At 72.6% G+C, this 57671-nt stretch carries 43 protein-coding genes and 3 pseudogenes (1 of these 46 running past the window's edge); 27 read left to right on the plus strand and 19 right to left on the minus strand.

The features are described from left to right. Nucleotides 1-1555, plus strand: a 1555-nt coding sequence (locus tag IH54_RS0124050; RefSeq protein WP_031520328.1) for a glycoside hydrolase 43 family protein, incomplete at its 5' end; no start/stop codon positions are given. A gap of 275 nt (nucleotides 1556-1830) precedes the next feature. Here IH54_RS0124050 and IH54_RS0124055 read toward each other — a convergent pair. The 5 genes from IH54_RS0124055 to IH54_RS0124075 all read right to left on the minus strand — a co-directional run bounded on the left by IH54_RS0124055 (nucleotide 1831) and on the right by IH54_RS0124075 (nucleotide 10611). Further along, complete coding sequence (locus tag IH54_RS0124055) at nucleotides 1831-3600, minus strand: MOSC and FAD-binding oxidoreductase domain-containing protein (protein WP_031520331.1); 1770 nt, start codon at nucleotides 3598-3600, stop codon at nucleotides 1831-1833. 408 nt (nucleotides 3601-4008) lie between these two features. Further along, nucleotides 4009-5991 carry a vWA domain-containing protein gene (locus IH54_RS0124060; RefSeq protein WP_031520333.1) on the minus strand — a complete coding sequence of 661 codons (1983 nt, stop codon included), beginning with the start codon at nucleotides 5989-5991 and terminating at the stop codon, nucleotides 4009-4011. After that, nucleotides 5988-7259: a KH domain-containing protein gene (locus tag IH54_RS0124065; RefSeq protein ID WP_031520336.1), complete on the minus strand. Its 1272-nt coding sequence runs from the start codon at nucleotides 7257-7259 to the stop codon at nucleotides 5988-5990. Before IH54_RS0124065 ends, IH54_RS0124060 begins: the two co-directional genes overlap by 4 nt. Further along, the gene (locus tag IH54_RS0124070) at nucleotides 7256-9235 is read right to left on the minus strand and encodes a hypothetical protein (protein WP_031520338.1); all 1980 of its coding nucleotides are present in this window, start codon (nucleotides 9233-9235) and stop codon (nucleotides 7256-7258) included. The genes IH54_RS0124065 and IH54_RS0124070 overlap by 4 nt, the downstream gene beginning before the upstream one ends. A 92-nt stretch (nucleotides 9236-9327) precedes the next feature. Beyond that, nucleotides 9328-10611, minus strand: a complete 1284-nt coding sequence (locus tag IH54_RS0124075) for a hypothetical protein (protein ID WP_159012034.1) — start codon at nucleotides 10609-10611, stop codon at nucleotides 9328-9330. A 149-nt stretch (nucleotides 10612-10760) separates the two neighbouring features. Between IH54_RS0124075 and IH54_RS45655 the strand changes: the two genes are divergently transcribed. The 3 genes from IH54_RS45655 (at nucleotide 10761) to IH54_RS0124095 (ending at nucleotide 13866) form a co-directional block, all read left to right on the plus strand. Beyond that, nucleotides 10761-10898, plus strand: a complete 138-nt coding sequence (locus IH54_RS45655) for a hypothetical protein (RefSeq protein ID WP_159012036.1) — start codon at nucleotides 10761-10763, stop codon at nucleotides 10896-10898. Between the two features lie 699 nt (nucleotides 10899-11597). Then, a complete protein-coding gene (locus tag IH54_RS0124090) occupies nucleotides 11598-12536 on the plus strand; it encodes an AraC family transcriptional regulator (protein ID WP_031520343.1) in 939 nt (312 codons plus the stop codon). Between the two features lie 331 nt (nucleotides 12537-12867). Further along, nucleotides 12868-13866: a zinc-dependent alcohol dehydrogenase family protein gene (locus tag IH54_RS0124095; RefSeq protein ID WP_031520345.1), complete on the plus strand. Its 999-nt coding sequence runs from the start codon at nucleotides 12868-12870 to the stop codon at nucleotides 13864-13866. A gap of 674 nt (nucleotides 13867-14540) precedes the next feature. On the opposite strand, the gene IH54_RS0124105 is transcribed toward IH54_RS0124095, so the two are convergent. Next, complete coding sequence (locus tag IH54_RS0124105; protein WP_052397802.1) at nucleotides 14541-17144, minus strand: carbohydrate-binding protein; 2604 nt, start codon at nucleotides 17142-17144, stop codon at nucleotides 14541-14543. A gap of 353 nt (nucleotides 17145-17497) precedes the next feature. Further along, on the minus strand, nucleotides 17498-18553 hold the full coding sequence (locus IH54_RS0124110; RefSeq protein WP_031520353.1) for a LacI family DNA-binding transcriptional regulator: 1056 nt from the start codon (nucleotides 18551-18553) through the stop codon (nucleotides 17498-17500). 640 nt (nucleotides 18554-19193) lie between these two features. Here IH54_RS0124110 and IH54_RS0124115 point away from each other — a divergent pair. The 5 genes from IH54_RS0124115 (at nucleotide 19194) to IH54_RS0124135 (ending at nucleotide 24770) form a co-directional block, all read left to right on the plus strand. Continuing rightward, nucleotides 19194-19790 carry a hypothetical protein gene (locus tag IH54_RS0124115; RefSeq protein WP_031520356.1) on the plus strand — a complete coding sequence of 199 codons (597 nt, stop codon included), beginning with the start codon at nucleotides 19194-19196 and terminating at the stop codon, nucleotides 19788-19790. A 2-nt stretch (nucleotides 19791-19792) separates the two neighbouring features. Further along, entirely contained in the window at nucleotides 19793-21067 is a 1275-nt protein-coding gene (locus IH54_RS0124120) for a peptidoglycan-binding domain-containing protein (protein ID WP_052397803.1), read from the plus strand. Next, entirely contained in the window at nucleotides 21064-21783 is a 720-nt protein-coding gene (locus IH54_RS0124125) for an ABC transporter ATP-binding protein (RefSeq protein WP_031520359.1), read from the plus strand. Before IH54_RS0124120 ends, IH54_RS0124125 begins: the two co-directional genes overlap by 4 nt. Then, complete coding sequence (locus IH54_RS0124130; RefSeq protein ID WP_031520361.1) at nucleotides 21780-22982, plus strand: ABC transporter permease; 1203 nt, start codon at nucleotides 21780-21782, stop codon at nucleotides 22980-22982. The genes IH54_RS0124125 and IH54_RS0124130 overlap by 4 nt, the downstream gene beginning before the upstream one ends. Before the next feature lie 129 nt (nucleotides 22983-23111). Next, nucleotides 23112-24770: a sensor histidine kinase gene (locus tag IH54_RS0124135; RefSeq protein WP_031520363.1), complete on the plus strand. Its 1659-nt coding sequence runs from the start codon at nucleotides 23112-23114 to the stop codon at nucleotides 24768-24770. Here IH54_RS0124135 and IH54_RS0124140 read toward each other — a convergent pair. Beyond that, nucleotides 24731-25438, minus strand: a complete 708-nt coding sequence (locus tag IH54_RS0124140; RefSeq protein WP_031520365.1) for a response regulator transcription factor — start codon at nucleotides 25436-25438, stop codon at nucleotides 24731-24733. The genes IH54_RS0124135 and IH54_RS0124140 overlap by 40 nt on opposite strands. 200 nt (nucleotides 25439-25638) lie before the next feature. Continuing rightward, nucleotides 25639-26946, minus strand: coding sequence for a hypothetical protein (locus IH54_RS0124145; RefSeq protein WP_031520368.1), 1308 nt, complete (start codon nucleotides 26944-26946; stop codon nucleotides 25639-25641). Between the two features lie 60 nt (nucleotides 26947-27006). Here IH54_RS0124145 and IH54_RS43545 point away from each other — a divergent pair. Continuing rightward, a pseudogene (locus IH54_RS43545) lies at nucleotides 27007-27292 on the plus strand (integrase core domain-containing protein); the annotation flags it as partial. Nucleotides 27293-27377: 85 nt separating this feature from the next. On the opposite strand, the gene IH54_RS0124150 reads toward IH54_RS43545, so the two are convergent. The 3 genes and pseudogenes from IH54_RS0124150 to ychF all read right to left on the minus strand — a co-directional run bounded on the left by IH54_RS0124150 (nucleotide 27378) and on the right by ychF (nucleotide 31348). Beyond that, nucleotides 27378-29048 (minus strand): PIG-L family deacetylase, encoded by a 1671-nt coding sequence (locus IH54_RS0124150; RefSeq protein ID WP_052397804.1) that lies wholly within the window; start codon nucleotides 29046-29048, stop codon nucleotides 27378-27380. 205 nt (nucleotides 29049-29253) lie between these two features. Beyond that, nucleotides 29254-30007 (minus strand): annotated as a pseudogene (locus tag IH54_RS40145) (transposase); the annotation flags it as partial. A 252-nt stretch (nucleotides 30008-30259) separates the two neighbouring features. Then, nucleotides 30260-31348, minus strand: a complete 1089-nt coding sequence (gene ychF / locus IH54_RS0124160; RefSeq protein ID WP_031520372.1) for a redox-regulated ATPase YchF — start codon at nucleotides 31346-31348, stop codon at nucleotides 30260-30262. A gap of 370 nt (nucleotides 31349-31718) precedes the next feature. Between ychF and IH54_RS40150 the strand changes: the two genes are divergently transcribed. Continuing rightward, entirely contained in the window at nucleotides 31719-32183 is a 465-nt protein-coding gene (locus IH54_RS40150; RefSeq protein WP_063762363.1) for a DUF6542 domain-containing protein, read from the plus strand. Here the strand turns inward: IH54_RS40150 and ppgK are convergent. Both ppgK and IH54_RS0124175 read right to left on the minus strand, forming a co-directional pair. Beyond that, nucleotides 32104-32847, minus strand: a complete 744-nt coding sequence (ppgK, locus tag IH54_RS0124170; protein WP_031520376.1) for a polyphosphate--glucose phosphotransferase — start codon at nucleotides 32845-32847, stop codon at nucleotides 32104-32106. The genes IH54_RS40150 and ppgK overlap by 80 nt on opposite strands. A gap of 108 nt (nucleotides 32848-32955) precedes the next feature. Further along, entirely contained in the window at nucleotides 32956-33936 is a 981-nt protein-coding gene (locus IH54_RS0124175) for a 4-hydroxy-3-methylbut-2-enyl diphosphate reductase (RefSeq protein WP_107060241.1), read from the minus strand. A gap of 126 nt (nucleotides 33937-34062) precedes the next feature. On the opposite strand from IH54_RS0124175, the gene xseA reads away from it, so the two are divergent. The 3 genes from xseA (at nucleotide 34063) to IH54_RS0124190 (ending at nucleotide 36458) form a co-directional block, all read left to right on the plus strand. After that, nucleotides 34063-35295, plus strand: coding sequence for an exodeoxyribonuclease VII large subunit (xseA, locus tag IH54_RS0124180; RefSeq protein WP_031520380.1), 1233 nt, complete (start codon nucleotides 34063-34065; stop codon nucleotides 35293-35295). 121 nt (nucleotides 35296-35416) lie between these two features. After that, a complete protein-coding gene (locus IH54_RS0124185) occupies nucleotides 35417-35701 on the plus strand; it encodes an exodeoxyribonuclease VII small subunit (protein WP_031520382.1) in 285 nt (94 codons plus the stop codon). Nucleotides 35702-35864: 163 nt separating this feature from the next. Then, nucleotides 35865-36458, plus strand: a complete 594-nt coding sequence (locus IH54_RS0124190; protein WP_031520384.1) for a malonic semialdehyde reductase — start codon at nucleotides 35865-35867, stop codon at nucleotides 36456-36458. A gap of 138 nt (nucleotides 36459-36596) precedes the next feature. On the opposite strand, the gene IH54_RS0124195 is transcribed toward IH54_RS0124190, so the two are convergent. After that, the gene (locus IH54_RS0124195) at nucleotides 36597-37148 is read right to left on the minus strand and encodes a DUF4245 domain-containing protein (RefSeq protein WP_052397805.1); all 552 of its coding nucleotides are present in this window, start codon (nucleotides 37146-37148) and stop codon (nucleotides 36597-36599) included. A 196-nt stretch (nucleotides 37149-37344) separates the two neighbouring features. On the opposite strand from IH54_RS0124195, the gene glpX reads away from it, so the two are divergent. Further along, nucleotides 37345-38385 carry a class II fructose-bisphosphatase gene (gene glpX / locus IH54_RS0124200; protein WP_031520388.1) on the plus strand — a complete coding sequence of 347 codons (1041 nt, stop codon included), beginning with the start codon at nucleotides 37345-37347 and terminating at the stop codon, nucleotides 38383-38385. A 135-nt stretch (nucleotides 38386-38520) separates the two neighbouring features. Here the strand turns inward: glpX and IH54_RS0124205 are convergent, their stop codons facing one another. Further along, nucleotides 38521-38874 carry a WhiB family transcriptional regulator gene (locus IH54_RS0124205; protein ID WP_031520390.1) on the minus strand — a complete coding sequence of 118 codons (354 nt, stop codon included), beginning with the start codon at nucleotides 38872-38874 and terminating at the stop codon, nucleotides 38521-38523. Nucleotides 38875-39139: 265 nt separating this feature from the next. Beyond that, nucleotides 39140-39895 (minus strand): DUF1707 domain-containing protein, encoded by a 756-nt coding sequence (locus IH54_RS0124210; protein WP_043182056.1) that lies wholly within the window; start codon nucleotides 39893-39895, stop codon nucleotides 39140-39142. Between the two features lie 201 nt (nucleotides 39896-40096). Here IH54_RS0124210 and IH54_RS0124215 point away from each other — a divergent pair, with 201 nt between their 5' ends. From IH54_RS0124215 to IH54_RS0124270, 12 genes and pseudogenes are all read left to right on the plus strand, one after another. Further along, nucleotides 40097-41752 (plus strand): fumarate hydratase, encoded by a 1656-nt coding sequence (locus IH54_RS0124215; RefSeq protein WP_031520394.1) that lies wholly within the window; start codon nucleotides 40097-40099, stop codon nucleotides 41750-41752. A 208-nt stretch (nucleotides 41753-41960) separates the two neighbouring features. Further along, nucleotides 41961-42854, plus strand: coding sequence for a YhjD/YihY/BrkB family envelope integrity protein (locus tag IH54_RS0124220; RefSeq protein ID WP_063762364.1), 894 nt, complete (start codon nucleotides 41961-41963; stop codon nucleotides 42852-42854). A 153-nt stretch (nucleotides 42855-43007) separates the two neighbouring features. After that, nucleotides 43008-44435 (plus strand): class II fumarate hydratase, encoded by a 1428-nt coding sequence (locus IH54_RS0124225; protein WP_052397806.1) that lies wholly within the window; start codon nucleotides 43008-43010, stop codon nucleotides 44433-44435. Nucleotides 44436-44458: 23 nt separating this feature from the next. Continuing rightward, nucleotides 44459-45142: pseudogene (locus tag IH54_RS0124230) on the plus strand (DUF402 domain-containing protein); the annotation flags it as partial. A 571-nt stretch (nucleotides 45143-45713) separates the two neighbouring features. Further along, on the plus strand, nucleotides 45714-46379 hold the full coding sequence (locus IH54_RS0124235) for a class I SAM-dependent DNA methyltransferase (RefSeq protein WP_031520403.1): 666 nt from the start codon (nucleotides 45714-45716) through the stop codon (nucleotides 46377-46379). Between the two features lie 111 nt (nucleotides 46380-46490). After that, entirely contained in the window at nucleotides 46491-48605 is a 2115-nt protein-coding gene (locus tag IH54_RS0124240; RefSeq protein ID WP_052397807.1) for an ATP-binding SpoIIE family protein phosphatase, read from the plus strand. Nucleotides 48606-48714: 109 nt separating this feature from the next. After that, complete coding sequence (locus IH54_RS0124245) at nucleotides 48715-50166, plus strand: catalase (protein WP_031520407.1); 1452 nt, start codon at nucleotides 48715-48717, stop codon at nucleotides 50164-50166. Between the two features lie 168 nt (nucleotides 50167-50334). Beyond that, the gene (locus IH54_RS0124250; protein WP_031520409.1) at nucleotides 50335-51309 is read left to right on the plus strand and encodes an SPFH domain-containing protein; all 975 of its coding nucleotides are present in this window, start codon (nucleotides 50335-50337) and stop codon (nucleotides 51307-51309) included. A 13-nt stretch (nucleotides 51310-51322) separates the two neighbouring features. Further along, a complete protein-coding gene (locus IH54_RS47065; RefSeq protein ID WP_234343770.1) occupies nucleotides 51323-51649 on the plus strand; it encodes a hypothetical protein in 327 nt (108 codons plus the stop codon). Nucleotides 51650-51727: 78 nt separating this feature from the next. Beyond that, a complete protein-coding gene (locus IH54_RS0124260) occupies nucleotides 51728-52252 on the plus strand; it encodes a PadR family transcriptional regulator (protein WP_031520413.1) in 525 nt (174 codons plus the stop codon). Then, the gene (locus IH54_RS0124265; RefSeq protein WP_199923450.1) at nucleotides 52249-52968 is read left to right on the plus strand and encodes an ABC transporter ATP-binding protein; all 720 of its coding nucleotides are present in this window, start codon (nucleotides 52249-52251) and stop codon (nucleotides 52966-52968) included. Before IH54_RS0124260 ends, IH54_RS0124265 begins: the two co-directional genes overlap by 4 nt. After that, nucleotides 52965-55466: an FtsX-like permease family protein gene (locus IH54_RS0124270; RefSeq protein ID WP_078862484.1), complete on the plus strand. Its 2502-nt coding sequence runs from the start codon at nucleotides 52965-52967 to the stop codon at nucleotides 55464-55466. Before IH54_RS0124265 ends, IH54_RS0124270 begins: the two co-directional genes overlap by 4 nt. Before the next feature lie 39 nt (nucleotides 55467-55505). On the opposite strand, the gene IH54_RS40155 is transcribed toward IH54_RS0124270, so the two are convergent. After that, entirely contained in the window at nucleotides 55506-57014 is a 1509-nt protein-coding gene (locus IH54_RS40155; RefSeq protein ID WP_043182058.1) for an AI-2E family transporter, read from the minus strand. Between the two features lie 255 nt (nucleotides 57015-57269). Then, nucleotides 57270-57671, minus strand: partial view of a transglycosylase SLT domain-containing protein gene (locus IH54_RS0124280; RefSeq protein WP_043182062.1) — the 3' portion only. Its footprint extends 294 nt past the window's final position; the window shows 402 of its 696 coding nt (coding positions 295-696); the start codon falls outside the window, past its right edge — the gene reads right to left on this strand; the stop codon is at nucleotides 57270-57272.

Consider the following 57671-nt stretch of genomic DNA (forward strand, 5'->3'; position numbering starts at 1 on the left):
CCCCACCACACCCCCCACTACACCTCCCACCACACCCCCGACGAGTCCCCCGACGACGTTCAGCAACCCCGTGCTGTGGGAGGACCTCGCCGACGCAGACATCCTGCGGGTGGGCGACACCTACTGCTACTCGGCCTCGACGATGCACTACTCGCCGGGGGCCCCGATCCTGCGCTCCTACGACCTGGTCCACTGGGAGTTCGCCGGCCACTCGGTGCCCTCGCTCGACTTCGGCGAGAAGTACAACCTGAACGGCAACGGGCGCGCCTACGTCAACGGCGTGTGGGCCTCCTTCCTGAACTACCGCAAGAGCAACGGGAAGTTCTACTGGGGGGGCTGCATCGACTTCAACAAGACGTACATGTACACCGCCTCCTCGGTCGAAGGCCCCTGGACGCGCGGTTCGGTGATCAACAACTGCTACTACGACGCCGGAATGCTCGTCGACGACAACGACACGATGTACGTCGCCTACGGCAGCGGCACCCACTACGTCGCCCAGCTGTCGGCCGACGGACTGAGCCAGGTCCGCAGCCAGGCGGTCTTCACCGACCCGTCCAGCACCGGGACGACCGAGGGCAACCGCATGTACAAGGTGGGCGGGGCCTACTACATCCTCGTCGACCACCCGGCCAACGCCGAATACGTCCTGAAGTCCACCAACGGCCCCTTCGGCCCGTACACCGAGCAACCGCTGCTCAACAACGTCGGCACCCCCATCGTCGGCGGTGGCGTACCGCACCAGGGCGGCATCGTGCAGACGCAGAACGGCGACTGGTACTACATGGCCTTCGTCGACTCCTACCCCGGCGGGCGCGTCCCGGTGCTGGCGCCCATCAAGTGGAACTCCAGCGGGTGGCCCGTCCTCCAGACCGTCAACGGCGGCTGGGGTACCACCTATCCGTACCCGAACGTGCCGACTCCGCCGCGTGAGGTGAAGTCCCCCACGGGCACCGACACCTTCGCCGGGCCCGCTCTCGGACCCGAGTGGGAGTGGAACCACAACCCCGACAACACCAAGTGGTCCGCGAACAACGGCCTGACCCTGCAGACCGCGACGGTGACCAACGACCTGTACTCGGCACGCAACACGCTGACCCACCGGATCCTGGGACCCACGTCCACCGCGACGGTACCGCTGGACTACTCGGGTATGCACGACGGGGACCGGGCCGGACTGGCGCTGCTACGCAACTCCTCGGCATGGATCGGCGTCAGACGCGACAACGGCGCCGCCCGCCTGGTGATGACCAACAACATCACCATGGACGGCAGCTGGAACACCACCAGCACCGGCACGGAAGTCGCGAGCACGGCCCTGTCCGGAGGCAAGGTCTGGCTGCGCGTCAACGCCGACATCCATCCGGGCACCGGCAGGCAGGGGCATTTCTCCTACAGCACCGACGGCGTCAACTTCACCGCTTTCGGGCCGGGTTTCACGATGGACAACAGCTGGCAGTTCTTCATGGGGTACCGGTTCGCCCTCTTCGACTATGCGACGCAAGCACTCGGCGGCTCCGTCAAGGTCGGCCAGTTCACCCTGTCCACGCCCTGACCCATCTCCCGGTAAGCCTTTGAACGAGCGGGCGCCCGCGCGGAGGCGCGCGGGCGCCCGCCGTGGCGGTGCCCCGTGGGTGGGGCCGTGGTCGAACGGTCCCGGCGGATCGCCTGGGGGAGTCTTGTCGACCTCACTCAGCAGCAGGTCGCCATTCGCACGCCGGGGCTCGTGCAACAGCTCGGGCAGGCGCCCACCTGCCGCCCCGACCTGCGCAAGCAGGAAGCCGCAGCCTTCGCGCCCAGCACGCCGCCGGCCCGCTGGGCCGCCTCGTTCTACAGGTCCAGGACGACGTCCTCGACGGGAGTGGAGCAGCAGATGAGGACGTTGCCCCCGCCCGGAGGCTCGACCGGGTCGGGCGAGTAGGCCACCGCACCGGACATCAGCGCGAGCTCACACGTGTGGCAGACCCCGGTGCGGCAGGACCACCGGACCGGAACGTCGCAGGCTTCGGCCAGTTCGAGCAGGGAATCCTGCGCGTCGTTCCAGGGCACTTCGAGGCCGCTGCGGGCGAAGGACACCGTGGGCCCGGTGCCGGCGGGGCCGGCCGGCCGGTGGGGCACGGCCGCGGCGTCGCCCTTGATCCCCGGGGTGAGCGAGGCTTCCGCGCCGAAGGTCTCCGTGTGGACACGGGACGCCTGCAGCCCCGACGCGGCAAGCGCGGCGGTGACGGCGTCCATGAAGCCCGCGGGGCCGCACAGGTAGGCGTCGGCGTCGGCCGGGAGCCCCAGTGCGGCGATACGGTCGGGGGTCAGGCGGCCGCGCTGCTGGTAGTCGACACCGCGGTGGTCGGTGGCAGCCGGTCTGCTGTAGAAGACTGCCGACTTCGCGTGCGGCAGGGCCTCGATCAGCTCGCGGCACTCTTGTGCGAAGGCGTGCTCGGTGCCGTCACGGGTGCCGTGCAGCCACCACACCTTGCGGCGGGAGCGCTCGCGCGTGAGGGCGTGCAGCATGGCCAGGACGGGGGTGACCCCGACTCCGGCCGACAGCAGGATCACCGGGTTGTCGCCGTCTTCCAGGCAGAAGGTGCCACGCGGTGCCGCGGTCTCCAGGTGGTCGCCGACGCGGATGTGGGCGCGCAGTTCGTTGCCGGCGGCGCCGTGCGGCTCCACCTTCACGCTTATGCGGTACGTGCCCGCGTTCGGCTCGCCGGACAGCGAATAACTGCGGATCAACGGAGGCGCGTCCCCCGCGGGCCGGACCTTGACGGTGAGGAACTGCCCCGGCAGCGTCTTCGGCAGCTCGGAGCCGTCGACGGCGGCCAGGTGGAGGGAGAACACGCTGCGGCTCTCGTCCTCGATGCGGGTGACCACCAGCGGGCGAAAGCCTGGCCACGCGGGCGGCGGGGCGGTGGCGGCGGCGTTCAGCCCCGCGCTGCCGGAGGCACCGCCCGCTGCCTTGCCGGCCTGGTCCCGCAGGGTCCGCATGGAGGCCTGCCAGCCGGGGCTGAGCGCGGGGATCCGCAAGGCGCGCTCGACCTGCTCGCGGGTGTGCGAGGGCAGGTAGAGCACCCGGTCGATCTCCTCGACGGTCATCGCCTCGGGGCCGGTGGCGACCTTGACGATCTCCTGCCCGGCCTCGACCTCACCCTCCTCGATCACCCGCAGGTAGAAGCCGGGGCGACGGTGCGCCACCAGCAGCGCCGCCATCTGCGGCTCGCCCATCCGCAGACCCACCCGGTAGCAGGTGACCCTCGGCTGCGTCACCTCGAAGAGCGCGCCGCCGACGCGGTAGCGGTCGCCGATGCAGACCTCGTCGTCGGGCAAGCCTTCGACGGTGAAGTTCTCCCCGAAATTGCCCGGCGTGAGATCGCCTCGCCCCAGTTCCTTGGCCCAGTAGCGGTAGGAGTCCAGCTGGTAGACCAGTACCGCCCGCTGCTCACCCCCGTGCCCGCCCAGGTCGCCCTGCCCGTCGCCCTCGATGTTCAGCCGGCGCACCATCCGCGGCCCGGACACCGTCTCCTTGTACACGCCGGTGTGCACGGTCCTGCCGTGCCACGGCACGTCTTTCGGCATCCCGACGTTCACCGCTGTCAATGTGGCCATCACGCCGCCTTTCCTGCGACGGCTCCCCTGGACCGGCCGGCCATATGGTCCGTCGCTCTCGGCAGTGCAATCTGCTCCGGGTCCGCGCGCAGCGGGATCCGGGCTCCGCTTCTCCGCACCCCGCGCTGCACGACCCGCCGCACACCCTCACCACGCTAGGCCCGGAGATCTGCCCCGGCAACCTCGCGGAAATCCGCGCCGCCAACCGTACGCCCGCCCCCTCGGCCGGCGGACAGGCGATGTATCCGACGCGTTCCGGGCCCGGCATCGGCGCGGTGAGGTCCCGCCGGAGCCGATCGCGTACGGGCAGGGCCGAGCGGGCTCCGGCGGCGAAGAACGCGGCAAGCCGAAGGTGCCGCCTGAAGGCGGGTGTCCACAAGCCGGCTGCCTCCCCGGCACCGCCGGGGCTCAGAAGCCCTGGACCCGTAGCGCGGTCCTCTCCGCGGGCACGAAGCCCCCGGCCTGCCCGTCCTGCGGGTTCGCCTCCGCATCGGCCGGCGCGGGCATCTGCTCGGCGTTCAGCACCGCGTAGACGTCCGTGAGCATCCCGGCCAGGTCCTCCATCAGGCCCAGTTGCAGCCGGCCCCACCCGGCTTCGTCGTCGTCGGGCAGGTGATAGCGGCCCGTGTGGGCGAGGAAGACCTCCCCCACCATGCGCTGGTGCTGCTCCGCCTCCTTCTTGTTGTTCCGGCCCACGCTGTCGTGCGCTGTCTCCAGCCGCATGGTGTGGATCCGGAAGAGACGGCCGTCCCAGATGATGCCGGCGACCCCCGGGATGGGGTAGGAGTCCTTGTCCCGGGGCGAGTTGAGGGCGCTTTCCTGCTGCTCGTAGAAGACCTTGTGCACGTCGAGAACCCAGGCCGCGAAGGCCGAGCGGTCGCGGACCGGTTGGCCTATGTGGTGCAGGGCCCGGGTGTCGTTGGTCTGCCGGTAGAGCGGCCGGCCGATGCGTCGGCGGGACGCGTCGACGCACGACGAGTACAACAGGCTGATCGTCTCCGCCAGTTCGCCCCTCCTGGCATCGGTTGTGGTGGCGGCGCTCAGACTGAGTGCGAGCGCGATCTCGGGCTGCGGCCCGGGAAGCCGCCCGGTTCGCGGGTGACCCACCGTCTGCGTGACCCCGGCGCCCAACTCCCCGAAGTACTCCATCAGTACGTCGGTACCGCCGATACGGGTGGGGTCGCCGCCGCCCACCTCCACCAGGTGGCGCAGCAGCGCGTGGTTGGGGACGATGCTCACATGCGGCTCACCGGTGCTGCGCCGATGGCGGCTCTCCCACCACGGCCAGAAGGTGGCCTCGGCGCTGACCCCCACCGCGTGCAGGCGGATGCCGAGCGAGCCGTTCAGCTCCTCCATCAGCGACACCGGGTCCGCGGTCGCCGCCAGCATCTCGCCAGTGGCGTCCACCCCTTTCTCCGCCCAGTCGGCGCCGTCGCTGACGAGCACCACCAAGCGCTCGTTGTGCGGGTTCCCGTATCGGTGCAGCAGTTCCGACGCGTGGTGCAGCGCCTGGCCGATGTCGGTGCCCGCCGACTCCGGCTTGAGCAGGCCGACCGCGGCGCGGAACTCCTCGATGGTGGACTCGTCGCCGACGTCGGCCATCCCACCGGCGCGCGGGAACACCGGGACCGACGCCTTCGTGAAACGGACCAGCGCCAGCCGGGTGGGCCGACCGCCCGCGGACAGCCGGACGTCGGCCATCTCGTGCAGCGCGCGCTTGAGCGCGTGCATCCGGGTCACGTATCGCTGCGTACGACCGCCGAAGCGGCCGACGTCACTGTCGTCGAGCACGTCGTCCCAGGACATCGAGCCGCTGCAGTCGGCGAGGATCACCACATCCACACCGGTCCTGTTGCCTGGCAGGAACAGGTGCAAGGTGGTGCCGGCGCCGATCCGCAGGAGTCCGGTCAGCGGTTCGCCCGACCCGTCGGCGACGCTGCGCACCCGGTAGGGCACGCTGTCCACGTACAGCCAGGTGGCCTCGCGCGCGTCGGGCTCGTACCGGAAGACCTGGCCGTCCAGCGCGGAGGAGCCGCGCAACTGCTTTACCGAGGCGTCCGGGAGGGCGTCGGCGGCGGACTCCAGCACGACGGACGCCGCGACGACGGCCGGCCGTTCGAGCAGCAGCCAGTCCTCGCCGGCGGCACCGGACAGTCCGGCGGCGCGGGCCAGGTCCTCGTGCACGGCCACCACACCCGCCGGCAGGCCGGGCGTCGGGAGCATCCGCACGACCGGGCCGCGCCGCTCGTCGCCCGCCGCGGACAGCAGTACGCCCGTCTGCTCGGCGGACACGTCGGCCGCCGAGACGCCGACCCGGTTGTCCGCGACCAGCCCGTCGCCACCGACGATCACCAGCCGCGTGCCATGGGCGCGGCCCAGAGGGACCCTCATCGCTTCTCCACCTTCAACGTGACACCCAGCCGGGCGCCGAGGTCTCGGACACCCGAGCCGCCGCGCCCGATGAACAGCCCGGCCACATCCGGCGGGACCCTGACGTAGAGGGCGTTCGCCTTGGGCCGGAAGTCCGAGAAGGAGAGCCGTTCGGCAAGCTGTCCCCTGCCGTCGGCGGTCAGCATGCGCAGCAGGGCCTCGTAGTGCCGGCGGCCCAGCTCCTGGTCGCCCCGGAAAGCGTCCAGATCCTGCTCGCGCACTCGGGCGTGGGCGTCGAGCAGGGTGGCCATTTCCGCGCCGCCCCTGGTGCCGTCAGCAGTGGCCCGCAGCCGGGTGAACAGCGCGTCGACGACGCCCATGTCGAGCGCCTCGTCACGCACGTGGATCAGGATGTGGCGGACGACGGACAGCCGCGGGAGCAGGGCCGGGCCGGCCGCGCGCGACCGACGGCGCAGGGCGGTGGCTGCGACGATCTGGAAGACCACGTCCTCCCGCGACATGCCGCGCAGCCCGGCGAGGTGGGTGGGGCACAGGACGAGGCCGCGTCTGTGGGGGCCGTAGATCTGCCAGCGCCCGGCGTGCGCGGCGCAGACCCGGTGCGGGCAGGTCTCGCCGCCCGCCGAGCGCACGTGCTCGCAGCGCAGGTAGCCGGTCTGCCCGCACCGCGGGGCCACGCATGACGGGAAGCGGTCGTCGAAGCAGTCCCGGCAGTACGAGGTACGGGCGTCGCCCGGGTGCGGGACGCGGTGGGCGGCGCACCATGCCCGCCGGTTCCGGCAGCGGCCGCCGTCGCACCAGAAGACGCCGGGCCGGCCGCACGCAGGGCAGGCAGGGGCGTGGTCGGGGCACACCGTGCGGAAGGCGCCCTCCAAGATGACCACATGCCGGTCGCAGAGCCGGGTGCCGCCGTCCTTGCCCTTCTCCTCGTTGCAGGCGTGGCACTGGAAGGGCCCGTACACCCGAGTGCCCGAAGGTGCGCAGGGCCCGCACGCGTAACGGACACGCGGGGTCTCGAGGATGCCGCGGACGGCGAACTCCGTGCCTGGGCCGAAGGCGTCGGGATTGCCGGCCGGATCGAGCAGCCGGAGCGTCAGGGCGCCGCGGTCGCCCAGATCCAGCCGCAGGCTCCGGTCCTCGCGCGGGTCGACGCGGAGCAGGTGCGGTTCGATCCACTGCCAGAGAGCCAGGTAGGAGTCGGCGTCCGGCAGCGGCTCGCGGTATTCGCGCACGTCGAGGCTGACGGGGACAGGCGGTGGTGGGCTGGTCATCGGGTGGCCTCCTCGCCCACGGGCATGTCGTGGTTCCCTGGTTCCTCTGGGTTCGAGGGGGGCTTGCGGCTCGCAGGCGATTCGTCGTCCGCCGGCCGCTCGTCGTCCGCCCCGTCCGGTACGGCGGAACTCCCGGCGAGGTCGACCAGCAGCAGTTCGGACTTGGCCCGCTGGCCGCGCTCGGAGCGGTAGACCGTGGATGCCAGGGTCAGCACCGCCAGCCCTTCCGGGCGGTGCTGGGCGCAGCGCCGTACCGACGCGTTCAGGTCGAGTTTGTCGGAGACCGGGACGTCGCAGGCCAGCAGCGCGGCACCGTGCCGGCGAGCCAGGGTGACGGCCTGTACCGCTGCCTCGCTGTCCCAGGTGAAGCGTGCCTCGCCGGCGGTGACGGTCTGCCGTCGCGGCGGGCGCAGGGAGCGGCGGATCTCGCGGGCCTGGGCGTGGTTGCGCAGCTCCCGGTCCAGGTCGCCGCCGCCCCCGCCGGCCAGATGCTCCCGTACCACCGCGAGCGACGCGGCACCGGACGGGTTTCCGGCCTGTTCGAGGGCGGTGAGCAGCGCGGCGGCGGTCCTGGGGGCTGTGGCACGGCGCTGAGAAGGCTGCCCCGGGCGGTGCGTGGCCGGGGGGCCGGTGGGGTCGTCCGTGTCGCGCCGGTCCCTGGGCCGGTCCCTTCTGGCGTGCTGCGCGGGGGTGTTCCAGGCGAGCGGCTGCTCCCACTCCAGCGCGAGCAGAGAGGTCGAGCCCGGGGCGAGGCTGCGGACCTGCGCGGTCACATGGTCGGTGAGCAGCCAGCCGGCGTCGGCGAGCCGGCCGGCGACGTGCTGGTCGTCCAGTTCGGCCGGCGCGGCTCGGCGCCAGGACGCCACCAGGTCGTTCTCGTTGCGGGCGGCCAGCGGATGGCTGTCCTGGAGAGCCAGGCCGGCCAGTAGCGGGGCGACCTCCGCGAAGCCGACGTCCATGGCCTGGAATTCCGGCGTCAGGTCCTTCAGCAGGTCCAGGCAGACGCGGTGAGCCTTGTGCACCCGGGCTTGCGGCCTGGTCTTCGGCCGGTCGGCGGCGGTACGGGGCCCGCCTCGGCCTGGCCCGGCACCGCCCCGCCCCTGCCGGTTCGCCGCGCCGGACTCGACGTCGAAGGAGGCGGCCAGGCCGTGGGCGACGGCTCGGGAGCGGTTGCGGTCGACGATCTGCTGCAGCAGGGCGGGGACGCGCCGCCCCTCCCGCTCGAACCGCCGGGCCCGGATGGCCAGGGCCTGCACGAGCAGGGCGTGCGCCATCGTGTCGGCCACAAGGATCTGGGCGTCGATCATCCGCAACGTCACCGCCGGGAAGGCCCCGTCCGACCCGCCCAGCGGGTCGACGTCCATCAGGTCCAGTCGGGTCACCCCCTCGTCACGGCTCAACGAGGCCGTGACCCGCTCCAGATGGGCGGGCGCGGCGGAGTGCAGGTAGCGGGTGGTGAGCTGGTCCGTGGTCTCGGCCAGTCGGCGTGACCCCTGGCCGCCGGCGGTGTGCGGGCCGTACGCGCTCCGTCCGGTCAAGGCGATGAGCGCCGCCGAATGCTGCCGGAAGAGGTTGGTGCACAACTCGCGCTGGACGTCGCTGTACACCTCGACGTCGTGCTCGTCGCTGGTCAGCCAGGCGGACGTGGGCGGCCCGCCGGGCGCGTATCCCGAGGGCAGCAGCACCCCGCCACGACGCCGTACCGCGACGGCCAGGGCCGCGGTGGCGTCGGCGAGCGAGCGGGCGATACGCGCCCTGGCCGCGGGGGTGCTCAGCGAGACGGTTCCCGAGTCGAGCCACACCCGCCCGGCCTCGGCGGGCTGCGCCTCACCTCGCACGACGGGCGCCTGCCGCTCCGGCGTCAAAGCCCGTCCGAGCAGCGGCCGTAGGACCTCCGCGGGGTCCTCACCGGCGATCACGTAGCCCTTGCGGATGCGCTGGCGTAAGGCGCCGTCACGGTACAAACCCACCAGCACGGGCGGCTTCCTTTCTCACGTACGGCGTCCGAATCTCACGTACGGTTCCGGGTGGCGGCGGCTCGGAGGCTCCGCCGGGGGCGGTCGGCCCGTCACGGGGACTCGGTTCGCGGGCGGGCGCGGGGGCTGCCGCGGAGGGCCCGGAGCATGCCGCGGAGCGGGGGGATCAGCGCGAGGGCGGCGCCGGCCAGCAGCACCGAGATGCCGGTGGCCCAGAGGAACGCGCCCGTGCTGCTGCCGACTGCCACCGCGGTGCCGCCGTAGACGAGAGAGAACGGGACGCCCAAGACCGTGACGATGCCGAGCGCCGCGTTCACGGCGCGGGCGGTCGACGCCTCCACGAAGCGGGTGCAGACGGCCAGGTCATCCACTACGCGGGCGCGTGACTCCGTCAGCCGGTGCTGCTCGCGGTACGCGGCCAGCAGTTCGTTGCCCTTCCCCCGCACGGTGACGTGGTCGGTACCCAGCACGCCCCGGAGGTCGATCAGCCGGCGTTCCAGGGCCGCGATCGCGGAGGGATCCAGCCGGTGGGCCCGGATTGACGCCACCCGCTCCGCCAGATCGCCCAACGCCTTCGCCTGGAGCCTGCCGAGCAGGAAGGCATCCAGATAAATGCTGTGCACGTGGCTGCGGGCCAGGCGGTGGAAGGAGCCGCGATCCCCCGGGTCGGCCGTCGTACCGAGGAAGGCCGCGCCGTCCCGCAGCACCAGCGCCTGCCAGTCGGCGGAGAATCGGACCCGGCCGCGGAAGGACTCGGCGTGGCCCTCAGGGTCCGGCGGGAATCGGGCCACCGAGGTTGCCGAGGCGAGCAGCCACAGCCACTGGTCCCGGGCGCCCCAGGCGACGTAGGCGGCCGGCATCACCTCCGGCCAGGGCCCTTCGGAGCGGGTCAGGTGGACCAGCGTCCAGCACCGCCGGAACCCTTTCGCGACGTGCGTACCCACAGGCAGCAGGGCCTCGATCGCCTCACGGTTGGAGCTCCCGTGCTCGGAGGCCGACAGGTCGGTCAGCCCGACGAGTTCAGCGAGCGGGTCGGTGCCGAAGCGTATGTGCAGCACCGCGAGCCCACCGCCGTCGCCGAACTCCGAAGGCATCCGCACTATTTCGACCGCGAAGACATGCGTCCCACCGATCCGCCCGGAGACCTGCCGAGACCAGCGCACGGGCCGTTCCGCAGCCCCGTACAGCGCCTCCGCCACACGATGCTCGAAGTACCCGAGCCTGACCTCCCGCCCAGCGAGGACCACATCGGCCGCGTCCGTCGAGCCCACACCGGTGACCAGCGGTAACGGCTGTGCTTCCCAGCCTGCTTCCCCGCCGACCGCGGCCCCCGTGACATCGACGACAAGGCACCCGGTGCCCGTGAACGAAGCCATGACGCAACCTCCCCCGGCCCGCCGTGATTACTCCGCATTGTCCCCCCATTTCCCCCACCCGCGCGCCTCTTTCCCCCATCCCGCCCCCCCGCCCGCCGCGCCGGGCGCTCCCCCTGTCCCCGGTGTCTCGACGGCCCCACGGACCTCCTGTGCTGACCGCCCCACCGCACCGGACGGAGCGGCTGCGCGAGGCAGGAGCCGCACTCGCAGCCGCCCACGGCACCGACAACTGCTTCGCCGGCGTGCTGCCCACGCCGGCGGTCCGGGCAGGCGCCGCAGCCGCGTAGCCGTAGACGTCGACCGCGACCTCGGCGGCAGCCACTGCCTGAGCCGCGCCTGAGGCGCCCCAGCCGAAGAGGCACGCCTCGTCGGCAAGCGGTATCCGCACCGCGCCTCGCCTGCGATCCACCACTCACAGCGGCCATGCGGTCAGCAAATCCCCGGGGCCGTAGGTTGCGTCGAGGCCCGGAGAATCGACGCCGTTGCGCGAGACCGCCCCACGCCTGACGGGGCGTACCCTCACCCTCGCCGGTGGCGAACTCACTCCGCCGGAGATCGCCGCCGCGATCAGTCGCGCGACAGGTGAGCAGGTCCCTTACCTGCCCGTACCGCTTGCGGCACTCCGCGAGCACAACCCGGTCCTCGGGGCCGTCATCGCGTTTCTCAACGACGGCGGCGGATACGGGCAGACCTCACCGAGGCACGACGGCGCCACCCGAGTGCCCTCACTTTCGACGCCTGGCTCGCCGCGGGAGGCGCCGCGCGGCTCACCGCCCTCCTGACGGACCGCACGCCGTAACCGGACGCCCCAGCCGGTTCGGACAGCGAACACCCCGTGCATGCGGCCACGTGCAGGCCGTGCGCCGGGCCGTTGCCGAGGACTCCGGTGCGGGTGCGGAAGAGCTTGGGCTGTTGGGGGACAGCAGCGGTCGCGGGCGGCAAGGATCTCCCCGCTCGACCGTGCCTGCCGTTCATATACTGTCGCCGTGGACGTCCTGAGTGACGCGGTCGTCGCAATGCGGACGGGTAGGCCGCACGCGGTCAGGCACGAGTTGTACGCGCCCTGGGGCATGCGTTTCCCCTCCGGTGAGGGGGCGGGCTTTCACGTCGTGCTGCGTGGCTCATGCTGGCTCGTCCCGGCCGGGGAGCCACCGATCGCGCTCAATGCCGGCGACGTGGCGCTCGTCCGCGGCGACCGCGTCCATGGGCTCGCCGACAACCCGTCGTCGCCCCTCGTCGAATTCGAGCTCAGCGACAGTGAGGCGCCGTACCGCGAGGTGCGACACGAAGGTTCCGGCCCCGGCACGGTGATTCTGTGCGGTGCCTACCTGCTGGACCGGACCAGGGCCCATCCGGTGCTGTCCGAGATTCCGCCGGTCGTCCACCTGCCGGCGCACCTCGGGCGGTATTCGTCACTCCGCGCCGCGGTGGAGTTGCTGGGCAGCGAGATCGACCGACCGCAGCCGGGAACGGGTGCCATCGTGCCGTCGCTGCTCGACACGCTGTTGCTCTACATCCTGCGTGCCTGGTTCGAACAGAGATCACACGACGAGAGCACGCCAGGTTGGGCCGCGGCGCTGAGCGATCCTGCGATCGGCTCGGCGCTTGCGGCCATTCATCACGACCCGATCCACCCGTGGACGGTCGAGGAACTCGGCGCCAGGGCAGGTCTGTCGCGAGCGGCCTTCGCCCGGCGGTTCACCGCTCTGGTCGGACAGCCGCCACTTGCCTATCTGACCTGGTGGCGGATGATCACGGCAGCCCGGGTGCTGCGGGAGTCGGACGCGCCGCTGCGCGTCGTGGCAAGGCAGGCCGGATACAGCTCGGAGATCGCCTTCGCCGCCGCATTCAAGCGGGAGTACGGCGTCAGCCCGGGCCGGTACCGGCGCCACGCGGACGCGGCCGGGAACGCCGAGCCTGCCTGACGCCGCGGCGCCCGGTGTGCGGCAGCCTGCGTGATCACGCCGACGACCGCGGCGGAAGCGGCTGCGCGGGTCGTTGTACCGAGGAGTGAGCCAGCCCGACTGCCGGCTCGGTGCACGCTCGTTCACCGGCGATGTCTCCGACGAGTCGCCGGGTCGCACGAAGTGAACGCCCTTGACAGCGGAGATGCCATTGGTCTGCGGGCGAAGACGATCGCTTTGCTGGGGCGGACGATCAATTATTGAGCGTCTTGATCGCAGGCTTATAGCCTCAAATCTCGCCGCTCGATCCACATCGATCCGGGCCGCCACGATCACAACGGGAGTCTTTACCATGACCAAGGCAGTGCTCTTCGACGAGCTCGGCGGGCCGGAGGTGCTCCGGCTGGAAGAGGTGAAGCTCGACGAGCCCGCACAGGGCGAGGTCCGGATCCGCGTCGACGCGATCGGCCTGAACCGGGCGGAGTCCAACTTCCGGTCCGGTACGTATGTCTATCCGCCCAACCTTCCCGGCTCCGGGCTCGGCTACGAAGCCGCCGGTGTGGTGGAGGCGGTAGGCGACGGCGTCAACGGCTTCGCCGTCGGCGACGCCGTCAGCGCCGTACCGACGTTCTTGATGACCGACTACGGCACGTACGGCGAATCGGTGGTCCTGCCCGCGCATGCTCTGGTGCACCGTCCGGCCGGCATCGACGCGTTGACCGGCGCTGCCACGTGGATGGCCTTTACCACCGCCTACGGCCTGTTGGTCGAGTTCGGCGGAATCAAACCGGGCGACACCGTCCTCATCAACGCAGCGTCCAGCAGCGTCGGTCTGGCCGCGATCCAGGTCGCCAACCACCTCGGCGCCGTCCCGATCGCCGTCACCCGCACCCACGCGAAGAAGCAGCGGCTGCTGGACGCCGGCGCGGCCCACGTCATCCCGGCCGAAGACGTGGACCTCGTCGCCGAGGTCCACGCGGTGACCGGCGGCCGGGGAGTACAGCTGGCCGTCGACGCCGTCATGGGCCCGGCGGTGACGACCCTGATCCAGGCCGTCGCCCCGGACGGGACCCTCCTGTTCTACGGCTGGCTGGATCCGACACCGGCGCCGATGCCGGTCGCCCCCGACCTCCGTGGCCGCAACATCCGAACCTACGCGTTCACCGAAGTCACCGTCGACGACCCGGCCCGGCTGCACCGCGCGAAGCACTTCGTCAACGCCGGCCTGCGGGCCGGCACTCTGCGCCCGGTGATCGACCGCGTCTTCGACCTGACGGACGTGGTCGCCGCCCACCACTACCTGGAATCGAACAACCAGTTCGGCAAGATCCTCCTCACCGTCCGGCGCTAGCTCGACTCTGTCGGGCATCTGCCGGATGTCGTCGGGATGGCGCCGGGGCTTGCGGCCATGATGACGACGGTGGCGTCGACGACGTCTGAGGTGTGGGCCTTGCCGCAGAGGGTGCCGGCTGCTTTGGCGGTCTCGAGGCGTACGGGCTCGACGTGGCAGCCGGTGAGGAGTTCGCCGAGCCGGACCTGGCGGCGGGAGTCGCGCCAGGCCTGGCTGACGACGACGGGGGGATGTGGATGTCCCGGCCGTCCTCAAGGGCGAGGTGGTGGCGGGCCCACATGCGGCGGTCGTCGTTGTCGATCGCGATGAGCGCCCCCGCGTCGTACGGATAGGGGATGTTCACGAGGCCGAAGCCTCCTGGCCGCCGAGGTGCTGGGCGTCGGCGGCGGCCGTTCAGCGCGGGCGGAGGCCGGCTCCGACCGCACACCGGCAGGTGGCCCGTGAAGCGCTGGGGCCAGGAGCGGTCGCTGTCGGCCGTGACGGTCACGTCGTACCGCTGATCGCGGGCCGGTTCGCCCGGGTCGAACCCCGTCGCAGGGTCCGGCGGTTGGCGGGACCAAGCCCCGTACCGCAGGAAGGGGGACGACCCAGCGGACCTCTTTCCCGCTCTGTCGGCCGTGGCGGTCCAATCGGCGGGCCGCCACGGCCGGATCGGTGCCTCGGATTCTCGCGCGTCAGCCGGTGACCGGCGCTACGTCGATGCGGTCGATGTCGGGTGCGTAGGCAGAGGAGTTGCCGAAGGCCAGGGTGTTGGTTCCGGCATTGAGGGTGACGGTGGCCGGGAGTGACCACCAGTCGCTCCAGCCGTAGGTGTTGCGGTAGGTGAGGGTGGTGGGGACGCGCCCGTTCACGGTGAGCTGGGCCGTGCGGGACTCGGTGTTGGTGTTGTAGTTGCCGCTGCCTGCACGGTCGTTGTTCGCGTAGTGGACGACGATGGTGTAGCGGCCTGCGGAGGGGACGGTGACATTGCCGAAGGTGAGGGTGTTGGCGCCGCCGTCGCCGATGAATCCGACGTCCTTGCCGCCAGAGGCCCACGCGTCGGACTGGACGACGGCCTTGCCCGCCGGAGTGGCGTCCTCGGCCTGGTAGACGGTGACGCCGGTGGTGTCGCCGGAGCCGGCCACCTTCAGGTCGCGCAGCGTGAGCATGGTGCCGCTGTCCGGGCTGATCGCGATGCGGTTGATGCCCTCGGGGAGGTAGAGCCTGTCGGCGGCGGTGGTGGAGCCGGAGGGCAGGGCGGCAACCCTGGTGCCGTTCAGCGCGAGTGAGGCCTGGCCGCGGGCGGCGGAGTAGTCGGTTCTGACGGTGTAGTAGCCGTCCGTGGGCGCGTACACGTCGAACGTGGTGGTGCCGCCAGGGGTGACGACGACGGCACCGGTGCCGGTCTCGCCGATGTCGGAGTAGTCGTAGTGGGCGCCGCCGACGGTGTCGGCGAAGGCCGCCTCGTACGTGGTCTCCGGGGTGCCGGAGGCGGCGGTGAGGTCGATCTTGTCCAGGGTGACCGAGCCGTTGCCGGTGCCCAGGACGCTGTCGGCCTTGGCGAGGGAGAGGATGTGGCTACCCGCGCCGAGCGCCACCGGGACCGTCGCGGTGGAGTGGAACTCGGGGTTGAGGGTGTCCTGGTAGGTGACCCACCGCGGGTTCGCGTCGTCGACGCGCAGCGCCTGCTGGGCCGGTGTGCCGGTGCCGTTGCCGTAGAAGATCCGCAGGTTGTACGTGCCGCTCGTGGGCACGGTGACGGGGAAGGAGACAGCGCTTGACGACGAGGTCAGGCCGGTCACGTCCTTGCCGCCGGACGCCGAGTACAGCTGGGCGGTGCTGAAAGTGCTGCCGGTGGCCTCGGTGGTGACGGTGCCGCTGGTGACGGTGGAGTTCTCCGCCTCGTACGAGGCGCTCCACGGCGCGTCGGCCGGGGCCGCCGTGCCGCCGCCGTCCGGGGTGACGGTGATCCGGTAGGCGGACATGGCCTTCAGGCCGGTCAGCGGTACGGTGAGGGAGCCGTGGACCGGGGTGTAAGCCGTGCGGGAGATCGTCCGCGGCGGGGCGGAGGCGCCTTCGTAACCGCTCCAGTCGTCCTCCTGCACGGTGACCTCGACCTTGCTGCCGAAGGTGCCGCGCCCGACGCCGTTGATCACCACGTCGGTGTCGGCGGCCGAACCCCCGAGGACGACCTGGGCCTGCCGTCGGGCGGTGTCCAGCGAGGCGATGCCCTGGAGGGTGTCCTGCACGTTCGCCTGCGGCGGGGTGGTCTTCGCGGTCCGGCCGGTCATGCCGGCGAGCCAGTGGAAGAGCCACCAGGAGCTGGTGGGGCTGTTCGTGTGGACCGTGTCGCCGCTCATGTTGCCCGAGGAGTCCCAGAACGCCTGGTCCGCGTAGACCTTCTCGTCCTCGAACATCGCGGCCCACTGGATCATCTGTCCGGGTACGGACACGTCGCGGCGGTTGGCGTACTCGTCGATGTTGATCGGGATCGGACTGATGCCGCGGGCCTTCTCCAGCGCGCGGTAGGTGCCGTAGTGGCCGCGGAAGGCGGACAGCGAGCCGGGGCTGAGTTCGTGCCAGGTGATGACGTCGGGCAGGACGTCCTCGGCCTTGGCGTAGGTGAGGAAGTCGCCCAGGAACTGGGGAGAGAAGCCGGCGGTGTTGGGGCCGGCGATCTTGGCCGCGGGGTAGTCCTGGTGGATGCGCCGGTAGACGGTGTTCCACCAGGTCTCGAACTCGCTCAGTGCGCCGGCGTAGGCGCTGCCGCCGGACAGGCCCGCGAACCACTGCTGGTCCGGCTCGTTGAACGGCACGAAGACGACCTTGGAGGCATACGCGGTGGACTTCACGGGGTTCACCGCCGCGTCCACAGTCGGCAGGTAGTCGCCGAGGGTGGGAGTCGGGTAGGGCCAGGTCGCGTACTCGTCCTGGATGTTGGTGTACATCGTGCCGCCGCCGTCGGCGAAGAACGAGGGTGCGACCTTCAGGATGTCGCCGCTGGGGTGCTGCAGGCCGTTCGGAGGCTTCTGGGAGCCGGTGGCGAGCTTCAGCGGCGCCAGCAGGTTGTCGCTGGGGACGCCGGCGTCGCTCTGCCCGTACAGCGCGCCGCCGGAGCCGTTCAGGACAGCGCCGGTGGTCGTGCCGAGGTCCACGACGAAGGTCGGGGTGGCCGCGGCGGCCGTCTGCGTCCCGGTCAGTCCGGTTCCCACCAGGGCGGTCACCGCCAGCAGGGAGCCGGCCAGGGCTGCTCTGCGCCGTCGTGGGCGTTCGCCGGGGACGTTGGTGTGGAAGGGCATGGGCACCTGGATTTCCCCTCCCGTCAGGTGCGGGAGGATCGGTGGGGCAGGCCTGAGGCCTGTCAGGGCTGATGCACGACCCGCCGCAGGTGGACGAGTGTGCTCGCCCGGTCGTCGGCGGGAAGTTCCAGGGGCAGGCCGCGGGAGAGCAGCGCTGCTCCGTGGTGGACGCGGGCCGAAGGCCGCGCCGAGGCTGAACAACACCAGGCCGGACGTGTTCCCGCAGAGCACCCGCAGCGGGACGGCCGGGTGGGAGGCGGCGGGAGCACACAGAGGCATGGACGGCCCTTCGGGGCTGTTATCGATGACTTGGGGAGGGCGCGCGCACCGCTGTGGCGCGGGCAGAAGTGGTGTCAGGTGGTGCCGGCGGGCGTCGGGGCGGGGCCCGAGCTTTCCCGGACGATGAGCTCGGGCTCGTCCCACGCACCGCCGAGCGGTGCGGCCTCGGGCTCCAACAGGGCGTGCAGGCGCGCGAAGGCGGCCCGGCCCAGCCCTTCGAAGTCCAGCCGTACGGTGGTGAGCGTCGGAGCCAGGTAGGCGGCGTGCGGAGCGTCGTCGAAACCGACCACGCTCACCGAGTCCGGTACCGGCCGCCGGTGTTCCCGCGCCGCGCGCAGCACGCCGAGGGCGATGTCGTCGTTGCCGCACAGGACGGCGGTCACCGAGCGGTCGGCGAGCAGGCTCCGGGCGGCGAGGTATCCGTCACGCGGAGTCCAGCCGCAGGCGACCGGCTCCGGCACCGGCCGGCCGGCCTCCTCCAGCGCGTCCTGTCGGCCGAGGGCGCGCTGGCCCACATGCGCCGTGGACGAGGGCAGGGCCAGGTAGTGCACGGTCCGGTGTCCCATCCCCAGCAGGTGGCGGGTGGCGTGGGCGGCCGCAAGCCGGTCGTCGATCCATACCCGGGCGGGATCGGCCACGCACACCGCCTCCCCGTCGTCGGGGCGCTCGACGACACCGACCGCCGGAAGGTTCGCGTCCAGCGCCTGGAACGCCCGTGCCCCCGCGGCCTCGAAGGCGATGACGATCGCGGGCGTACGCGGATTCCCCAGCCGGGACTCGACATCCTGCACGCTGCGAGCGGCGTCCCGCTCCAGCACGCTGATGGCGACGCTGAAACCCGCTCCGCGCGCCGCCTCCTCGATACCGCGCAAGGTGGCCGAACAGCCGTAGAGGGCGGTGTCCACCGCGAGCACCGTGACCGTGCGCGCGGAGCCTCCGGCCAGGGCTCGGGCCGTCTTGCTCGGGGTGAACCCGAGCTCGTCGATGGTGCGCAGCACCAGGTCCCGGGTGGACGCCTTGACGTGCGGCTTGCCGTTGATCACCCGGGAGACGGTCTGGTGGGACACCCCGGCGATGCGCGCGATGTCCCAAATACTGGTGACTCGCCCGCCCTCGGGCATGGTGGACATGTTGCAGCTCCCAGTCTCTCTCGGGGCTTGACCGGTCAGCTCATGGTCGAGTCGGCCTGACAGGTGACGTCGTCGGCGGCGGCCTGCGGACTCATCCGGTTCAGCCAGACCTGGTCGAGGTCCTTGAGTACGACGGTGTTCGAAGGCCCATCCGGAGGTGGTGAGCGGGTGGCCGATCGTGGGCGCCCTCGGCCCCGGTCCCGAACGCGGAGACGTCGACGCCCTTCTTGCTTCCACGCCGTGGCCAAACCGGCGGTCAGACGGAGGTTAGCGCTAACAATTCGGGGACCTCCAGAACGGTGCGACTGCGGGTTCAGGGGTGGAACCACCACGTCTAAGTGACGCTGGAGAAATAGTTACCGATAACAGAGCGCCGTCGTCAAGGCTTCGATCGAAGTCCTCAGTGCCGATGCCGTGCGACAGGGGGCCGGTTCGGCTCGAAGTGACCCCTCGGGTCCCGACACTTCCGTTTTGTGCTGCGAGGTCCAGCTCCTCGGGCCGCGCGGACGGACTGCGGTGCACGGGCAGGCCGCGCATGATCGTTTGACAGGTTCTTCAAAGGTTCTTCATCGTCCGAGCCTTACGGTCGGCCTGCTCTCCGCGCCTGCGGCAGGGCGTAGCACAGGGGAAGAGGGGACCGATGAGGGCGTTCCAGGCGGGGCTCGGGGTGGCGGTCGCGGGGCTGGCGCTCGCGCTGGCCGGCTGTGGCGGTGGTGGTGACGGGGATGCGAAGGTGCCGTCCGCCGAGGGGGGCGCGTCGTCCGCGGCGGCCGCCGGGAAGGGGGAGCCGGGCGGCGGGGACGAGGTGAGTGCGTACGTCGAGAGCCAGCGCAAGTGGGTGGCGTGCATGCGGAAGAACGGGATCGACCTGCCCGACCCGAATTCCAGGGGGCAGGTCGACATATCCGGTCAGGGCACGGAGATTAAGAAGGCGCCGCAGTTCACGGCTGCGTCCGAGAAGTGCGCCGGCCTCAAGGCGACGGTCCCGCAGGGGCTGGAGGAGGCCAACGAGCCCAAGCTCACGCCCGCGCAGATCAAGGTTCAGCAGGACTACGCGGACTGCATGCAGAAGAACGGCGCGCTCGACTTCCCGGATCCGGACGCGAACGGGTACGAGACCGACGACAACTCCGGCCAGCCCGTGTGGGACCAGGACTCGGCCGGCGCCAAGCGTGCCATGCGCGTGTGCGCCCCGGTCCTCGGGCACCCGGCCGACTCCGGCCCGGCCAAGGGCTGATCGTGACCGGGACACTGACGGACCTCGGCGGCGAGCCGGAGGCGGAACCCGCGCCGGGCCGCCGGCGGGGGTGGCGGCGCCGGCGGACAGCACTGGCCGGTGCGGCCGTGCTCGTGGTGGCGGCGGTCGCGGTGGCCGGCGCGCTGGGCTTCGGCGGCGGCGGGCACGAGAGCCCGAAGGTGCCGCCCCGTGCCGGCTCCGTCGTCGCGGTGAAGCGCACCACACTGGCCGAACGGGTCACGGTCGACGGTCAGTTGGGCTACGGCACGGAGGTGCCGCTGCCGCTCAAGGCGACCGGGACCGTGACATGGCTCCCCCAGCAGGGTGCGACGGTGGGACGTGGCGGCACACTGCTGCGCGTCGATGACCGGCCGGTCGTGCTCATGTACGGGGCGCTGCCGACGTACCGGGACCTGGGCCTGCCCGGGGCGGGGGGCGGGCGGACGGACGGTGAGCGGTCGAAGGCCTCGGACGGCACGTCGTCCGGCACGCCCACGGACGGGCCGGCGGCCGCGGACGCGCCCGCGCCGCCGTCCGCGTCGGGGAGCGGGGGGTCCGGTCGGCAGGGCGGTGAGCTCACGGGCATGGACGTCCTCCAGTTCGAGCGGAACCTGGCGGCCCTGGGCTACACCGGTTTCACCGTGGACGAGAGGTTCACCGCCGCGACCGCCCAGGCGGTCGAGCGCTGGCAGAAGTCGCTCGGGCTGCCGCAGACCGGCACCGTGGGCATCGGGGACGTCATCTACGCCTCCGGCCGGGTGCGGATCGGCCATGCCGACGTCCGGCTGGGTGACGCGGCCGGTGAGAATACCCTGACCTGCACCGACACCTCGCGGAAGGTCATGGTGAACGCCTCGGCCGCGGACGCCGGGTGGGCGCGGCGCGGCGCCGGCGTCCGGATCACCCTGCCCAGCGGCACGTCCGTGCAGGGCACGGTGGTGTCGGTGGGGAAGCAGGCGAGTGCGCCCGAGGGGGGCGGCGGGGGCGGGACTGCGGACGCCGGGGCGTCGGTCCCGGTGACCATCTCCGTCAAGGACCAGAAGGCGCTGGGGAGTTCGGAGGGCGGCCCGGTGACCGTCGGCTACGTGGGACGCGAGGCCAGGAACGTGCTGAGCGTGCCGGTCTCGGCGCTGGTCGCCCTCGCGGAGGGCGGGTACGGCCTGGAGACCGAGGACGGCCGCTTCGTGGCCGTGAAGACCGGGCTGTTCGCCGACGGCGACGTGGAAGTGAGCGGCACCGCCGTCCGCGAGGGCATGAAGGTGAGGATCCCGGAGTGACCACGACGAGCGGTGCCGGCCCGGCGGTCCTGGAATTCGACGCGGTCTGCAAGACGTATCCGGGCGGTGTGGCCGCGGTCCGTGACGTGAGCCTGCGGATCGGCCGGGGCGAACTCGTCGCCGTCGTCGGCCCGTCGGGATCGGGCAAGTCCAGCATGCTGAACCTGATGGGCAGCCTCGACCGGCCGTCGTCGGGACAGGTGCGGATCGACGGCCACGACGTGGCGAAGCTGTCCGACCGCGAGGTCTCCGCGCTGCGCGCCACCCGGATCGGCTTCGTCTTCCAGCAGTTCCACCTCTCGGTCGGCGTCCCCGTGCTGGACGCGGTGGCGGACGGCCTGCTCTACGCCGGCGTCCCGATGCGCCGCCGCCGTACCCGTGCGGCTGCCGCGCTGGACCGGGTGGGCCTCGGCCACCGGCTGCACCACCTGCCGCAGCAGCTGTCCGGCGGCGAGCGGCAGCGTGTCGCCGTCGCGCGGGCGGTGGTCGGCGCCCCGTCCGTCCTGCTCGCCGACGAGCCGACGGGCAACCTCGACTCGGTGTCCGGCGCGGTGGTGCTGGACCTGCTGCGGGAGCTGCACGCGGCCGGCACCACGGTGGTGGTGATCACCCACGATCGGGAGATCGCGGACCGGCTCCCCCGCCGCCTGGAGATGCGGGACGGCCGCCTGGTCGCCGACAGCGCCCGCGGCCGGGAGAGCGGGGTGCTGCGGTGAGGCCCGGGACGCGGCTGCGCGTCGCCCGGCTCGGCCCCGCGGACGTCGTCCGCCTGGGCGGCACCGGGCTGCGGACCCGGCCCCTGCGGGTCTTCCTGTCCGCGCTCGGCATCGCCATCGGCGTCGCCGCCATGATCGCGGTGGTCGGCATCTCCGGCTCAGGACAGGCCGAGGTGGACCGGCGCCTGGACGCCCTGGGCACGAACCTGCTGCGCGTCGCGCCCGGGCAGAGTCTGGGCGGCGAGCAGGCCCGGCTCCCCTTCGAGGCGGTGCCGATGATCCGCCGTGTGCCGCCAGTGCGGCAGGTCGCCGCCACGGGCACGACCAGCGCCCACGTCTACCGCAACGAGCACATCGCCGTGGGCCGCACCGGCTCCCTCGACGTCCTCGCCGCCGAGCGGAACCTGCTCCCGGCGGTCGGCGGCCGGGTCCGCGTGGGCCGCTGGCTCGACGCGGCGACGGAGAAGTACCCCGCCGTCGTGCTCGGCGCCAGGGCCGCCCAGCGCCTGGACGTCTACACTCCCGGAACCCGGCTGTGGATCGGCGGCCACTGGTTCTCGCTGATCGGCGTCCTCGACCCCGTCCCGCTGGTGCCCGAACTCGACAGCTCGGCACTGGTCGGCTGGCCCGCGGCCCGCACGTACCTGCGTTTCGACGGGCACCCGTCACTGGTGTACGTGCGCACCCAGGACAGCCAGGTCGCCTCGGTACGCGCCGTGCTGCCGGCGACGGCGTACCCGGAGAAGCCGGGCGAAGTCCGGGTCTCCCGACCCTCCGACGCCCTCGCGGCCCGCGAGGCCACCGAGTCGGCGCTCACCGGACTGCTGCTCGGCCTCGGCGGGGTGGCGCTACTGGTCGGCGGAGTCGGGGTGGGCAACACCATGGTCATCTCGGTGCTGGAGCGCCGCCCGGAGATCGGGCTGCGCCGGGCCCTGGGAGCCACCCGCGGGCAGATCCGCACGCAGTTCGTCACCGAGTCGCTGCTGCTGTCCCTCGTCGGCGGCCTCGGCGGGACCCTCCTCGGGACGCTGATCACCGCGGGCTACGCGGCCGACCGCGGCTGGCCCACGGTGGTGCCTGCCTGGGCGAGCGCGGCCGGCATCGGGTCGACACTGCTCATCGGCGTGCTGGCCGGGCTGTACCCGGCGGTCCGGGCCAGCAGGCTCTCGCCGACGGAGGCGCTGTCCCGTGCCGGCTGACCCGTACGGGACGGGACGCGCGCGGGCGGCGCACTGCCAAGCGGCCGCCCGCGCCCGTCCCGTACGGTGGCAGACCCTCCGGGTGGGGAGGGGCCGGAGAGCGGGCGGACGAGGACTGGGGGACATACGGTGAGCTTTCGGCTGCGGGTTCTCGGACTGCTCGTGCTCGTCGCCCTCACCGCCACTGCGGCCACCGCCTGGCTCGCCGTGCGCCAGGCGAACCGCCAGGTCCAGGAGGCCGTCAGCGCCGGGCAGCAGGACGTCTCCCGGATCGTCGCCGGTCTCCGCGCGTACGGGTACGCGCACGGCACCTGGCAGGGCGCCGACGCCACGGTGCTGCAGCTCGCCCGCCGGACCGGCCAGCGCATCCAGGTGGTGACGGAGGCCGGCGCCCCGGTCGCCGACTCCGACACCCTCGCCGGACGCGAACCCCGCCCCGGCAGCAGGCCCGCCGCCCTGGTCGACGCGCGGCCCACCGTGCGTCTGCCGGACATGCGGACGCCGAGGGAGTCCGGCAAGCTCATGGCGACCGCCATCGCCGCGTACCGCTCCTCGGCCCCGTACGCGGCCTGCCTGACCAGGGCGGGCGTGCCCGTGGCCGTCCGGCCGGGCATCTACGGCGTCCCGCAGGCGAGCACCGACCACCGGCCCGCGCAGTGCGCCGAACTCCCCACCGAAAGCGACCCGCAGACGCCGCAGGACGTCACGCGGCTGCGCACCTGCGAGCAGGCGTCCGACCTGGCTCCGTGCCTCCAGCGGGTCTTCAACGAGCGCACGGCCGCCGTCGCCCCGCCACGGCTCGAAGTCCGCCTCGGCTACCGGAACGAATCCCCGCCCACCCTCGCCGCCGCCCCCGCCGCCTCCGCGGCCGGCGGGGTGGCCCTCGCCGTGGTCCTCGGCGCGCTGCTCCTCGGCCGGGCGGTCCTGCGCCCGGTGCGGGCGATGACGCACGCGGCCACGGCGCTCGGCGACGGCGACCTGGGACAGCGCGTACCGGCCAGCGGGCGGGACGAGATCGCCAGGCTCGCGACCGCCTTCAACCGCATGGCCGACTCGCTCCAGGCCGCCGAGGACCGCCAGCGCCGCCTGACCGGGGACATCGCGCACGAACTGCGCACCCCGCTGGCCAACCTGCGGGGCTACCTGGAGGCGCTGCGCGACGGCGTCGTCACCCCGACGCCCGACCTGCTCGCGTCGCTCCACGAGGAGACGCTGCTGCAGCAGCGGATCGTCGACGACCTGCACGACCTCGCGCTGGCCGAGGCGGGCGCGCTCACCTACCACCGCCGCGAAGTCGACCTGCGCGACGTGCTCGACGCCGCCCGCACCGCGCACCGCGCCCAGGCAGGAGCCGCCGGCGTGACCCTGATGACCGAGGCGCCGCACCCCGCGCACGTGACCGCCGACCCCGACCGGCTGCGCCAGGTCGTCGGCAACCTGGTGGTGAACGCCCTGCGGGCGACGGGCCGGGGCGGCACCGTGACGCTCGCCGCGCTCACCCGGGGCGGCCGGGCCGTCATCGAGGTCCGGGACACCGGCACCGGGATACCGGCCGCCGACCTGCCGCACCTCTTCGACCGCTTCTGGCGCGCCGACCCGGCCCGGGGCCGGACGACCGGCGGCAGCGGGCTCGGGCTCTCCATCGCACGGCAGATCGTCACCGACCACGACGGGACGGTGGAGGCCCGCAGCACGGTGGGCGCCGGCACGACGTTCACCATCACCCTGCCCGCCGCACCGGGGCCCTGTCAGGAAGGGGCGGCACCACCGCCGTCGGCCAGCCGGTAACCGCGCCCGTACACCGTCTCCAGGCGGCGCGGCCGCTTCGGATCGGCCTCCAGTTTGCGGCGCAGGTTCATCACGTGCGCGTCGACGGTCCGCTCCAGCACGTCCCGGTCGAAGCCGAAGACCCGCTCGATGATCTGCGCCCGGGTGAACACCCGGCCCGGCTCCCGGGCCAGCATCTCCAGGACGGCGAATTCCTTCGCGGTGAGCGTCACCGCCCGCCCGGTCACCCGCACCTCGAAGCGGACGGTGTCGAGCTCGAGATCCCCCGCGCGCAGCACCGCGGGCTCCACCGCCCCACCGCCGGTTCTGGACCGGCGCAGCAACGCCCTTACACGGGCCGTCAGTTCACGCGGACTGTACGGCTTGGTGAGGTAGTCGTCCGCGCCCAGGTCGAGGCCGAGGAGCATGTCCTCCTCGGTGGAGCGGGCGGTGAGCAGCAGGATCGGGACGCTCGACTCGGTCCGCAGGATGCGGCAGACGTCCAGCCCGTCGACGAGCGGCAGCATCACGTCCAGCACGATGAGGTCCGGCTGCACCGAGCGGGCCCGCTCCAGCGCCGTACGGCCGTCGGCCACCACCTGCACCGCGTGCCCCTCACGCTCCAGGTAGATCCGGACCAGCCGGGACTGCTTCTCGTCATCCTCGGCGACCAGGATCCGAGCGTTCACGACTTCTCTCTCCCCCCCGGCGCCGGAACCGGCGCTCGCGCCTGCCCCAGAAGGCTAGACCGTGGCGAGGAAAGCCGTGACGGCGGCGGCGAGGGCGTCGGGGGCAGTGGCCCTGATGAGTCGCCGGCGCGCCACAGTTTGTTGCTACGGAGACGACCAGGTACGTAATCGACGGCCTCGGTGACCTGAGCGGTCGCCGGTCACCAGGCCGCGCGGGCCGGAAGCACCAGGAGACCGCCGTCGACGTGCCTCTCGATGTCGATGACGACGTCCGCGGCCGGAGCCGCGGTGGTGACGCCCTGCGCCAAGGACCTGATCCGGTAGGACGCCTCCAGGAGTGCGTCCACCTGCCCCCGCGTCATGACTTTACCGGCCAAACGCTTCGGGGGGCCCAGCTCCAGCGACGACAGCCGCAGGAGCACGCCCGCGATCCGGGCTTCGAGCTCGTCGACGCGCCGCTGGTCGGTGTTCAGGCTGCGCACGAAGTTCTCGAAGGGATTGCCGGGGTCGTCCTGCCCGGCCTCCACGGCCTGGAGGACGTTCACCCGCCGCTTGAGCGCGACGGCGAGCTCCGCGAGTTCGAGGTGGGCGCGGAAGCGGCCGCCCTCGGTGGTGACGCCGTCGAACGCCGCCTCCAGGTCGGCGACGTCGACCCGTCCGTCACCGAACGCAGCGAAAGCGGCCTCCCACTTCCCGATGCGGCGGGCCGCCCTCTCGGTCGCCGTGCTGATCGCGTGAGCCGCAGAGTCGAGGCCAAGAGACGCACCGATCTTCCCCTGGTCGAGGAGTACCCCCGTGGCCTTGTCGATCGCGTCCCGGCACCCGTCCAGCTCGCTCCGCTCCTGCTCCAGCCTCTCGTCGCGGAGATCCTCCAGCAGCTCTGTGATGCGCTGGATCGCCGCCTGGCGCTGATGGTCGGCATACGCGCTCGCGCCGAGGGCCACCGCCATGAGGATCAGCGGTGCAGCGACGGTGAGCGCGGTCCCGGCTGCGGCGGTCCCCGCCGCCGCACCCGCGGCGCCTGCGGTCCCCGCCGTTCCGACGGGGACGAACGCCGCCTTGGCGGCTATCAACTTGCTGCTTTGATCAACCAGTTCGCCGTAGACGCCGTGCGGCACCGCCTTGGGCACCATCGGCTTCACGAGTCCCCTGCCGATCTGCGTCGCCACCTTCGCGGGCACGACCATCCGGTAAAGCACCTCACCGGACCCGGCGACCGCGGCGACAGCCGGAACGTCGCGGGCGTGCCCGGCGACCAGACGGGACAGCTCCTGGGCCAGCGGACTTACCGCACCCAGCAGCAACCCGGAGCCACGACTGTGACGTACCGTCAGCGGACGAGCCTCCAGGGTGACCAGAGGGGCCTGGGAGAACGCCGCGAGGGCCGACCGTAGTTCCGCCAGGCGCTCAGGAGTGAGCGCGTCCCCACCGGTCGCCGCAGGCACGTGCATGCCACCTGCCGTCGACAGCGCCCACACAGGCACGACCGTGGTGTCCTCATCGCCCATCGCTCCCCCTTGCTTCCCCCGCAGACGATAGCGGTGCGGACGCCGGCGCACTTCGCCCTTACCGAACACCTTCAGCGGGAGGGGATTGCGGCCTCCGTCGGGTCCGTCGGCGATGCCTACGACAACGCGCTGACGGAATCGACGATCGGGCCTGTTCAAGACCGAGCTGATCAAGCCCCGCCGGCCCTGGCGGAACCTCTCTGACGTCGAACTGGCCACCGCCGAGTGGGTCGACTGGTACAACCACCACCGCCTCCACGGCGAAATAGGCCACACCCCACCAGCAGGATACGAAGCCAATTACTACCTGACCGACCAGAAAGCCCAGGTCACAGTCAAGATCTAGGGTCTCCACCGAACCCGGAACGGCTCAGATCACCAATCGGACAGACACATCCGATCAACTGGCCGGCCCATCAAAGAGACACGCGCTAGACGCCCACCGTCTCCCGCAGGGTGAGCGCAGAGGCGGGGCGGGCGTAGGTCAGGGCGATGGTGCCGTCCGGTGCCAGCGCCACCGTGGGGACGTCGGCCGGGCAGGGCAGGGTTCCCAGGGGCTGGAAGGCCACCGGGGCGGAGGGGGCGGGCTGGGCCCAGTGGTGGACGGTGTCGCGGCCCGCAGCGAAGACGTGGACGCGGCCCTGGCGGTCGGTCACCGTCGAGATCCCGTCCTGCACCTCGGAGCCGCCGAGGTCGGTCCACGCCCCCCAGGTCCCGCCGGGCTCACGGACCCGGGTGGTGAGCCCCTTGGCGGCGTTCCGCACGAACACGTGCACCCGGCCGTCGGCGGTGCGTACCGCGGTCGGCGGGCCGACGCGCCGCCCCCGGTCCTCCGTGTGCTCGGGGTTGCCGAGCGACGTCCAGCGGCCGGCGTTCCCGACCACGATCTCCCGCGCGTTGCCGCCCCCCTGCCCGTCGAGGGCCGCGAACCGCAGCCCGAACACGAGCGTCCCCTCGCCCGGCATCGCCACGCACGCCAGCTGCGGTGCGAGCGGCCCGCCTCCCAGGTCCCTGGCGGGACCCCACCGCCCGCTGCCGGGCGCGGTCTCGTCGCGTACGGCCGCGTGCAGGCCCAGCACCTCGTACGCCGTGCCCGGCGCCCCCGCCGCGGCAGCGGGGACGACGACCTGACCGGCGCCCGGGTAGCGCCGGTGGGTCGAGCGTATCCAGCCCTTGCGGTTGGTCAGCGGCTCGTTGCGGCCCTGCCCGTAGTCGCCGCAGCCGCCGGGGTCGCCGCACGTCCAGTCGGGGTCGCCGCCGTACTGCAGCAGGAAGCGGGCCTTGAGCGCGACGGTCGCGGGCGGCAGGTTGAAGGGCCAGCGCTGGTTGTAGTAGCCGCGGTAGGCCGTGGTGGTGAAGCCGCGCGCACCCGACTCCGACCACCGCTTGAGCGCCTTCCACGCAAACAGCGCCACGGGCGTGTGGTCGCGGTGGTCGGAGTAGCCGACCTGGTCGCTGCCCTTGGGGTGCTGCTTGTCGTGGACCTGGATGTCCGGGTCGGGGTCGAGGGTGCGCACATGCGTGGGCGTGTACCGCTTCAGCAGCTCCACCAGGACGTCGACCAGCTTGTCGTGGGTGTACGTGCCGGTCGCGTCCGACGGCGACGGGCTGTCCAGGGCGGGCAGGTACGGCAGGGTCGTGCCGGGCTTGTCCCACAGCATCTGCACGCTCGCGCTCTGGTTCTGCTCGTGCATCGACACCTGGAGGAAGACCAGGCTGGCGCGGTGGGCGCCGTTGGCGAGCGTGTCGATCTGGGCGTGGAGTCCGCCCGGCAGGCCCAGCACCTCGCTGCGCCAGCGTGTGAAGTGCGGCAGCCCCAGCATGGTGGCGTACGCCTGCCGCAGCCCCTGGTGGCGCGCCGCCGAATACGCCGCCGTGTCGGCGTGGTGGTGCTTGTGCGAGCCGCCCGGCGGGATGTTCCTCCCCACCGACTCGCCCGCGGTCACGTACACCGACACCACCGGGATACCCGCCTGGATGTCGGACAGAATGTCGGGGTTCATGAAGAAGAGGTCGTCGTCGGGATGCGCCAGCACCTGCATGGCCAGCGCCCCGGCCTCCCTGCGGTACGGGCCCGACGGCGGCGCCGGCGCCACCTTCACGGCAGCCTCGCGCGACGCGCCCCTGCACCCTGTCCCGGCCAGCGCCACGGCTCCCACAACCCCGGCCAACGCCGCGCGCCGGGAGGGATGTTGTTCGTCATACGTCCTCATACCGGGCTTGAGTGGATTCCCCGCGGACGGGTTCCTTCCCGGGGGTGTGAGTTGCCCTACGGATCCGCGGGCGGCACGCGTCGGGCGTCTCGGTCTACAGCCGCACCCGTGGACGTAGGTCGTCCCCCCGCTGTTCCGCTGAGTGGCCGGGCGCTGTTGTGACGTCGGGGCGGTATTGCAGTTGGCGCAGGCCTCGTCGGATGGCGGTGATCAGGTCGTTCGGGTTGGCGAACGCGCGGTTGGCCGTGGTGGTGCGTCGCAGCACCGACCAAATGCTCACGACGGGAGGTCGGGTGCATAGGGCGGAAGCTGGTAGACGGTGAGCCAGTCACGCCCGGCGATGTAGCGGCGCATACCGGCGGTGAGGTGGGAGTTCAAGTTGTCCCAAACCAGTACGAGCGGGCCGCCGAGCTGCTGGTGTGCCTCCTGGACCAGGTCGCGGTAGTCCTTCCGGGAGAAGCTCTTGCGGCCATCGGGGCGGACGTCGGGGCAGGGTCGGTAGATCAGCCGGGACGGCTCGCCCGCTTTGTAGCAGGTCAGGGCGGCTACTGATAAGCGGCGGCGGGAGCGGCCCCGCACGCGGACGACCGGGGTGTGGCCGCGGGGTGACCAGGTGCGAGCGGTCGGCGGCGTCATCGAGAACCCGGCCTCGTCCTCGAAGACGAGCCAGCCGTCGAGCGCCGCCACGATCCTTCCGCGTCCGGCCAGGTCTCCTTCACCCAGTTCGCCACCCCGGCGTCGTCGCGCTCCACCGCCCGGCGGGCCGGCACCTGGCAGCTCCAGCCGTACCGTTTCAACAGCGCGGCGACACCCTGGACGGTGCAGCACTTGTGGAACCGGCGCCCAACTGGGTCCTGCCCAACTCCCTCACCCGGGCAGAAAGACGGGGCGACACCACGTGGGCGCCCACCCGTCATCCAGCGCCGATCCAGCGTCCGTACCGATGACCACGGATGGCGACAGATGACGAGACGTCAGCCCATCCGCCACGGATCCAGCGCGGATCCAGCACCCGGTACGACGACGGGGCCGGCCCCCACTCGGGCCGACCCCATCTGACCTGCACGTTTGCGGAATTATGCCACCTAGGCGAACACCCGCTACACGTTGAAGCGGAACTCCACCACGTCCCCGTCCTGCATGACGTAGTCCTTGCCCTCCATGCGGGCCTTGCCCTTTGCGCGGGCCTCGGCGACGGAGCCGGATTCGGTGAGGTCGGTGAAGGAGATGACCTCGGCCTTGATGAAGCCCTTCTGGAAGTCCGTGTGGATGACGCCGGCGGCCTCGGGGGCGGTGGCGCCGCGCTTGATGGTCCAGGCGCGGGATTCCTTGGGGCCGGCGGTGAGGTAGGTCTGGAGGCCGAGGGTCTCGAAGCCGACGCGGGCGAGGGTCGCGAGGCCGGGCTCGGTGGCGCCGACGGATTCGAGGAGTTCGAGGGCGTCGGCCTCGTCGAGCTCGGCGAGGTCCGCTTCGAGCTTGGCGTTGAGGAAGATGGCCTCGGCCGGGGCGACCAGGGCGCGCTGCTCGGCCTTGAAGGTGTCGTCGGTCAGCTCGTCCTCGTCGACGTTGAAGACGTAGAGGAAGGGCTTGGTGGTGAGCAGGTGCAGGTCGTGGAGGAGGGCGGCGCGCTCGGTGCCCTGGAGGATGCCCTGGGAGAAGAGGGTGTCGCCGCGCTCCAGGATGGCCTGGGCCTCTTCGACCGCGGCGACCTTCGGGGCGACGTCCTTCTTGATGCGGGACTCCTTCTGGAGCCGCGGCAGGACCTTCTCGATGGTCTGGAGGTCGGCGAGGATCAGCTCGGTGTTGATCGTCTCGATGTCGTCCTTCGGCGAGACCTTGCCGTCGACGTGGACGACGTTCTCGTCCTTGAAGGCCCGGATGACCTGGCAGATCGCGTCGGACTCGCGGATGTTCGCCAGGAACTTGTTGCCCAGGCCCTCGCCCTCGGAGGCGCCGCGCACGATGCCGGCGATGTCGACGAAGTCGACCGTGGCCGGCAGCACCCGGGCGGACCCGAACACCTCGGCGAGCTTGTCGAGGCGCGGGTCGGGGACGCCCACGACGCCGACGTTGGGCTCGATCGTCGCGAACGGGTAGTTGGCCGCGAGCACGTCGTTCTTGGTGAGGGCGTTGAAGAGCGTCGACTTGCCGACGTTCGGCAGGCCGACGATTCCGATGGTGAGCGACACTGGCGACTTCCCGTTGCTTCCGCGGCGGCCCCGTGGCGGGCCGCGGCGCCCTCCGGACGGGCGCGACGCCAGTCTACGGGGCCCGGGCCGGGCGGCCGCCCCCGCTTCGAACACCGGCGCCCAGGCGGGGGAATGTCGTCGTACGCTGCCGGATTTCCGGACGGGATACAAATACGCTGAGTAGGTGGATCAACACAGTGCGCGTACGGGTGGGCCGGGCGGCGCCCCCGCGCCCGTCGCCCCGCGGCCCGCTCCCGCCCGCCCGGCGGGCGGCAAGGCAGGGAGCAAAGGCGGCGGCGGGGCGGGAAAGCCGCGCAGACCCGGCCGGCTCGGCGGACCGGGCAGACCCGGCAGGGACAAGGCCACGGCCATGGCCGCCGCCCTCCTGCGCCGGCTGCGCACCCTGCGCCGCGCGCGCCCCCGCCCCCGCCTCACGGGCCTGGGCACCGGCGTGCTCACCACCCTCGTCACCGTGCTCGCGGGCGGCCTGGACGCCCTGCTCTTCGACGGGCCCGGCGTCTTCTTCGGCGTCGTCTTCGTCCTGGTGAGCGTGACCGCGGCGGTGTACGTGCGGCCGTACGACCTGGTGGCCGCCCCGGTGTCGGCGCCGATCGCCTTCGCCGTCGGGATCGCGCTGACCGCCGACAGCGGCGACGGGAGCTTCGTCGGGCATCTGCTCGGACTCTTCACCGGGCTCGCCCTGATGACCGGCTGGCTCTACACCGGCACGGTGGCCGCGGCGGTGATCGTCGCCGTCAGAGCTTTGCGGCTGCCATCGCGGCGCCGACGATCCCGGCGTTGTTCTGCAGCTCCGCGGGAACGATCTCCGCGCTGAGCCCGTGCCCGTGCAGGTAGGGCAGGAACTTCTCCGCCTTGCGGCTGACCCCGCCGCCCAGCACGAACAGATCCGGCGAGAACAGCATCTCCACGTGCGCGAGGTACTTGCGCAGCCGGTGGCCCCAGTGCTCCCAGCTCAGGTCGTCGTCCTCGCGCGCCTTGACCGAGGCGCGCGACTCCGCGTCGTGGCCGTGCAGCTCCAGGTGGCCCAGCTCGGTGTTGGGGACGAGGCGGCCGTCGACGAAGACGGCGCTGCCGATGCCCGTGCCGAGCGTGAGCACGATGACCGTGCCCCCGCGGCCGCGCCCGGCGCCGAAGGTCATCTCGGCTATGCCGGCGGCGTCCGCGTCGTTCATGACGACGACCGGGAGGCCGAGCCGCTCGCTCAGCGCCGCACGCGCGTCGACGCCGACCCAGCCCTTGTCGACGTTGGCGGCGGTGCGCGTCACGCCGTCCACGACCACCCCGGGGAAGGTCACGCCGAGCGGCCCCGACCAGCCGAAGTGCGCCACGACGTCGGCCACGCCGTCGATCACGCCGTCGGGGGTGGCCGGGTGCGGGGTCGGCACCTTGTAGCGCTCACCGGACAGGTCGCCCTTGTCGAGGTCGACGGGGGCGCCCTTGATGCCCGTACCGCCGATGTCCACACCGAACACGTTCATGACCTCCAGGCTAGAGGCGGGTCGCGGACCTCACCTCTTGTGGCTCCCCCCGCGGGAGGCGAACAGCAGCAAACCGGACCTTGTCCGTACGGGAAAATCCCGCAGTCCTTACGAGGTTTCCCCGGCGGTGGCCTCCGCACGCAGATCGCGCCGCAATTCCTTGGGCAGCGAGAACTGGATGTGCTCCTCGGTCGAGGTGACGACCTGCACGTCGCCGTAGCCGCGCGCGGCCAGCCACTCCAGCACCCCGTCGACGAGGATCTCGGGCACGGACGCGCCGGACGTGACGCCGATCGTGCGGACGCCCTCCAGCCAGGCCTCGTCGATCTCGTCGGCGAAGTCGACCAGATACGCGGCACCGGCGCCGGCCTGCAGGGCGACCTCGACGAGGCGGATCGAGTTCGAGGAGTTGCGCGAGCCGACGACGATCACGAGATCGGCGTCCGCGGCGATCTGCTTGATCGCGACCTGGCGGTTCTGCGTGGCGTAGCAGATGTCGTCGCTGGGCGGCGAGAGCAGGTTGGGGAAGCGGTCCTTGAGCGCGTCGACCGTCTCCATCGTCTCGTCGACGGACAGCGTCGTCTGGGAGAGCCACACGACCTTGTTCTCGTCGCGGACGGTGAGCCCCGCGACGTCGGCCGGGCCGTCGACGAGGTGGGTGCGCTCGGGCGCCTCGCCCATCGTGCCGATGACCTCCTCGTGGCCCTCGTGGCCGATGAGGAGGATGTCGTAGTCGGAGTCGGCGTAGCGGACGGCCTCGCGGTGGACCTTGGTCACCAGCGGGCAGGTCGCGTCGATGGTGGCGAGGCGGCGGGCCCCGGCCTCCTCGTGCACGACCGGCGCGACGCCGTGCGCGGAGAAGATCACGATGGAGCCCTCCGGCACCTCCTCCGTCTCGTCGACGAAGATCGCGCCCTTCTTCTCCAGCGTCTGCACGACGTACTTGTTGTGCACGATCTGCTTGCGCACGTAGACGGGGGCGCCGTACTGCTCGAGCGCCTTCTCGACGGTGATCACGGCCCGGTCGACGCCCGCGCAGTATCCGCGGGGGGCGGCGAGCAGGACGCGGCGGCTGGCTTCGGTCGTCATGCCGACCATCGTACGGGGGTGCTCTTGGCGGGCACGTGGGCGCTCGGGGTTTCGCGCGCCGCCGTCCGCGCTCCCGCGCGCCCCGCTCGGAGCCGGGGTGTCGGAGGGCGGCGCTAAGGTCGGGGGATGGCTCTCAGCACCTCGGCGGAAGCGCCGATCCCGGTCGGCGAGGTGTCCCGGCTGATCGGCGGGTGGATCGACCGGCTCGGCGCGGTGTGGGTCGAGGGGCAGATCACCCAGCTCAGCCGGCGGCCGGGCGCGGGCGTGGTCTTCCTGACGCTGCGCGACCCCTCGCACGACATCTCCCTCACCGTGACGTGCTTCCGCGCCGTCTTCGACCAGGTCGCGGACGTCGTCGGGGAGGGCGCGCGGGTCGTGCTGCACGCCAAACCGGAGTGGTACGGGCCGCGCGGCACACTGTCGCTGCGCGCGGTGGAGATCCGCCCGGTGGGGGTGGGCGAGCTGCTGGTCCGGCTGGAGCGGCTCAAGCGGCAGCTGGCCGGCGAGGGGCTCTTCGCGGCCGACCGCAAGCGCCCGCTACCCTTCCTGCCGCAGCTCGTCGGCCTGGTCACCGGCCGCGCGTCGGCCGCCGAGCGGGACGTGCGGGAGAACGCGCGGCTGCGCTGGCCCGCGGTCCGCTTCGAGGTGCGCAACGTGCCCGTGCAGGGCGCGACGGCGGTGCCGCGGATCGTCGCGGCGGTCCGCGAGCTCGACGCGCACCCCGAGGTGGACGTCATCGTGGTGGCGCGCGGCGGCGGCAGCGTCGAGGACCTGCTGCCCTTCTCGGACGAGCAGCTGGTGCGCGCGGTCGCGGAGTGCACGACGCCTGTCGTCTCCGCGATCGGGCACGAGCCCGACTCGCCGCTGCTGGACCTGGTCGCCGACCTGCGGGCCTCCACCCCGACGGACGCCGCCAAGCGCGTCGTGCCCGACGTGCGCGAGGAGCTGGCCCGGGTGCGGCTGGTCAGCGACCGGGCGCTGCGGGTGGTGCGCGGACTGCTGGACCGCGAGGAGCGCGGGCTCGCGGCGGCGCTGAGCCGGCCGGTGATGGCGCGGCCCGAGCGGATGATCGACGGGCGGGCGGACGAGGTGGCCGACCGGCTGGAGCGGGCCCGCCGCTCGCTGCGGCACGCGCTGGACCGCGCGGACGCCGACCTCTCCCACACCCTGGCCCGCGTCGTCGCCCTCTCCCCCGCGGCGACGCTGCGCCGCGGCTACGCGGTGCTCCAGCGGGCGGACGGCGCGGCGGTCCGCGACCCGGCGGAGGTCGCCGCGGGCGACGAGCTGCGGGCGCGGGTGGCGGAGGGGGAGTTCGCCGTACGGGTGGCGGCGGACGGCAGGGGCGCGGCGGACGGCTGACACGGCGGGCGGCAGGGGCGCGGCGGACGGCTGACACGGCGGGCGCCCGCTGAGACGGGGGACGGCTGACGCGGCGGACGGCCGGGGCGGGGCTGTCCGTGGGCGCCCCTAGGCTGGGCGCATGGGAGCAGACCAGGACACCACCACCGCGGCACCGGGCTACGAGCAGGCCCGGGACGAGCTGATCGATGTCGTGCGCCGACTGGAGGCGGGCGGCGCCACGCTGGAGGAGTCGCTCGCCCTGTGGGAGCGGGGCGAAGAGCTGGCGCGGGTGTGCCGGCGCTGGCTGGAGGGCGCCCGCAAGCGGCTGGACGCCGCCCTCGCCGCGGAGGACGCGGCGGACGCGGAGGCCGGCGCGGGGGAGGCAGCCGGGGAGCCGGAGGGGGACGAGCCCGACGCGGAATGAGCCCGTCCGGGGGCAGAATGCCTGGTCACCGGCATGAAGGGTGTGACCGGCGTCACAGTTGAACGCGGAATGGTTGAGTGTTCACACATGTTGGATCCGGTGTCCCACGACGGGACACCGCGTACCGACTGCTCAGAACGACTCTCCCCCCAAGAGGAAAACCATGACGCTCGTACTCGACCCCGCCGCCCAGGACCTGCTCTTCCGCGAGGCCCGCACCGCCAACACCTTCACCGACGAACCGGTGACCGACGAGCAGGTCCAGGCGATCTACGACCTGGTCAAGTACGCCCCGACGGCTTTCAACCAGCAGCCGCTGCGGGTCGTACTGGTCCGCTCCCCCGAGGCCCGCGAGCGCCTGGTGGCGAACATGGCCGAGGGCAACCAGCCGAAGACCTCCACCGCCCCGCTGGTGGCGATCCTGGCCGCGGACAACGAGTTCCACGAGGAGCTGCCGACCGTCCTCCCGCACTTCCCGCAGGCCAAGGACCTCTTCTTCTCCGAGCGCCCGGTGCGCGAGGCCTCCGCGGCGCTGAACGCCTCGCTCCAGGTGGGCTACTTCATCATCGGCGTGCGCGCGGCGGGCCTGGCAGCCGGCCCGATGACCGGCTTCGACGCCGAGGGCATCAACAAGGAGTTCTTCGCCGACGGCGAGCACACGGTGCTGGCCGTGGTCAACATCGGCAAGCCCGGCGAGGACGCCTGGTTCCCGCGCAACCCGCGCCTGGAGTACGACCAGGTCGTCACCACCGTCTGACGTGCGAGAGGCCCCGTCACCGTACGGGGCCCCGGATGCCGCGCCGCCCGCGTTCCCCCGCGCGGGCGGCGCTTCGTCGTTCCGGCGCCGGACCGGCACCCTCCCGCGGGCCTTTCCGGCGCCGCGTCGCTTGCGGCCCTACTGCTGCGCGCCGCCGCTCTCCTTGACGAGGGCCGCCACCGACGTGATCTGGGAGAGCGGGCCGGTGCCGAGCACCACCGTGGTGTGGCTCTGCTCCTGGTGCACCAGCGCGGTGTAGCGCTTGCTCTTCCACTGCTCCCACTGCACGCCGCCGGCGTTCACCGTGCCCGTGCCCTGCCGCTTGCCGTCGAGCGTGACCTCGGCGATGAAGGCGGCCGCGGCGGCGTTGCTCTGCTCGACGCCGACGTACTCCTTGTCGGTGCTGACGAAGCCGAGGTGCCAGGTCACCTTGTGCGGGTCCGTGGCGTCGAAGGTGTCCCCCGTGGGCGTCCAGTCCTTGCCGAGGCCCTCGGGGGCGGCCACCGGGTAGGGGGCGTAGCGCCGGGCCTGCTCCAGGGAGGCGGTGTAGTCGACCTTGAGCGACTTGGCCGGCGAGGCCTTGGAGTCGTGCGGGACGAAGAGGTAGATCACGGCGACGACGACGGCGAGGACCGCCAGGGACAGGAGGAGGTCCTTCACCGTCTTGTTGCCACGCTTGTCTGCTGCCACGCCCCTATCGTCCCCCATGCCCCGGCGCGTCCGGACCGCCGGGTCGGCCGCCGGGCGGACACTGCGCGGAGGGCGTCCGGGCGGCCACGGCACGTACCCGCTCATGTGACGGGTGCCCTGCTCAGATTCGCGGGCAGCAGGTAGGTTGGCGGCACCCTCAACCACCGGCCGTCCTCGTACAGAAAGGTGCGCTGCGATGACCGAGCACAACGGACAGAATCTGCCCCCCGCCTTGGAAGTGGCTCCCGAGGCACCCGACCGCAATCTCGCCCTGGAGCTGGTCCGGGTCACCGAGGCCGCCGCGATGGCCGCCGGGCGGTGGGTCGGGCGCGGCGACAAGAACGGCGCGGACGGCGCTGCCGTCAGAGCGATGCGGACCCTGGTGCACACCGTGTCGATGAACGGCGTGGTCGTGATCGGCGAAGGCGAGAAGGACGAGGCGCCGATGCTCTACAACGGCGAGCGGGTCGGCGACGGCACCGGTGCGGAGTGCGACGTCGCCGTGGACCCGGTCGACGGCACGACGCTGACCGCCAAGGGCATGCCCAACGCGGTGTCGGTGCTGGCGGTCGCCGAGCGCGGCGCCATGTTCGACCCTTCGGCGGTCTTCTACATGGACAAGCTGGTGGTCGGCCCGGAGGCGGCCGAGTTCGTCGACATCACCGCGCCGCCGTCGGTGAACATCCGCCGGGTGGCGAAGGCCAAGGGCAGCGCGGTGGAGAACGTCACGGTGGTGGTACTGGACCGGCCGCGGCACGAAGGCATCGTCAAGGAGATCCGCGAGACCGGCGCCCGTATCAAGTTCATCGCCGACGGCGACGTGGCCGGCGCGATCATGGCCGTACGCGAAGGGACCGGCGTCGACATACTGCTGGGCATCGGCGGCACGCCCGAGGGCATCATCGCGGCCTGCGCGGTGACGTGTCTGGGCGGCACGATCCAGGGCAGGCTGTGGCCCAAGGACGAGGAGGAGCGGCGCCGGGCACTGGACGCCGGGCATGACCTGGACCGGGTGCTCACGACGAGAGACCTGGTCAGCGGCGAGAACGTCTTCTTCGTGGCGACCGGCGTGACGGACGGCGAGCTGCTCAACGGGGTGCGCTACCGGCGCGAGACCGCGACGACGTCCTCACTGGTGATGCGCTCGAAGTCCGGCACGATCCGGCAGATCGACTCCGTGCACCAGCTGTCCAAGCTGCGCGCGTACAGCACGATCGACTTCGACCGGGCGCGCTGACCGGATCCCGGCCGCCCCTGCCGGGTGACCGGACGCTTCCGTACGCCCCCCGCGTACGCCCGCCGCACGCACCTCCTGCCCGGACCCGGCCGCCTCGACCCCGCGGCCTTCCGGGCAGGACGTGCGCCGCGGCGTTCAGCCCGCCACGGCTATCTGCTGGGCCGGGCGCTGCAGTTCGACCTCACGGCGGCGTCTGCGGGCGAGGACGACCCGGCGCTCGGCGGCGGTCATGCCGCCCCACACTCCGTACGGCTCGGGCTGGACGAGCGCGTGCTCGCGGCACTCCAGCATGACCGGGCAGCGGGCGCAGACCCGTTTCGCGGCCTCTTCCCTGGCCAGCCGCGCGGCGGTCGGCTCCTTGGAGGGCGCGAAGAACAGGCCGGCCTCGTCACTGCGGCACGCCGCGTCGGAGTGCCAGGGCCCGCCCAGGTCACGCGGGTGACCTGGTGGAGTGGTCGGTTCCGTGACGGGCTCGATCGGTTGAAGCACGGGATACTCCTGACGACGGCTCGTGGTCTGCCACGCCTGCCGCCCGCCGACTGCTCCCCGTGCGCGGCGTACGACAGCGGCAGCGCAGCTGCGTGTCCCGTTCCCCTACCCGCTGTACGCGACTTCATGCGCACCGTGTTCACCCATGAGCGCGCCAAGGCACCCCCGCTGACCTGGAGTTGGCGTGAACACGCAGCAGCTGTGGCGTACATACGCACCATCCGCCCCGGGTGCCGCGGTCGCGGTGCGGGGCGGCCCGGCCGCCTCAGTCGCCGAGCTGTTTCCTCGTCCAGTCCTTGACCTTCTTGCCGCGCTTGGCCTTCGCCTCGACGCCGCCCCAGAAGGCCACGCCGTCCACCCGTACGACGGGCGCGCCGGGGTCGGGGGACTCGTACGCCTTGATGTCGGAACCGCCCATGATGCCGATCACGCCGCCGCCGCGCAGCGTCACGTTCTCCGGCAGCTTGATGGTGACGCCGCCCATCACGGCGGTGCAGTGGATGACGAGTTCGGGCGAGGTGAAGGTCGCCTCGGACAGGTCGATGTCGACGCCGCCCAGGATCGCCACCGCGGTGATCTTGTGCCCGACGCGCCAGCGGCCCTTGCGCTCCGCGCCACCGAGGATGCCGACCAGGTTCGGGTTCTCGCCGCCGCCGTCGGCGTAGCCGCGCGGGGCGGCCGCCGGGGCCGCGGCGGGGTGGGCGGCCACGCCCGCGGGCAGGTCGGCGACGAGGGGCTCCAGCTCGCCCATGGTCTTGGCGGCGTAGACGTGGTCCAGCCGCTCGGAGTGCTCAGCCGAGTCGAGCCGGCCCTCGGCGAGCGCCTCGCGCAGGATGTCGGCGACGCGGTCCCGGTCGGCGTCGGACGCCCGCAGGCCCGCGGCGCCGGGGGCCGCGGTGGCGGCCGGGGCGGCGGGGGCCGCCGGAACCGCGGGGGCGGCCGGTGCCGCGGCGGGGGCCACGGCGGACTCGGCGGCGTCCGCCGGCTGCTGTCCGGGCTTCTGGAGCTGGGATTCGTCCACGCGCTCACGGTACAAGGACGCGATAGATCGCGACCACCCCGGGAACAGCCGGAGCCACCCCCCATCCGCCCCCTAGGGGACGGGGCCCGCGGGGGCCCGTACACCTCGGGGTGAGCCGGACCTCACAGGCGGGGGGCGGCGGGGACGCTCGTATGCTGGAGGGGCTTCAGCGACGACGCAGCCGAGTGAGGAATGCCCGATATGCCCGACTTCGAATACACGGATCTGCTCCCTCTCGGCGAGGACACCACTCCTTACCGCCTCATCACCAGCGAGGGCGTGAGCACCGTCGAGGCGGGCGGCCGCACCTTCCTCCAGGTCGAGGCCGAGGCGCTGCGCCGGCTCGCGGCCGAGGCGATGCACGACATCTCGCACTACCTGCGCCCCACCCACCTCGCCCAGCTGCGCCGCATCCTCGACGACCCCGAGGCCAGCCCCAACGACCGCTTCGTGGCTCTCGACCTGCTCAAGAACGCCAACATCGCGGCTGCCGGCGTGCTCCCGATGTGCCAGGACACCGGCACCGCGATCGTCATGGGCAAGCGCGGCCAGAACGTGCTGACGGCGGGCGGCGACGAGGAGGCCCTCTCGCGCGGCATCTACGACGCCTACACCAAGCTCAACCTGCGCTACTCGCAGATGGCGCCGCTGACGATGTGGGACGAGAAGAACACCGGCTCCAACCTCCCCGCCCAGGTGGAGCTGTACGCGACCGACGGCGGCGCGTACAAGTTCCTCTTCATGGCCAAGGGCGGCGGCAGCGCCAACAAGTCCTTCCTCTACCAGGAGACCAAGGCCGTCCTCAACGAGGCCTCGATGATGCGCTTCCTGGAGGAGAAGATCCGCTCGCTGGGCACCGCTGCCTGCCCGCCGTACCACCTGGCGATCGTGGTGGGCGGCACCAGCGCGGAGTTCGCGCTCAAGACCGCCAAGTACGCCTCCGCGCACTACCTGGACGAGCTGCCCGCCGAGGGCTCGCCCGCCGGGCACGGCTTCCGCGACAAGGAGCTGGAGCAGAAGGTCTTCGAGCTGACGCAGAAGATCGGCATCGGGGCGCAGTTCGGCGGCAAGTACTTCTGCCACGACGTGCGCGTGGTGCGGCTGCCGCGGCACGGCGCGTCCTGCCCGGTGGCGATCGCGGTGTCCTGCTCGGCCGACCGGCAGGCGCTCGCCAAGATCACCGCCGAGGGCGTCTTCCTGGAGCAGCTGGAGACCGACCCGGCGCGCTTCCTGCCGGAGACCACCGACGAGCACCTCGACGACGACGTCGTCCGCATCGACCTCAACCGGCCGATGGACGAGATCCGCGCGGAGCTGACCAAGTACCCGGTCAAGACCCGCCTGTCGCTGTCCGGCCCGCTGGTCGTCGCCCGCGACATCGCGCACGCCAAGATCAAGGAGCGGCTGGACGCGGGCGAGGAGATGCCGCAGTACCTGCGCGACCACGCCGTCTACTACGCGGGCCCGGCCAAGACCCCCGAGGGCTACGCCTCCGGCTCCTTCGGCCCGACCACGGCCGGCCGCATGGACGCGTACGTGGAGCAGTTCCAGGCGGCGGGCGGCTCCTTCGTGATGCTCGCCAAGGGCAACCGCTCCCAGCAGGTCACGAACGCGTGTGCCGCGCACGGCGGCTTCTACCTCGGCTCGATCGGCGGCCCCGCGGCCCGGCTCGCGCAGGACTGCATCAAGAAGGTCGACGTCCTGGAGTACGCCGAGCTCGGCATGGAAGCGGTGTGGAAGATCGAGGTCGAGGACTTCCCCGCCTTCGTCGTGGTGGACGACAAGGGCAACGACTTCTTCACCGACCCCGCCCCGGCCCCGACCTTCACCAGTATCCCGGTGCGTCAGGGGGCGTAGTCGCCTGACGGCAGTCGACAACGCCGCCAAGGGCAGCGACTTCTGCATCCCGGTGCGTCAGGGAGCCTGAGCCCGGGTGCCGTTCGGCCGTCGCCGCGTGATCCCTGCCCCGCGAAACGGGGCGTAAGGGGTAGCGGTGGCGGCCGAGTTGCGTTCGGGGGAGGCTGGCAGGTATCCACAGCTCAGGACGCTGGGAGGATGACGTGCCATGGCCGGTGTGATGAACGCGTGGAGGCGGTCCGCGGCCGGGCGGTTGACGAAGCAGGCGATGCACATCGAGCTGATGCACCGTTCGATGGCTTTCGCCGCACTGGGCTTCGTGACGCTCATGCCGCTGCTGGTGGTGGTCGCCGCCGCGACGCCGTGGGAGAACCGCCCGGGCTTCGCGCAGTGGGTCGTGGACGGCATGGGGCTCAACCCGGACGGCTCGCACCGGCTGCGCACCCTCTTCGCCGCGCCGAACACGGTGCTGAGCGCGACCAGCGCGTGGAGCCTGGCCTCGCTCGCGTACTTCGGGCTGTCCTTCGTGGCCAGCGTGGAGACCGGTTACCGGAAGATCTGGGACCAGCCGTCCGGGCCCTGGCACCGCGACTACCGGCGCACGGTGTGGCTGGTCGTGCTGACCGCCTACCTCTTCGGCGAGTCGCAGAGCGCCGCGGCGATGGGCAGCAACCTCGCCGAGCGCGGCGCCCGGATCGCCGCGACCTTCGTCCTCGGGGTCGTCTTCTTCGCCTGGGGCCAGAGCTTCCTGCTCTACGGCGCGGTGCGGGTGCGCACCGCGCTGCCCGGGGCGGTCTTCACGATGCTGGGGCTGGCCGGCCTGCGGATCTTCTCGCACCTCTTCTTCGCACAGCTGATGGTCAGCAACGGCGACGCGTACGGCCCGGTCGGCACCGTCCTGACGGTCGTGACGTGGCTGGTCGGCGTGGGCTTCGTGGTCTTCGGCGGCGCACTGCTGGGCCGCCACCTGCGGGACGTGCGGATCCTGCGGCGCGGCGCCGAGATCCCCCGGCCGCGGCAGGAGGGCTGGCTGGAGGAGCCCGAGGAGGCCGCGCCCGGCGTCCGCTGGCGCTCCGACGGCGCGGGCGGCGCGATCGACTGAGCCCCGGCGCCGGGTGACGCCCCCGGCGCGCCCGGCGCCCCGCGCCACCGGCGTACGTCCCCCGGCGCGCCCCGGCGCCGTACGCATCGGCCGCCCGGTGCGCACTGCGGGCACAGCGGGAACAAAGGCCCGGAGCGGGGCACTGTAGTAACCATGGACGTACACGGGACGGACGGCTCGCAGGGCGCGCAGGGCGCGGAGGGCTACCGCGTCGAGCACGACTCGATGGGCGAGGTGCGGGTGCCCGCGGCCGCGAAGTGGCGGGCCCAGACGCAGCGGGCGGTGGAGAACTTCCCGGTCTCCGGCCGTCCCCTGGAGCGCGCGCACATCGCGGCGCTGGCCCGCATCAAGGCCGCCGCGGCGCAGGCCAACGCGGCGCTCGGGGTGCTGGACGAGGACATGGCCGAGGCCATCGCGGCGGCGGCCGGCGAGGTCGCCGAAGGCCGCTGGGACGCGCACTTCCCGGTGGACGTCTTCCAGACCGGCTCGGGCACCTCGTCGAACATGAACGCCAACGAGGTCATCGCGACGCTCGCGACCGAGCGGCTGGGCCGCCCGGTGCACCCCAACGACCACGTCAACGCCAGCCAGTCGTCCAACGACGTCTTCCCGTCCTCGCTGCACATCGCCGCGACCGCCGCCGTGACCGGCGACCTCGTCCCCGCGCTCACCCGTCTGGCCGAGTCGCTGGAGCGCAAGGCCGCGGAGTTCGCGGACGTGGTGAAGTCCGGCCGCACCCATCTGATGGACGCCACACCCGTGACGCTGGGCCAGGAGTTCGGCGGTTACGCCGCCCAGGTGCGGTACGGGATCGAGCGGCTGGCGGCGTCGCTGCCGCGGCTGGCGGAACTGCCGCTCGGCGGCACCGCGGTCGGCACCGGCATCAACACCCCGCCCGGCTTCGCGGCCGCGGTGATCGCCGAGGTCGCGGAGGCCACCGGGCTGCCGCTGACCGAGGCGCGCGACCACTTCGAGGCGCAGGGCGCGCGGGACGGCGTCGTGGAGACCTCGGGCCAGCTGCGGACGATCGCGGTGGGCCTGACGAAGATCGCGAACGATCTGCGCTGGATGGCGTCCGGACCGCGCACGGGCCTGGCCGAGATCACGCTGCCCGACCTGCAGCCGGGCTCGTCGATCATGCCGGGCAAGGTCAACCCGGTGGTGCCGGAGGCGGTGCTGATGGTGGCGGCGCAGGTGATCGGCAACGACACGACGGTCACGGTCGCGGGCGCGGCGGGCAACTTCGAGCTGAACGTGATGCTGCCGGTCATCGCCCGCAACGTGCTGGAGTCGGTGCGGCTGCTGGCGAACGTCAGCCGGCTGCTGGCCGACCGCACGATCGACGGCATCACCGCGAACACCGCGCGGGCCCGCGAGTACGCCGAGTCGTCGCCCTCCGTCGTCACCCCGCTGAACAGGTACATCGGCTACGAGGAGGCGGCGAAGGTGGCCAAGCGGGCGCTCGCCGAGCGCATCACCGTCCGCCAGGCGGTGCTGGACGGCGGCTACGTCGAGCGCGGGCTGCTGACGGAGGAGCAGCTCGACACCGCGCTGGACGTGTTGCGTATGACACGCCCGTAACGCGTGATCCGTAAGATCTGTTCATGACAGCCCGAACCGAGAGCGGGGCGGCGGCCCCGGCAGGAGACCCGAACGGCGGCCGCTGGGCGCCCGGCGACCAGGTGCTCTGGCGCTACCGGGGCAACGGCGCGGACGACGGCTTCCACATCGCGCGCCCGGTCACGGTGGTGCGCGACGACCCGGACGTGCTCGCGGTGTGGATGGCGCCCGGCACCCCGGTGGTGCGCCCGGTGCTCACCGACGGCACGCCCGTGCACCGCGAGCCGCTCGCGACCCGCTACGTCAAGCCGCGCACCACCCGGGTGGAGAAGTGGTGGGGCAGCGGTGTGCTGAAACTCGCCCGTCCGGGTGAGCCGTGGTCGGTGTGGCTGTTCTGGGACGAGAGCTGGCGCTTCCGCAACTGGTACGTGAACCTCGAACAGCCGCTGCGCCGCTGGTCGGGCGGGGTGGACTCGGTCGACCACTTCCTCGACATCGCGGTGCGCCAGGACCGCGCCTGGCGCTGGCTGGACGAGGACGAGTTCGCGCAGGCGCAGACGGACGGGCTCATGCCGCCCGCGCTGGCGGCGCAGGTCCGGCGGGACGGGCGGCGCGCGGTCGAGGCGATCCGGGCGTGGGGCCCGCCCTTCCGCGACCCCTGGCCCGACTGGCGGCCCGACCCGTCCTGGCCCGTCCCGGCGCTGCCCGCCAACTGGGCCCACGAGCCGGACGAGGGCGCCGCGCGGGACGGCGGGAGGGGCGGCCCCGCGCGGGACGGCGGGGCCGAGGGCGCGTCCGGTACGCCCGCTCCGTCCGGTACGCCGGACGCGCCCGGCGGCCCGGGTGCGGCGGGCGGAACCGGCGGGCCCGGCGTTCCCGCCGGTCGGGGGCTTCCCGTCCGGCGGGCGAGACGATCGGTGTGAACCCCTTGTTGCGCCCCCGAGCGGCAACCGTAGGATCGTTCTCCGGAGCATCGCAGAAACGCCGATCTCAGCCTAGAGTTTGACGCCGCGTCACCAGTACGCCCGGTGGACGCCGGGCTCCGTATACGTTCCGGGGCCCGCCCCGGGCGGCCCGGCACCATCGGAAGAGCAGTCAGGGAGGCCCTGAGCAGTGGGAAGCGGCGGCGAGGAGCGCGCCGTGCCGAATGGGCACACGCGCAGCACGCACAGCACCCCGGCGGACCCTGCCGGCCCGGAAGCGGCCGGTTCCGAGGGCGCGCAGGGCACCGGAGGCGGCAGCGGCGGGCCTGACGGGCTCGACGCGCTCGACGGCTTCGGCGACGGTGACGGCGGGGGGCTGGACGGCGTACCGCCCGACGACCGGCCGTGGGGCCGCGCCGAGCAGGCCGGGGCCTTCGACGCGATCGGCGACCGCTACGACCAGGCCTTCCCGACCAAGCAGAGCCAGCTGACGGCCGGCGCATGGCTGGCCGGCACGCTGCCGCCCGGTTCCCGGGTGCTGGACCTGGGCTGCGGCACGGGCGTGCCGACCGCGCGCCAGCTCGTCGACGCGGGCCACCGCGTCACCGGGGTGGACCTGTCCACGGGGATGCTCGCGCTGGCCCGGGAGAACGTGCCGGAGGGCGAGTACCTCCAGGCCGACATCGCCCACCTGCCGCCCGGCCCGCCGCTGGAGCCCGGCGGCTTCGACGGCGTCGCCGCCTTCTTCTCGCTGCTGATGCTGCGCCGCTCGGAGATCCCGGAGACGCTGCGCGCGGTCCACGAGCTGCTCGCGCCCGAGGGCCTGCTGGCGCTGTCCATGGTCGAGGCGGACGTGGACGACGTGCCCATCCCCTTCCTCGGCCACACCGTCCGGGTGTCCGGCTACCTGCAGGACGACCTGCGGAAGGTCGTCACGGATGCGGGCTTCGAGGTGATCAAGGAGGATGCGTACGCGTACGCGCCGGCCAGCACGGACGTACCGCCCGAGCGGCAGATCTACCTCTGCTGCCGGCGGGCCTGAAACCACGCCCGCGCCCCGGACGTCCCACACACGCAGGCAGGAACGCCGTACCGATCACCCCCCAGCCCGCCGCGGCCCTCGCGTGGCGCCCAGACGGATGGAAACACTCGCGTGACCACGGACCCGCCCCGCCCGCCCCGGCCCCCCGCCGCGCCTGCGCCGGACCCGCGCGGCGGCTACAGCCTGCCCGAGAAGCAGACTGACGAGGCGGCGGAGCCGCGCACCGAACCCCGTACCGGCTCCTGCGGCGACCCGGTGGCCGAGGCCCCCGCCCGCCCGCGCCCGGCGTCGCCGGAAGCGGCCCGGCACCGGGGCCCCGGGCTGCCCGGCAAGGGCCAGGAACCGGGCGGCCCCGGTGGTGAACCGCCCGCCGCGCCGCGAGCCGGCGAGGAGTCGCTGAACTCCTTCGTGAGCACCCCGCCGCGCGGCACCCCCGTCGAAGCAGCCGGCCACCCCGCGGACGAGGAGTCGGGCGCGATGCGCATCCCGATGCCCGCGCAGACCGGGCCCGAGGCCGACCGGCTGCGCTATGTCGGCGCCGCCACCCGGCGTATCGCCCGCGGTGTCGACCTCGACGAGATCCTGCTGGGCCTGTGCCGCTCGGCGGTGCCGGCCTTCGCCGACGCGATCCTGGTCTACCTGCGCGAGCCGCTGCCGGTCGGCGACGAGCGTCCCTCCGGGCCGCTGCGGCTGCGGCTGCGCCGCTCGGACGGCGGCCTCGAAGGCCCGGCCGAACCGGACGACGACCGGCCGGTCGGGGCCTCTCCGCTGCTGCCGTCGCTGGTGCCGGCGGCGGAGTCCTCCTACGGCGGCACCGGGGACTCCATCGGCGTGCTGCTCGACGGGCCGCTCGCCGAGGTGCTGCGCGGGGTGCGGCCGGTCTTCGCCGACTCGCTGCGCGCCGCCGACGCGCTCGCCGAGCTGCTCGGCATCCCGCAGGACGACCCGTCCGCGCTGCCCACCGGCCGCCGCGCACTGCTCGCGCCGCTGCGCGGCCGCCGCCGGGTGATCGGCGCGGCGGTGCTGCTGCGGCGCGCCGAGCGCAGCCCGTTCGAGACCGACGACCTGCTGGTGGCCGCGCAGCTCGCCACGCACACCGCCCTCGGCGTCGACAAGGCCGTGCTCTACGGGCGCGAGGCGTACATCGCCGACGCGCTGCAGCGCGAGATGCTGCCGGACTCGCTGCCGCAGCCGACCGGGGTGCAGCTGGCCAGCCGCTACCTGCCCGCGGCGGAGTCCGCCCGGGTCGGCGGCGACTGGTACGACGCGATCCCGCTGCCCGGCAGCCGGGTCGCGCTCGTCGTCGGCGACGTCATGGGCCACTCCATGACCTCGGCGGCGATCATGGGCCAGCTGCGCACCACCGTGCAGACGCTGGCGGGCCTGGACCTCGCGCCGCAGGAGGTGCTCTACCACCTCGACGAGCAGGCCCAGCGGCTCGGCCAGGACCGCATGGCCACCTGCGTCTACGCCGTCTACGACCCGATCGCGCACCGCCTGGTCGTCGCCAACGCGGGCCACCCGCCGCCCGTGCTGCTGCACGCCGACGGGCTCGCGGAAGTGCTGCGCGTCCCGCCGGGTGCGCCCATCGGCGTCGGCGGGGTGCCCTTCGAGGCCGTCGAGCTGCCCGCACCCGCGGGCGCCACGCTGCTGCTCTACACCGACGGCCTGGTCGAGTCCCGCTCCCGGGACGTGTGGGGCGGGATCGAGCTGCTGCGCGAGCGGCTGCACGACGCCGCGTCCGTCGTCTCGCCGCCGCCGCTGGAGCCGCTGTGCGACGAGGTGCTGGAGATCCTCGGGCCCGGCGACCGGGACGACGACATCGCGCTGCTCGCCGCCCGTTTCGACGGGATCGCGCCGAGCGACGTCGCGTACTGGTTCCTGGAGCCGCAGCCGCAGACCCCCGGCCGGGCCCGCCGCCTGGTCCGCCAGGCGCTGCGCCGCTGGGACCTGGAGGACCAGCTGGAGGCGGCCGAGCTGCTGGTGAGCGAGATCGTCACCAACGCGGTGCGGTACGCCGAACGGCCCATCACCCTGCGGCTGCTGCGCACCGACGTGCTGCGCTGCGAGGTCGGCGACGACGCCCCGCTCCTCCCCCGGATGCGCCACGCCGCCCCGGAGGAGGAGGGCGGCCGCGGCCTCTACCTCGTCAACCGCATGGCCCAGCGGTGGGGCGCGACCCGCCTGGGTGCGGGCAAGGTGGTGTGGTTCGAGCTGCCGTTGTAGGCCATGTCCGACAAACGGGTGGCCGCGCGGACGGGTGCGCTCGGAGTGCCGGGGCCGTGGGAGGGTGCGACGGTGAGGGCAACTCCACCCTCATCCGCGGCGAGGAAGTATGACGAACGTACCCCCCACCACGAACAACGCCGGCATTCCCGTCGAGAGCGACGAGCACTCCCTCACGCTCGGTCCCGACGGGCCGATCCTGCTCCAGGACCACTACAACATCGAGAAGATGGCCCAGTTCAACCGCGAGCGGGTGCCCGAGCGGGTCGTGCACGCGAAGGGCAGCGGTGCGTACGGCCGCTTCCGGGTCACCAACGACGTCAGCCAGTACACCAAGGCGGACCTCTTCCAGCCGGGGCGCGAGACGCGCATGCTGGCCCGGTTCTCGACGGTCGCCGGTGAGCAGGGCAGCCCGGACAGCTGGCGCGACCCGCGCGGCTTCGCGCTGAAGTTCTACACCGAGCACGGCAACTACGACCTGGTGGGCAACAACACCCCGGTCTTCTTCGTCCGCGACACGATCAAGTTCCAGGACTTCATCCGCAGCCAGAAGCGCCGCCCCGACAACGGGCTGCGCGACAACGACATGCAGTGGGACTTCTGGACGCTGTCGCCGGAGTCCGCGCACCAGGTCACGTGGCTGATGGGCGACCGCGGCATCCCGAAGACGTACCGGAACATGAACGGCTACGGCTCGCACACGTACATGTGGATCAACGGCGCCGGCGAGAAGTTCTGGGTCAAATACCACTTCAAGACCGACCAGGGCATCGACTTCCTCACGCAGGCGGACGCCGACGCGCTCGCCGGGGAGAACGCGGACGCGCACCGGCAGGACCTGTGGGAGGCCATCGCGCGCGGCGACCACCCGTCGTGGACGCTCAAGGTGCAGGTCATGCCGTTCGAGGACGCGGCGGACTACCGCTTCAACCCGTTCGACCTGACGAAGGTGTGGCCGCAGGGCGACTACCCGCTCGTCGAGGTCGGCCGGATGACGCTGGACGAGAACCCGGAGGACTACTTCGTCCACATCGAGCAGGCCGCGTTCGAGCCCTCGAACATGGTGCCGGGCGTCGGCCCGTCGCCGGACAAGATGCTGCTCGGACGGCTCTTCTCCTACCCCGACACGCACCGCTACCGGATCGGCCCCAACTACGCGCAGCTCCCGCCCAACCGCCCGCACGTGCCCGTGCACTCCTACGCCAAGGACGGCCCGATGCGCTTCGAGCCGAATCGCGTGGGCGCCCCGTACGCGCCGAACTCTTACGGCGGCCCTGCCGCCTCCCCCACGGCGTACGGCGACATCGCCGGCTGGCAGGCGGCGGGCGACATGGTGCGCGAGGCGTACACGCTGCACCGCGAGGACGACGACTTCGGGCAGCCCGGCACGCTGGTGCGCGAGGTCATGGACGACGCGGCGCGGGACCGACTGGTCGGCAACGTCGTCGGGCACCTGGGCGACGGGGTGAGCGCGCCGGTGCTGGAGCGCGCGTTCGCGTACTGGCGCAGCATCGACCGGCAGACCGGCGACCGGATCGCGGCGGCGTTCAAGGCCGCCTGACACCCCCTCCCCGCAGGACCGCAGCCCCGAGGACACGTGCTGACGCCCCGTGCCTCGGGGCTGCACCGCGCCCGGGGTGGGCCCGGCCGGGGAATTGTGATATCACTTTGCTAGACCAACGGTCGTGGACACGACCGGGCACCACCTCGGGACCACAGGGGGAATCCGATGTCAGAGCACAAGCCCTCGGCCACCGCCGCCGACACAGCCACCGCACCCGCACCCGACGGCCCGCCGCTGCTGCCCGCGCCGCGCTTCACCGAGCGGCGGGCGCTCGGCATGTCGGGGCTGCCGTTCATGCTTCTCGCACTCGTCGTCGTCGCGGGCGGCGTCACGCTCATCGCGCTCGGCGGCACCAGCGCGCACAAGGAGCCGGGCGCGGGGGCCACCGCGGAGATCCTGCTCGGCGTGCTGATCGTGCTGTGCGCGCTCGTCACGCTCTTCGGCCTCACCCAGGTCGCCCCGGGCGAGGCGCGGGTGACCCAGCTCTTCGGGCGCTACCAGGGCACCATCCGGCAGGACGGGCTGCGCTGGGTGAACCCCTTCACCCGCCGCCGGAAGATCTCCACCCGGCTGCGCAACCACGAGACGGCCGTACTGAAGGTCAACGACGCCTACGGCAACCCGATCGAGCTCGCGGCCGTCGTGGTGTGGCAGGTCGAGGACACCGCGCAGGCGGTCTTCGCGGTCGACAACTTCGTCCGGTTCGTCGGCATCCAGACCGACACCGCGGTCCGGCACATCGCCACCAAATACCCCTACGACGCCCACGACGGCGACTCGCTCTCGCTGCGCGGCAACGCCCAGGAGATCACCGAGCAGCTCTCGCAGGAGATCGCGGTACGGGTCGGGTCGGCGGGCGTGAAGATCATCGAGTCGCGCTTCACCCACCTCGCGTACGCGCCCGAGATCGCCTCGGCGATGCTCCAGCGCCAGCAGGCGGGCGCCATCGTCGCCGCGCGGCAGACCATCGTGGACGGCGCGGTCGGTATGGTCGAGTCGGCCCTCGCCCGGATCACCGAGCAGGGCATCGTGGAGCTCGACGAGGAGCGCAAGGCGAGCATGGTGAGCAATCTGCTGGTGGTGCTGTGCGGCGACCGCGCGGCCCAGCCGGTGCTCAACACGGGGACCCTCTACCAGTGACGGAGCACCGAAGGTGACCGAGCCCGGCGAGGCGGAGGCGGCCGCCGAGAGCGAGACGCCGGCGGCCGCCGGCAACGGGGCGGGGACGGGGGCGGCCGGGACGGGGGCGGCCGCCCGCCGGGCCCGCAAGCAGGTGCTGCTGCGGCTCGACCCGGCCGTCCACGACGCCGTCGCGGCCTGGGCGGCGGCCGAGCTGCGCAGCACCAACGCGCAGATCGAGTTCCTGCTGCGGCGCGCGCTGGGCGAGGCCGGGCGGCTGCCACTGTCCGCCCGGCCGATTCCGCGCCGCGGCCGTCCGCCCCGTGACACCTCTCCCGAGGATCCGCCCGCACCCTCCTGACCAGCCGGTATTCCCTTCGGGGTGATTATCCCCCGTGCGTATACACACGATGTATACGCGTGGTGTAGTGTGCTCCGCATGTCAATCGGCCATGCCCTGCTCGGACTTCTGGAGTCCGGCCCGCGCCACGGTTACGACCTCAAGCGCGCCTTCGACGAACGCTTCGGACACGACCGCCCCCTCGCGTACGGGCAGGTCTACTCGACCATGGCCCGGCTGCTGCGCAACGGGCTCGTCGAGGTCGACGGCATCGAGCCCGGCGGCGGGCCCGAGCGCAAGCGGTACGCCATCACCGACGCCGGGATCACCGATGTCGCCGCGTGGCTCGCGCAGCCCGAGAAGCCCGAGCCGTACCTCCAGACGACCCTCTACACCAAGGTCGTCCTGGCGCTGCTCACCGGCCGCCCGGCCGCCGACCTGCTGGACACCCAGCGCGCCGAACACCTGCGCCTGATGCGCGAGCTGACCCGCCGCAAGGGCACCGGCGACCTCGCCGACCAGCTCATCTGCGACCACGCCCTCTTCCATCTGGAAGCCGACCTGCGCTGGCTGGAACTGACCGCCGCGCGGCTCGACGAACTCGCCGCGGAGGTGACCCGGTGACGTACTCCCCCACCACGGGCGACGGCGCCCGACCGGCCGCCGAGCCGCTGCTGCTGGCCCGCGACCTGCACAAGGCCTACGGCCGCACGCCCGCGCTGGACGGCGCCGACATGTCGGTACGGGCGGGCGAGGTCGTCGCCGTCATGGGCCCGTCCGGCTCGGGCAAGTCGACGCTGCTGCACTGCCTGGCCGGCATCGTCCGGCCCGACTCCGGCGAGGTCCGCTATCGCGGGCAGGCGCTGTCGGCCATGTCGGACGGCGCCCGCAGCGCCCTGCGCCGTACGGACTTCGGCTTCGTCTTCCAGTTCGGGCAGCTGGTGCCCGAACTGACATGCCTGGAGAACGTCGCGATACCGCTGCGGCTCGGCGGGCGGCGCCGCAAGGACGCCGAGGCCGAGGCGGCGCGCTGGCTGGAGCGGCTGGAGGTCGACGACGTCGCGGGCCAGCGGCCGGGTGAGATCTCCGGCGGCCAGGGGCAGCGTGTCGCCGTGGCCCGCGCACTGGTCGGCGGGCCACGGGTGGTCTTCGCCGACGAGCCGACCGGCGCGCTGGACTCCCTCAACGGCGAGCGCGTCATGCGGCTGCTGACCGCGGCCGCGCACGACACCGGCGCCGCCGTCGTCCTGGTCACGCACGAGGCGCGGGTCGCCGCGTACTCCGACCGGGAGATCGTCGTACGGGACGGCAAGTCGCGCGACCTGGACCGCGTGTCATGAGCGGCTCCCCACGACCGCGCGAGCCCTTCGCCGGTTTCGACGCCACTGCCCGCGCCCCGCACGGCCCCACCGCCCCGCACGGCCCCGCCGCCGCGCACGGCCCCGCCGGCTCCTCGGACGCCGACCGGCCGCGCGCCGGGCTGCGCGGCTGGGCGCACGACCTGCTGCTCGGCGCCCGCTTCGCCGCCGGCGGCGGGCGCGAGGGCTGGACCCGCACCGTGCTGACCGCGGTCGGCGTCGGGCTCGGCGTGGCGCTGCTGCTGCTCGCGGCGGCCGTACCGGCCATGATGCACACCCGCGACCAGCGCCGCGTCGCCCGCGACACCCTCTCCGTCGGCGAGCACCTCGAGCCGAGCGACCGCACCTTCCTGCTCGCCGACGAGAGCACCACCTTCCGCGGCGACCAGATCACCGGTGTTCTCGTCGCGCCGGACGGCCCGCACGCCCCGACCCCGCCGGGCGTCACGGCGATACCGCGGCCCGGCGAGATGGTCGCCTCCCCCGCGCTGAAGAAGCTGCTGGCGCACGAACCGATCCTGCGCGAGCGCATCCCGTACGAGATCACCGGCACCATCGGCAAGGCCGGGCTCATGGGGCCCGCCGAGCTGTACTACTACGCGGGCAGCGACAAACTCCTCGCCCACGACGCGAGCGGGCGGACCGGCAACGCCGACCGGATGGCCCGCTACGGCGCCCACAGCAACTCCGAGGTGCTGGGGCCGGTCTTCACGCTGCTGCTGATCATGGTCGTGATCGTGCTGCTGCTGCCGGTCGGGGTCTTCGTCGCCACCGCGACCCGGCTCGGCGGCGAGCGCCGCGACCGGCGGCTCGCGGCGCTGCGGCTGGTCGGCGCCGACATCCACGCCACCCGGCGCATCGCGGCGGGCGAGGCGCTGCTCGGGACCCTCCTCGGGGTGCTGGTGGGCGTCGGGTTCTTCCTGGGCGCCCGGCAGTTGGCGACGTACATCACCATCCGGGACATCTCCGCCTTCCCCTCCGACCTCGCACCGGACCCGCTGCTGACGGTGCTGATCGTCCTGGCGGTGCCGGCCGCCGCGGTCGCCATCACGCTGCTGAGCCTGCGGCGCACCGCCATCGAACCGCTCGGCGTCTTCCGCGACGGGCTCGGGAGGCCGCGCCGGGTGTGGTGGCGGATCGCCATCCCGGCGGTCGGCCTGGCGATGCTCGCCCCACTGTTCGGCAAGGTCAGGGGCGACGCGTCGGTCAACGAGTACCAGGTCGCGACCGGTGCGGTCCTGCTGCTCGTCGGGGTGACCGCGGTGCTGCCGTGGCTCGTCGAGACCGCGGTCGGACGGCTGCGCGGCGGCCCGGTCTCCTGGCAACTGGCCACCCGGCGGCTCCAGTTGAGCAGCGGCTCGGCCGGGCGCATGGTCAGCGGGGTGACGGTGGCCGTCGCCGGCGCCATCGCGCTGCAGATGCTCTTCCACGCCGTGGACGGCGACTTCGTGTCCGACACCGGCGCCGACACCGCACGGGCGCAGGTGGAGGTGGACGACTGGGGCGCGGGCCCCCGCACCACCGCACAGGACATCCGGCAGCTCGCCGCCACCAAGGGCGTCCGCGACGCCACCGGCTACACCAGCGCGAGCGTCAACCGGCCCGACGCGTACAAGCTCAGCGGTGACGCGCTGAGCGCGGACACCGTCTCGCTGACCGTCGCCGACTGCGCGAGCCTGCGCAACTTCGCGGCGATCGGCAAGGACTGCGGCCCGCACAGCGTCTACCTCGTGGCGCCGCCCGCCGGGGAGAACCGCACCTCCGCCGGCTACGTCACGCCCGGCGCGCGCGTCGACCTCAACACCGACTACTCCGACCGCTACACCGGCAACCCCCGGCTGTGGACGATCCCGGCCGGCGCCCGCACGGTCGCTTCCCGCACCGACCCGCTCGGCGGCCGGATGTGGGGCATCTTCACCGTCCCCGGCGTCATCGACGACACGTGGCTGTCCACGTCGTACGCCGAGATGTTCGTCAACCTCGACGACCGGACGCCGGACGCGGTCGAGTACGTCCGCAACACCACCGCGCGCTTCGGACTCGACGCCTACGCCAGCGACATCCACGGCACCACCTCCAAGACCGCCTACACCCAGCTGCGCCGTGGCCTGTTCGCCGGTGCGACCCTCACCCTGGTGCTCATCGGGGCGAGCCTGCTGGTGACCATGCTGGAGCAGCTGCGGGAGCGGAAGAAGCTGCTGGCCGTGCTGGTGGCCTTCGGCACGAAGCGCTCGGCGCTGGCCTGGTCGGTGCTGTGGCAGACCGCGGTGCCGGTCGTCATCGGCCTCGCCCTCGCCGTGGCGGGCGGGGTCGGCCTGGGGGCGGCGCTGCTGGCGATGGTCGCCCGGCCCTTCCGGATGGACTGGGCGGACGTGTTGTCCATGGCCGCGATCGGCTCCGCCGTCGTCCTGGGGGTGACTCTGCTCAGCCTCCCCCTCCTGTGGAGGCTGATGAGGCCCGACGGCCTCCGCGTCGAGTAGCGGGCTTCCCTGTCGCGTAGGGGCCGAGGGGCACGGCCCCTACGCGGGGTCCGGAGCGGGCTCGGGCTCGGCCGGGGCGGGAGGCGCCGCCGCAAGGGGAGAAGCAGGGGGGACGGCGGCGCGGTCGCGCGCGTACGCGCGGAGGTAGCCCACCACCGTGTTGCTCACGGCGACGAGGGGGACCGCCACGACAGCACCCCCGATACCCGCGACGAGCGACCCCGCCGCCACGGAGAGGACGACCGCGAGGGGGTGGACGCGGACCGCGCGGCCCAGGATGAAGGGCTGCAGGATGTGGCCCTCGATCTGCTGGACGGCGAGCACGACCGCGAGCACCATCAGCGCTATGAACGGGCCCTCCGTCACCAGCGCGACGACCACGGCGATGAAGCCGGAGGCGACCGCGCCGACGAGCGGGACGAAGGAGGACAGGAAGATGACCACCGCGAGCGGCACGGCCATCGGCACGCCGAGGAAGAAGATGCCGATGCCGATGCAGATCGCGTCGATCAGCGCGACGATGACCGTGCCCCGCACGTACAGCGTCAGCGTCCGCCAGGCGCGCGGGCCGGCGCCGGCGAGCCCGTCGCGCGCGGCCTCCGGGAAGAGCCGCAGCACCCACTTCCAGATGTTGGGGCCGTCGTAGAGCAGGAAGAGCGTGCTGAACATCGCCAGCAGCATGCCGGTGAGCAGGTCGACTATGACGGTGACGCCTTCGAGCCCGGCGTCGGTGAGCGCCTTGGAGTTGGAGCCGATGGCGTCGCTCAGGTTCTTCGCTATGTTGTTGATCTGGTCGTCCGTGACATGGAAGGGGCTGTTGAGCAGCCACTTCTTGCCCTCGGCGATACCGTCCTGAAGGCTGCTGGACAGGTTGTCGACGTTGTCCATCACCTGCCAGACGACGAACCAGCCGACCAGGCCCATGACGACGAACCCGCCGATGAACACCATGGCCGTGGCCAGCCCGCGCGGCACCCCCATCCGCTTGAGCCGGGCCACGAACGGCTGCAACAGCGCGGTGATGAGCAGTGCGGCGGCGAAGGCGAGCACCACCAGGCGCACCGCGCCGATGACCCGCATCAGCACCCACACCGTGCCGGCGAGGATCAGCAGCCGCCACCCGATCTCGGCGGCGACCCGCATGCTCCACGGCACCATCGCCGCCGGGTCTCCCGGCGGGGCCGCGGCCGCCCGCTGTCCGGGGATCGCGGCGGCCACGGGTCTCGCCGCGGCAGGCTCCGCCGCGGGCGCGGCGGCGGCTTCGGCCCCCGGATCGGCCGACGGTCCGTCCGGACCACGACCCGAACCCCGTTCCGCACCCGAGTCCGAGTCCGAGTCCGAGCCTGAGCCCGTGCCTGGCACGGGAGTTGGGGCGGCTTCCGGGGCCGGGGCGGGGGCGGCCTGTTCGGCGGCCGGGGCCAGCACGGAGAGGGCGGCGTCGTGCTCGGCCTCGCGGGCGGTGACCCTGGCGTGCCGCTCTTCCAGCCGGCCCGCGAGTCCCGCCAGCCCGGCTGCGAGCGCGGTACTCCAGTTGCGCTTCTCGGCCATCGCTCCCCGCCCCCCTCGACACGTCGTTGTGGACCCGCTGTGCAGGACGACGTTACCTGCCCTTGGGGTTGCCTTTGCTGCAGACCCGCACCCGGATGGGGGAACACGCCGACAAGTACGGATGAACACCGATGAAAGCGGGCGACCGCCGTCGACGGCGGCCGGCCGCGGACGCACGGAACCCCCGGGACCGTAACGGCCCGGGGGTTCCGTGGAATTCCGTGCGCCTCGGCGCGGCGGCCCAGTATCAGCGGCCTAGTAGTAGTGGTTGACCTGCCAGAAGGACCAGGCCTCGCACGGGCTGCCGTAGCGCGAGTTCATGTAGTTCAGGCCCCACTTGATCTGGGTGGCCGGGTTCGTGCGCCAGTCGGCGCCCGCGGAGGCCATCTTGGAGCCGGGCAGAGCCTGGACGAGGCCGTAGGCGCTCGACGAGGGGTTCTGGGCGGTGTAACGCCAGCCGCTCTCGTGCGACACGATGTTGGAGAAGCACGCGTACTGGCCGCTCCCGACGATCTGCTTGGCCATCGCCTTGACCTCGGCGATGGTGTACGTCGCCTGGGTCGGGAAGCTGGCGTCGGGGTTGCCCTTGCCTGCGGCGAGCTTCTTGAGCCGCTCCTTCTCCGCAGCCGCGTCCGCGATCTTCTTCTTCGCCGCCGC

It is taken from the genome of Streptomyces sp. NRRL F-5123, assembly GCF_000721495.1.
Classification (GTDB): Bacteria; Actinomycetota; Actinomycetes; order Streptomycetales; family Streptomycetaceae; genus Actinacidiphila.

Bases quoted from the DNA above. Each gene is read 5' to 3' on its own strand.
- IH54_RS0124055 (WP_031520331.1), bottom strand. From the start codon at position 3,600: ATGGCCACATTGACAGCGGTGAACGTCGGGATGCCGAAAGACGTGCCG.
- IH54_RS0124060 (WP_031520333.1), bottom strand. From the start codon at position 5,991: ATGAGGGTCCCTCTGGGCCGCGCCCATGGCACGCGGCTGGTGATCGTC.
- IH54_RS0124065 (WP_031520336.1), bottom strand. From the start codon at position 7,259: ATGACCAGCCCACCACCGCCTGTCCCCGTCAGCCTCGACGTGCGCGAA.
- IH54_RS0124075 (WP_159012034.1), bottom strand. From the start codon at position 10,611: ATGGCTTCGTTCACGGGCACCGGGTGCCTTGTCGTCGATGTCACGGGG.
- IH54_RS0124095 (WP_031520345.1), top strand. From the start codon at position 12,868: ATGACCAAGGCAGTGCTCTTCGACGAGCTCGGCGGGCCGGAGGTGCTC.
- IH54_RS0124105 (WP_052397802.1), bottom strand. From the start codon at position 17,144: ATGCCCTTCCACACCAACGTCCCCGGCGAACGCCCACGACGGCGCAGA.
- IH54_RS0124110 (WP_031520353.1), bottom strand. From the start codon at position 18,553: ATGTCCACCATGCCCGAGGGCGGGCGAGTCACCAGTATTTGGGACATC.
- IH54_RS0124115 (WP_031520356.1), top strand. From the start codon at position 19,194: ATGAGGGCGTTCCAGGCGGGGCTCGGGGTGGCGGTCGCGGGGCTGGCG.
- IH54_RS0124145 (WP_031520368.1), bottom strand. From the start codon at position 26,946: ATGGGCGATGAGGACACCACGGTCGTGCCTGTGTGGGCGCTGTCGACG.
- IH54_RS40150 (WP_063762363.1), top strand. From the start codon at position 31,719: ATGGCCGCCGCCCTCCTGCGCCGGCTGCGCACCCTGCGCCGCGCGCGC.
- ppgK (WP_031520376.1), bottom strand. From the start codon at position 32,847: ATGAACGTGTTCGGTGTGGACATCGGCGGTACGGGCATCAAGGGCGCC.
- IH54_RS0124175 (WP_107060241.1), bottom strand. From the start codon at position 33,936: ATGACGACCGAAGCCAGCCGCCGCGTCCTGCTCGCCGCCCCCCGCGGA.
- xseA (WP_031520380.1), top strand. From the start codon at position 34,063: ATGGCTCTCAGCACCTCGGCGGAAGCGCCGATCCCGGTCGGCGAGGTG.
- IH54_RS0124185 (WP_031520382.1), top strand. From the start codon at position 35,417: ATGGGAGCAGACCAGGACACCACCACCGCGGCACCGGGCTACGAGCAG.
- IH54_RS0124190 (WP_031520384.1), top strand. From the start codon at position 35,865: ATGACGCTCGTACTCGACCCCGCCGCCCAGGACCTGCTCTTCCGCGAG.
- glpX (WP_031520388.1), top strand. From the start codon at position 37,345: ATGACCGAGCACAACGGACAGAATCTGCCCCCCGCCTTGGAAGTGGCT.
- IH54_RS0124215 (WP_031520394.1), top strand. From the start codon at position 40,097: ATGCCCGACTTCGAATACACGGATCTGCTCCCTCTCGGCGAGGACACC.
- IH54_RS0124220 (WP_063762364.1), top strand. From the start codon at position 41,961: ATGGCCGGTGTGATGAACGCGTGGAGGCGGTCCGCGGCCGGGCGGTTG.
- IH54_RS0124225 (WP_052397806.1), top strand. From the start codon at position 43,008: ATGGACGTACACGGGACGGACGGCTCGCAGGGCGCGCAGGGCGCGGAG.
- IH54_RS0124245 (WP_031520407.1), top strand. From the start codon at position 48,715: ATGACGAACGTACCCCCCACCACGAACAACGCCGGCATTCCCGTCGAG.
- IH54_RS0124250 (WP_031520409.1), top strand. From the start codon at position 50,335: ATGTCAGAGCACAAGCCCTCGGCCACCGCCGCCGACACAGCCACCGCA.
- IH54_RS0124260 (WP_031520413.1), top strand. From the start codon at position 51,728: ATGTCAATCGGCCATGCCCTGCTCGGACTTCTGGAGTCCGGCCCGCGC.
- IH54_RS0124270 (WP_078862484.1), top strand. From the start codon at position 52,965: ATGAGCGGCTCCCCACGACCGCGCGAGCCCTTCGCCGGTTTCGACGCC.
- IH54_RS40155 (WP_043182058.1), bottom strand. From the start codon at position 57,014: ATGGCCGAGAAGCGCAACTGGAGTACCGCGCTCGCAGCCGGGCTGGCG.